This window comes from Streptomyces sp. NPDC053427, assembly GCF_044544985.1.
Taxonomy (GTDB): Bacteria; Actinomycetota; Actinomycetes; order Streptomycetales; family Streptomycetaceae; genus Streptomyces.
Genome location: NZ_JBITYA010000006.1, coordinates 299190 through 354737, shown reverse-complemented (window position 1 = coordinate 354737; position 55548 = coordinate 299190). Strand labels below are relative to the sequence as shown.

Genomic DNA, 55548 nt, shown 5'->3' with positions numbered 1-55548 from the left:
CGCCGCGGCCCAGGACTCCGCGCACGCCACCGTCGCGGTGCTGCTGATCGGCCCGGCCGGCGCCGGCAAGACCAGCGTCGCCCGCCACTGGGCCGACTCCCGGCGGGTGCCGACCGCGCACATCAGCCTCGACGACGTGCGCGAGTGGGTCCGCTCCGGCTTCGCCGACCCGCAGAAGGGCTGGAACGACAACTCCGAGGCGCAGTACCGCCTCGCCCGCCGCACCTGCGGCTTCGCGGCCCGTAACTTCCTCGCCAACGGCATCTCCTGCATCCTCGACGACGCCGTCTTCCCGGACCGCCCGGTCGTCGGCCTCGGCGGCTGGAAGCGGCACGTGGGCCCCGGACTGCTGCCGATCGTGCTGCTGCCGGGCCTGGAGATCGTCCTGGAGCGCAACGCCCGGCGCAGCGGCAACCGCCGGCTCTCCGACGAAGAGGTCGCCCGGATCCACGGCCGGATGGCCGGCTGGTACGGCTCCGGGCTGCCGATCATCGACAACTCCCAGCACGACGTCGCCACGACCGTGCGGGTGCTGGACGACGTCGTCGCCCGCTCCATCGCCAGCCCGCCCAGCTGGTAGCGCGCGCCCCGGCGCGCTCCGCCGGGCCGCGTCCCCCGGGCGGCCGTCTCCGACCGGCCGCCCGGACGGTCCGGCCGTACTCTCGGGATATGTCCGAGTTGTATGCGGTTCGACGCACGCGGCTGCGCGACCGCTGCGCCGCAACCGGAAGCACCGCCGCCCTGATCTCGCGCCCCGCCAACGTCCGCTATCTCACCGGCTGCGCCCCGCCCGGCGCCGCGCTGCTGCTGGGCCCCGCCGACGACATCCTGGTGTGCGGCATGCCGCCGAGCGGTGACCCGTCCGAGGGCCGGCCCGCCGAGGACGTACGGGTCTCCGTGCTGCCCACCCGCGGCGGCGACCCCGTCGTGGCGGGCGCCGACCTCGCCGCGAAGTCCGGCGCTGAGATCCTGGCCGTCGAGGAGCACCATCTGACCGTCGCCCGCCACCGGGCGCTCGCCCAGGTCGCGCCGCGTATGCGGCTCGCGGACCTGGGCTGCGCGGTCGAGGCGCTGCGGCTGGTCAAGGACGACGACGAGATCGCCTGTCTGCGGATCGCCGCGGAGATCACCGACCAGGCGCTGGGCGAGCTGCTCGAATCGATCCTCGTCGGGCGCACCGAGCGGCATCTGGCCCTGGAACTGGAGCGCCGCCTCGTCGACCACGGCGCGGACGGCCCGGCCTTCCCCACCTCCGTCGCGACCGGCCAGAACTCCGGCCGCCCCGGGCATCTGCCCACCGACCGGCGGGTCGAGGAGGGCGACTTCCTGACCGTGAACCTGGGTGCCAACTACCGCGGCTACCGCTGCGAGATCGGCCGGACCTTCGTCATCGGCACCACGCCCGCGGACTGGCAGATCGATCTCTACGACCTCGTCTTCGCCGCCCAGCGGGCCGGCCGGGAGGCGCTGGCACCGGGTGTGGAATGCCGCGAAGTGGACCGGGTGACCCGCCATGTCCTGGTCGCCGCGGGCCACGGCGAGCGGCTCGGACCATGGACCGGGCACGGCGTGGGACTCGAAATCGATGAGGACCCTCAGCTGTCGCCCGCCGCCATGGGTAAACTGGACGCTTGCGTGCCGGTCACCGTCGAACCGGGGGTTCACCTCCCCGGCCGCGGAGGTGTCCGGATCGACGACACACTCGTCGTCCGCCCCGAGGCGGACGGCGGGCCCGAGCTACTCACGATCACGACCAAGGAGCTGCTCGCACTCTGAGCCGTAGCGGCCGGGTGCACGGCTCTGTGGTCCCACCACCTGCAGTCCAGGAGATTCCGCAACCGTGGCATCCACGAACGACCTCAAGAACGGCATGGTGCTCAAGCTCGAAGGCGGCCAGCTCTGGTCCGTCGTCGAGTTCCAGCACGTCAAGCCCGGCAAGGGCCCGGCCTTCGTCCGCACCAAGCTCAAGAACGTGCTGTCCGGCAAGGTGGTGGACAAGACCTTCAACGCCGGCGTGAAGGTCGAGACGGCCACCGTCGACAAGCGCACGATGCAGTTCTCGTACATGGACGGCGAGTACTTCGTCTTCATGGACATGGACACCTACGACCAGCTCATGGTCGACCGCAAGTCCGTCGGTGACGCCGCGAACTTCCTCCTCGAGGGCTTCGAGGCCACCGTGGCGCAGCACGAGGGCGAGGTGCTCTTCGTCGAGCTGCCGGCCGCCGTCGAGCTGACGATCGCGGAGACCGAGCCGGGCGTCCAGGGCGACCGCTCCACCGGTGGCACCAAGCCGGCCACCCTGGAGACCGGGTACCAGATCCAGGTCCCGCTCTTCATCACCACCGGCGAGAAGATCAAGGTCGACACCCGCTCGAGCGACTACCTCGGCCGGGTGAACAGCTAACCGTGGCTGCCCGCAACAAGGCCCGTAAGCGCGCCTTCCAGATCCTCTTCGAGGCCGATCAGCGCGGCGCCGACGTGCAGTCCGTGCTCGCGGACTGGATGCGGCACGCCCGGACCGACTCTCGGCAGCCGCCCGTGAACGAATACACCCTGCAGTTGGTCGAGGGGTATGCGGAGCACACCGAGCGCATCGACGAGCTGATCTCCACCTACTCCGTCGAGTGGGAGCTGGACCGGATGCCGGTCGTCGACCGCAACATCCTGCGGCTCGGCGCCTACGAGCTGATCTGGGTGGACGAAACGCCGGACGCGGTGGCGATCGACGAAGCGGTACAGCTCGCCAAGGAGTTCTCCACGGACGACTCCCCGGCCTTCGTCAATGGCCTCCTCGGCCGCTTCAAGGAGCTGAAGCCGGGGCTGCGGCGCGAGACGCACTGACGCGACGCGTCAGAAGGACCGCTGAGCACACGAACGGGCCCGGAGCGATGCAGATCACTCCGGGCCCTTCGTATGCCCGCAGAACGCCGTCTGGCCCCCGTGCAGCCGCCTCACCGGCCTCCTGCACACGTGCCGGGCGGGGCATAAAGCCCGCTTCGGCCGGACATAATGCGACCGCCGCCCCGGGAGTCCCGGAGCGGCGGTACGTTTCTGCAGGTGACGGTGGGCGTCAGATTTCCTCGTGGGCCACCGCGCGGCGCGCGTCGGCATCCAGCACGCCCCAGCTGATCAGCTGCTCGGTGAGCACCGAGGGCGACTGGTCGTAGATCACCGCGAGGGTGCGCAGGTCGTCCTGGCGGATCGACAGGACCTTGCCGTTGTAGTCACCGCGCTGGCTCTGGATCGTGGCGGCGTAGCGCTGCAGCGGTCCGGCCTTCTCCTGGGGGACATGGGCGAGGCGCTCCAGGTCCAGCACCAGCTTCGGCGGCGGCTCGGCCGCGCCGCCCGGTGTCGTGCCCGGCAGGAGTTCCTGCACCGGCACACCGTAGAAGTCCGCGAGCTCGGCGAGGCGCTGGACGGTCACGGCGCGGTCGCCGCGCTCGTACGAGCCCACGACCACGGCCTTCCAGCGGCCCTGGGACTTCTCCTCGACACCGTGGAGAGAAAGGCCCTGCTGGGTGCGGATGGCGCGGAGCTTGGCCCCGAGCTGTTTGGCGTATTCGCTGGACATAAAGCTCCCCAGACGGCTGTATCGAAGTGCGGCTCCGCCGCGTGGCTGGTAACTCACTGTGAGGTTACGCAGCGTAATCTGACTTCGTCAAGCCGAAGGGGCCGGAGCATCGCCCGTCAGGGGTGCGCGCGGCTCCTGAGGGGGCTCCTGATAGCCTGAGGCACGTAATTTCGACGTCCTTTAAGGTCCGTCCCGTGAGGCGGAGAAGGGGGTCCGTTTCGTATGGACGCAAACAGCTCCGACGTACGCGCAGCAGACGTACGCGACCAGGTTCCCGCGCGCCCGGTCCTCGAAGGCCCGGACATCGCGCGGATGCTCACCCGCATCGCCCACGAAATCGTCGAGCGCGCCAAGGGCGCGGACGATGTGGTGCTGCTGGGAATCCCCACCCGCGGCGTCTTCCTCGCCCGACGGCTGGCCGCCAAGCTCGAGGAGATCACCGGCCGCACGATCCCGGTGGGCTCGCTCGACATCACCATGTACCGCGATGACCTGCGCCTGGGCCCGGCCCGGACGCTGGCCCGTACGGAGATCCCCGGCGACGGGATCGAGGGCCGGGTCGTCCTGCTCGTCGACGACGTCCTCTTCTCCGGGCGGACGATCCGCGCCGCGCTGGACGCGCTGGGCGACATCGGGCGGCCCCGCGCCGTACAGCTGGCCGTCCTGGTCGACCGCGGTCACCGCGAACTGCCGATCCGCGCCGATTACGTCGGCAAGAACCTCCCCACGTCGCTGCGGGAGACGGTGAAGGTCCAGCTCACCGAGGAGGACGGCCGGGACGCCGTGCTGCTCGGCATCAAGCGGACCGCCCCGGCCGGCACGCGCTAGGCACCGCGCGGGGACCCGGTGATCCCGGGCCCGTACGCCTGCCTGCTCAACGGACATTCCCGTACAGCCTCCCTTACCCACGGAGAAAACCGGATGAAGCGTCACCTCATCTCGGCCGCCGACCTCACGCGCGACGATGCCGTCCTGATCCTCGACACCGCCGAGGAGATGGCCCGGGTCGCCGACCGGCCGATCAAGAAACTTCCCACCCTGCGCGGGCGCACGATCTGCAACCTCTTCTTCGAGGACTCGACCCGCACCCGGATCTCCTTCGAGGCCGCCGAGAAGCGGCTCTCCGCGGACGTCATCAACTTCGCCGCCAAGGGCTCCAGCGTCTCCAAGGGCGAGTCCCTCAAGGACACTGCCCAGACCCTGGAGGCGATGGGCGTCGACGCCGTCGTCATCCGGCACGGCGCCTCCGGCGCCCCCTACCGGCTCGCCACCTCCGGCTGGATCGACGCCCCCGTCATCAATGCCGGCGACGGCACCCACCAGCACCCCACCCAGGCTCTGCTCGACGCCTTCACCATGCGGCGCCGGCTCATCGGCCCGGACGCCGGGATCGGCCAGGACCTCGCCGGGAAGCGCATCACCCTCGTCGGCGATGTGCTGCACAGCCGCGTCGCGCGCTCCAACGTCGACCTGCTGCATACCCTCGGCGCCGAGGTCACGCTCGTCGCGCCGCCCACCCTGGTGCCGGTCGGCGTGGAAACCTGGCCGTGCGCGGTGTCGTACGACCTCGACAGCGTGCTGCCGAAGTCGGACGCCGTGATGATGCTGCGGGTGCAGCGCGAGCGCATGAACGCCGCGTTCTTCCCGACCGAGCGCGAGTACTCGCGCCGCTACGGCCTGGACGGCGAGCGGATGGCGCGGATGCCCGAGCACGCCCTTGTGATGCACCCCGGCCCGATGGTCCGCGGCATGGAGATCACCGCCGAGGTCGCCGACTCCGACCGCTGCACGGTCGTCGAGCAGGTGGCCAACGGGGTGTCCATCCGCATGGCCGTCCTGTACCTGCTGCTGGGCGGCAACGAGCCGGCCGTCACCAACCCCCGTACCGAGGAGAAGTAAGACCATGAGCAAGATTCTGATCCGCGGTGCGAAGGTGCTCGGCGGGGAGCCGCAGGACGTCCTGATCGACGGGGAGCTCATCGAGGCCGTCGGCACCGGGCTCCCGGCGGACGGCGCCGAGGTCGTCGAGGCCGACGGCAAGGTGCTGCTGCCGGGGCTCGTCGATCTGCACACCCATCTGCGCGAGCCCGGCCGCGAGGACTCCGAGACCGTCCTGACCGGCACGCGGGCCGCGGCCTCCGGCGGCTACACCGCGGTGTTCGCCATGGCCAACACCTTCCCCGTCGCCGACACCGCCGGTGTCGTCGAGCAGGTCTACCGCCTCGGCCAGGAGCACGGCTACTGCGATGTGCAGCCCATCGGCGCGGTGACCGTCGGCCTGGAGGGCAGGAAGCTCGCCGAACTCGGCGCCATGCACGAGTCCGCCGCCGGGGTCACCGTCTTCTCCGACGACGGCAAGTGCGTCGACGACGCCGTGATCATGCGCCGCGCCCTGGAGTACGTGAAGGCCTTCGGCGGCGTCGTCGCGCAGCACGCCCAGGAGCCGCGGCTGACCGAGGGCGCCCAGATGAACGAGGGCATCGTCTCGGCGGAGCTCGGGCTCGGGGGATGGCCCGCGGTGGCCGAAGAATCGATCATTGCCCGGGATGTCCTGCTCGCCGAGCACGTCGGCTCCCGCGTGCACATCTGCCATCTGTCGACCGCCGGGTCCGTCGAGATCGTGCGCTGGGCCAAGTCCCGCGGGATCGACGTGACGGCCGAGGTCACCCCGCACCACCTGCTCCTGACCGACGAGATGGTGCGCACGTACAACCCCGTCTACAAGGTCAACCCGCCGCTGCGCACCGAGCGCGACGTGATGGCGCTGCGCGAGGCCCTCGCCGACGGCACGATCGACATCGTCGCCACCGACCACGCCCCGCACCCGCACGAGGACAAGGACTGCGAGTGGGCCGCGGCCGCCATGGGCATGGTGGGCCTGGAGACCGCGCTGTCCGTCGTCCAGCGGACGATGGTCGAGACCGGCCTGCTGACCTGGGCGGACGTCGCGGACCGGATGTCCTTCAAGCCCGCGGCGATCGGCCGGGCCACGGGCCATGGCCGTCCCATCTCGGCTGGTGAGCCCGCCAACCTCACGCTGGTCGATTCCGCTTACCGTGGAGAGGTGGACCCCGCGGGCTTCGCCTCGCGCAGCCGCAACACCCCCTACGAGGGCCGTGAGCTGCCGGGACGCGTCACCCACACCTTCCTGCGGGGCCGCGCAACGGTCGTCGACGGGAAGCTGGCGTGACTCCTCCACTCATCCAACTGGCCGAAGCGCAGAAGTCCGCGCCGGTCACCGACTGGGCCGCCCGGATCGGCTGGGTCGTCGGCCTGCTGGTCTTCGTGGTCTTCCTCTACTGGCTGATGCGCCAGGGCTGGAAGTGGCGCGGCACACTCCAGGGCGATCTGCCCGAGCTGTCGTCCACCCCCGACGAGCCCGGCGAGGCGCGTCTGACGCTCAGCGGCCGCTACCACGGCTCCACCACCGCCGGGCAGTGGCTCGACCGGATCGTCGCCCGCGGCCTGGGCACCCGCAGCCGCGCCGAGCTCACCCTGACCGACCAGGGCCTGGACGTCGTCCGGCCGGGCGCGCAGGACTTCTTCGTGCCCGCCGCCGCGCTGCGCGGCGCCCGCCTCGACAAGGGCATCGCGGGCAAGGTCCTCACCGAGGGCGGCCTGCTGATCGTCACCTGGGCGCACGGGGACAAGGAGATCGACTCCGGTTTCCGCTCCGACCGGGCGGCGGAGCACCCGGCCTGGGTCGAGGCCCTCACCGCACTCAGTTCCACCACCCGCACCACCGAGCACACCGAAACGGAAGGCGCACGATGACGACCTCCACCAGGGGGACCGCCAAGATCCCCGCCGTACTCGTCCTGGAGGACGGCCGCACCTTCCGCGGCCGCGCCTACGGGGCCGTGGGGGAGACCTTCGGCGAAGCGGTGTTCTCCACCGGCATGACCGGCTACCAGGAGACGCTGACCGACCCCTCGTACCACCGCCAGGTCGTCGTCATGACCGCCCCGCACATCGGCAACACCGGCGTGAACGACGAGGACCCCGAGTCGGGGCGGATCTGGGTCTCCGGCTATGTCGTCCGCGACCCCGCCCGTATCCCGTCCAACTGGCGCTCGGTGCGCTCCCTCGACGACGAGCTGGTCGCGCAGGGCGTCGTCGGCATCAGCGGCGTCGACACCCGGGCGCTGACCCGGCACCTGCGCGAGCGCGGCGCCATGCGGGTCGGCATCTTCTCCGGCGACGCGCTGCCCGACGAGGGCACCATGCTGGCCAAGGTGCGCCAGGCCCCCGAGATGCAGGGCGCGGACCTGTCCACGCAGGTCGCCACCAAGGAGTCGTACGTCGTCCCGGCCATCGGTACGAAGAAGTTCACCGTCGCCGCGATCGATCTGGGCATCAAGGGCATGACCCCGCACCGGATGGCCGAGCGCGGCATCGAGGTGCACGTCCTGCCCGCCACCGCGACCGTCGAGGACGTCTACGCGGTGAACCCGGACGGCGTGTTCTTCTCCAACGGCCCCGGCGACCCGGCCACTGCCGACCACCCCGTCTCCGTGATGCGGGGCGTGCTGGAGCGCAGGACGCCGCTGTTCGGCATCTGCTTCGGCAACCAGATCCTGGGCCGCGCGCTGGGCTTCGGCACGTACAAGCTCAAGTACGGGCACCGCGGCATCAACCAGCCGGTGCAGGACCGTACGACCGGCAAGGTCGAGGTCACCGCCCACAACCACGGATTCGCCGTCGACGCCCCCCTGGACGGGGCCTCCGACACCCCCTACGGCCGCGCAGAGGTCTCCCACGTCTGCCTCAACGACGACGTGGTGGAGGGGCTCCAGCTCCTCGACCAGCCGGCCTTCAGTGTCCAGTACCACCCCGAAGCCGCCGCGGGTCCGCACGACGCCGCGTACCTCTTCGACCGCTTCGTTTCCCTGATGGAGGGCCAGCGTGCCTAAGCGCACCGATATCCAGTCCGTCCTGGTCATCGGCTCCGGCCCGATCGTCATCGGCCAGGCCGCCGAGTTCGACTACTCCGGCACCCAGGCCTGCCGGGTCCTCAAGTCCGAGGGCCTGCGCGTCATCCTGGTGAACTCCAACCCGGCGACGATCATGACCGACCCGGAGATCGCCGACGCCACGTACGTCGAGCCGATCACCCCGGAATTCGTCGAGAAGATCATCGCCAAGGAGCGCCCCGACGCGCTCCTGCCCACCCTCGGTGGCCAGACGGCCCTGAACACCGCGATCTCGCTGCACGAGTCCGGCGCCCTCGACAAGTACGGCGTCGAGCTGATCGGCGCCAACGTCGAGGCGATCAACAAGGGCGAGGACCGCGACCTGTTCAAGGAGGTCGTCGAGGCGGTCAACCGCAAGATCGGCCACGGCGAGTCCGCCCGCTCGGTCATCTGCCACTCCATGGACGACGTCCTCAAGGGCGTCGACGAGCTCGGCGGCTACCCCGTCGTCGTCCGCCCCTCCTTCACCATGGGCGGTGCCGGCTCCGGCTTCGCGCACGACGAGGAGGAGCTGCGCCGCATCGCCGGCCAGGGCCTGACGCTCTCCCCGACCACCGAGGTGCTCCTGGAGGAGTCCATCCTCGGCTGGAAGGAGTACGAGCTGGAGCTGATGCGCGACAAGAACGACAACGTCGTGGTCGTCTGCTCCATCGAGAACTTCGACCCGATGGGCGTGCACACCGGCGACTCCATCACCGTCGCGCCGGCGATGACGCTCACCGACCGTGAGTACCAGATCCTGCGGGACATCGGCATCGCCGTGATCCGCGAGGTCGGCGTGGACACCGGCGGCTGCAACATCCAGTTCGCGGTCGACCCCGAGGACGGCCGGGTCATCGTCATCGAGATGAACCCCCGCGTCTCGCGCTCCTCCGCGCTGGCCTCCAAGGCCACGGGCTTCCCGATCGCGAAGATCGCCGCCCGGCTCGCCGTCGGCTACACCCTCGACGAGATCCCCAACGACATCACCGAGAAGACCCCGGCCTCCTTCGAGCCGACCCTCGACTACGTCGTCGTCAAGGTGCCCCGCTTCGCCTTCGAGAAGTTCCCGGCCGCCGACGCCACCCTCACCACGACCATGAAGTCGGTCGGCGAGGCGATGGCCATCGGCCGTAACTTCCCCGAGGCGATGAACAAGGCGCTGCGCTCGCTGGAGAAGAAGGGCAGCCAGTTCGACTTCGTCGGCGGGCCGGGCGACAAGGCCGAGCTGCTGATCAAGGCGCAGGTCCCCACCGACGGCCGGATCAACACCGTCATGCAGGCCATCCGGGCGGGCGCCACCCCGCAGGAGGTCTTCGACGCCACGAAGATCGACCCCTGGTTCGTCGACCAGCTCTTCCTCATCAAGGAGATCGCCGACGAGGTCGCGGCGGCCGAGAAGCTCCACCCGGAGATCCTTGCGGAAGCAAAGCGCTACGGCTTCTCCGACGCCCAGATCGCGGCCATCCGCGGCCTGCGCGAGGACGTCGTCCGCGAGGTCCGGCACGCCCTCGGCGTCCGCCCGGTCTACAAGACGGTCGACACCTGCGCCGCCGAGTTCGCCGCGAAGACCCCGTACTTCTACTCGTCCTACGACGAGGAGACCGAGGTCGCGCCGCGCGAGAAGCCGGCCGTGATCATCCTCGGCTCCGGCCCCAACCGCATCGGCCAGGGCATCGAGTTCGACTACTCCTGCGTCCACGCCTCGTTCGCGCTCAGCGACGCCGGCTACGAGACCGTGATGGTCAACTGCAACCCCGAGACCGTCTCGACGGACTACGACACCTCCGACCGCCTGTACTTCGAGCCGCTCACCCTCGAGGACGTGCTGGAGATCGTGCACGCCGAGCAGCAGGCGGGCCCGGTCGCGGGCGTCATCGTCCAGCTCGGCGGCCAGACCCCGCTGGGTCTGGCGCAGGCGCTCAAGGACAACGGCGTGCCGATCGTCGGCACCTCGCCCGAGGCCATCGACCTCGCCGAGGAGCGCGGCGCCTTCGGCCGCGTCCTGACCGAGGCCGGACTGCCCGCCCCCAAGTACGGCACCGCCTTCTCCTTCGACGAGGCCAAGTCCATCGCCGCCGAGATCGGCTACCCGGTCATGGTCCGCCCGTCCTACGTGCTCGGCGGCCGCGGCATGGAGATCGTCTACGACGAGCCGTCGCTGGGCGGGTACCTGGAGCGGCACGCGGGCCTGATCTCCGAGCACCCGGTCCTCATCGACCGCTTCCTCGACGACGCCATAGAGATCGACGTCGACGCGCTCTACGACGGCCACGAGCTCTACCTCGGCGGCGTCATGGAGCACATCGAGGAGGCCGGTATCCACTCCGGCGACTCCGCCTGCGCGCTGCCCCCGATCACCCTCGGCGGCTACGACATCAAGCGGCTGCGCGCCTCGACGGAGGCCATCGCCAAGGGCGTCGGCGTCCGCGGCCTGATCAACATCCAGTTCGCGATGGCCGGCGACATCCTCTACGTCCTGGAGGCCAACCCGCGCGCCTCCCGTACGGTGCCCTTCACCTCGAAGGCCACCGCCGTGCCGCTGGCCAAGGCCGCCGCCCGGATCTCGCTGGGCGCCACCATCGCCGAGCTGCGCGCCGAGGGCATGCTCCCCAAGACCGGCGACGGCGGCACCCTGCCGCTGGACGCGCCGATCTCCGTCAAGGAAGCCGTCATGCCCTGGTCGCGGTTCCGCGACATCCACGGCCGCGGCGTGGACACCGTCCTCGGCCCGGAGATGCGCTCCACCGGCGAGGTCATGGGCATCGACTCGGTCTTCGGCACCGCCTACGCCAAGTCCCAGACCGGCGCCTACGGTGCGCTGCCCACCAAGGGCCGCGCGTTCGTCTCCGTCGCCAACCGCGACAAGCGCTCGATGATCTTCCCGGCCCGCGAGCTGGTCGCGCACGGCTTCGAGCTGCTGGCCACCTCCGGCACCGCCGAGGTGCTGCGCCGCAACGGCATCAACGCCACCGTGGTGCGCAAGCAGTCCGAGGGCGAGGGCCCCGACGGCGAGAAGACCATCGTCCAGCTGATCCACGACGGCCAGGTCGACCTGATCGTCAACACGCCGTACGGCACCGGCGGCCGCCTCGACGGCTACGACATCCGCACCGCGTCCGTCGCCCGCGGCATCCCGTGCCTGACCACGGTCCAGGCGCTGGCCGCCGCCGTGCAGGGCATCGAGGCGATGTCCCGCGGCGACGTCGGCGTGCGTTCCCTCCAGGAACACGCACAGCAGCTCACCGCGGCCCGCGAGGAGTAGGGACCGGGAGGGGGACACCGAAACGGTGTCCCCCTCTTCGTGAGCCCCCTCAGTACCTCTTCACCGCGGAAGGCCTCCGATGTACCGCCTCTTCTTCCACCTGATCTTCAAGCGCATGGATCCCGAGCAGGCCCACCACCTGGCCTTCCGCTGGATCCAGCTGGCCGTGCGCGTCCCCGTGCTGCGCACCTTCGTCGCCGCCGCGCTCGCCCCCCGCCACAAGGAGCTGCGCACCGAGGCGCTCGGCCGCCGGATGCACGGCCCGTTCGGCCTGGCCGCCGGCTTCGACAAGAACGCCGTCGCCATCGACGGCATGACGATGCTCGGCTTCGACCATGTCGAGATCGGCACCGTCACCGCCCAGGCCCAGCCCGGCAACCCCAAGAAGCGCCTCTTCCGGCTCGTCGCCGACCGCGCGCTGATCAACCGCATGGGCTTCAACAACGAGGGCTCGGCGTCCGTCGCGGCCCGCCTGGCGGCCCGTAACCCGGTCTTCCCGACCACCGTCGGCGTCAACATCGGCAAGACCAAGGTCGTCCCGGAGGCCGAGGCGACCGCCGACTACGTCACCTCCACCGAGCGCCTCGCCGGCCACGCCGACTACCTGGTGGTCAACGTCTCCTCCCCGAACACCCCGGGACTGCGCAACCTCCAGGCCGTCGACCACCTGCGCCCGCTGCTGACCGCCGTGCGCGAGGCCGCCGACCGTACGGTCACCGACCGCCGCGTCCCGCTGCTGGTCAAGATCGCCCCGGACCTGGCCGACGCGGACGTCGACGCGGTCGCCGACCTCGCCGTCGAGCTGGGCCTGGACGGCATCATCGCCACCAACACCACCATCGCCCGCGAGGGCCTCGGCCTGACCTCCGACCCGCAGCTGATCGCCGAGACCGGCGGCCTCTCCGGCGCCCCCGTCAAGGAGCGCTCCCTGGAGGTCCTGCGCCGCCTGTACGCCCGCGTGGGCGACCGGATCACCCTCATCGGGGTCGGCGGCATCACCACCGCCGAGGACGCCTGGCAGCGCATCCTCGCCGGCGCCACCCTCGTCCAGGGCTACAGCGCCTTCATCTACGAGGGACCGTTCTGGTGCCGCGCCCTCCACAAGGGCCTCGCCGCACGCCTGCGCAACAGCCCGTACGCCACCCTCGCCGAGGCCGTCGGCGCCTCCGTCCGAGAGGAGAAGAACGCAGCATGACTGTCACTTCCGCCCCCTTCGGCGCCCGGCTGCGCCATGCCATGGACACCCGGGGCCCGCTCTGCGTCGGCATCGACCCGCACGCCTCGCTGCTGGCCGACTGGGGCCTGAACGACGACGTGGCGGGCCTGGCCCGGTTCACCCGCACCGTCGTGGAGGCGCTCGGCGAGCAGGTCGCGGTCTTCAAGCCGCAGTCCGCGTTCTTCGAGCGCTTCGGCTCGCGCGGCATCGCCGTCCTGGAGACCGCCGTCGAGGAGGCCCGCGAGCGCGGTGCCCTGGTCCTGATGGACGCCAAGCGCGGCGACATCGGCTCGACCATGGCCGCGTACGCCGAGACCTACCTGCGCAAGGACTCGCCGCTCTTCTCCGACGCGCTCACCGTCTCCCCGTACCTCGGCTACGGCTCGCTGAAGCCGGCCGTGGACCTGGCCCGCGAGAACGGCGCCGGGCTCTTCGTCCTCGCCCTGACCTCCAACCCGGAGGGCGCGGAGGTCCAGCGGGCGGTGCGCGAGGACGGCCGCACCCTCGCCGCGACGATGCTCGGCCACCTCGCCGAGGAGAACGCCGGCGCGGAGCCGCTGGGCTCCTTCGGCGCGGTCGTCGGCGCCACCCTCGGCGATCTCTCCTCGTTCGATCTGGCGGTCAACGGCCCGTTGCTGGCCCCCGGCATCGGAGCCCAGGGCGCCACCCCCGCCGATCTCCCGACGGTCTTCGGTGACGCCGTGCGCAATGTGGTCCCCAGCGTCAGCCGCGGCGTCCTGCGGCACGGCCCGGACGCCGCAGCTCTGCGCGACGCGGCGCTCCGATTCGCCGACGAAGTGCGGACCGCGGTCTCTTAAGAGCCCTTCGGCAGGTGATTTGGTCCCGAATTGTCCCGGTCAGCAGAGTCTGACCAGGACTTTTCGTCTGTTCTCGCTGACTCTGGCGCGATCGGCCGCTAGTCTCCGTCGAGAGCACTGCACGTAAGCGCGTTGCTCGTTGCTCCGCAGGTGCGGGGCGACTAGGTTCCACACCGGTCCGATATCCGACAGTTCGACATCCGAGGTGACGTAGGCGTGGCTCTTCCGCCCCTTACCCCTGAACAGCGCGCAGCCGCGCTCGAGAAGGCCGCCGCGGCTCGCCGGGAGCGCGCCGAGGTCAAGAATCGGCTCAAGCACTCCGGTGCCTCCCTCCATGAGGTCATCAAGCAGGGCCAGGAGAACGACGTCATCGGCAAGATGAAGGTCTCCGCCCTCCTCGAGTCCCTGCCAGGCGTCGGCAAGGTCCGCGCCAAGCAGATCATGGAGCGGCTCGGGATCTCCGAGAGCCGCCGCGTACGGGGTCTTGGCTCCAACCAGATCGCTTCGTTGGAGCGTGAGTTCGGCAGCACCGCTTCCTGAATTTTCCGGCATGGCCCGGAAGCTGGAATAATCGCTGCATGAGTTCTGCAGTCTCCCGGGGGGAGACCCCCGTACCCCCGGTCAGACAACCGCGACTGACCGTGCTCTCCGGCCCCTCGGGGGTCGGTAAGAGCACGGTCGTCGCGCATCTGCGCAAGGTCCATCCCGAGGTCTGGCTCTCGGTTTCGGCCACTACCCGCAAGCCGCGCCCCGGGGAGCGGCACGGTGTCCAGTACTTCTTCGTCGAGGACGAGGAGTTCGACAAGCTCATCGCCAACGGCGAACTGCTGGAATGGGCCGAATTCGCCGGTCACCGCTACGGCACGCCGCGCAAGGCGGTCATGGACCGTCTCGAGGCCGGGGAGCCGGTCCTGCTCGAGATCGATCTCCAGGGCGCCCGTCAGGTCCGCGAGTCCATGGAGGAGGCCCTGCTGGTCTTCCTGGCCCCGCCGAGCTGGGACGAGCTGGTCCGCCGGCTCACCGGCCGGGGCACCGAGGCGCCCGAGGTCATCGAGCGCCGACTGACGGCCGCCAAGGTCGAACTGGCCGCGGAGAAGGAATTCGATGTGACCCTCGTCAACACCTCCGTCGAGGCGGTCAGCCGTGAGCTGCTAGCCTTGATGCTGGATCGATCTGGGGACCGGAACATCAGCGGCTGACCCCGCGGAGGTATCCGGCGGATCCCCGGACGTCACATCTTTGCGTTTTATGCTTCACCCCCGCTTCATCCCCTTCGGAAGGCAGAGAGTGTCCTCTTCCATCACCGCACCCGAGGGCATCATCAACCCGCCAATTGATGAGCTTCTCGAGGCCACCGACTCGAAGTACAGCCTTGTGATCTACGCCGCAAAGCGCGCGCGCCAGATCAACGCGTACTACTCGCAGCTCGGCGAGGGCCTGCTTGAGTACGTCGGTCCGCTCGTCGACACGCACGTCCACGAGAAGCCCCTGTCGATCGCGCTGCGCGAGATCAACGCGGGCCTGCTGACCTCCGAGGCCATCGAGGGCCCGGCCCAGTAAGCGGCACCACACCTCACCAAGGGCCCGGCGGGACGCTCCCCCAGCTAACGCTGGGAGGTGCCCCCAGCCGGGCCCTTGGTGTGTCATAGGGGCATACGTACGGACCACGTACCGGCCACGTACCGGACCGGTTGTCTTGGGGAGCGGCGAAACGATGGACACACAGGAGCGGGGTCAGGAGCGGGCGCGGCCCAGGGTCGTCCTCGGTGTCAGCGGCGGGATCGCCGCGTACAAGGCGTGCGAGCTGCTGCGGCGGCTCACCGAGTCCGGGCACGACGTACGGGTGGTGCCGACCACCGCGTCGCTCCACTTCGTCGGGGAGGCCACCTGGTCGGCGCTGTCCGGCAACCCGGCCACCACCGAGGTCTGGGAGACCGTCCACGAGGTCCCGCACGTGCGCATCGGGCAGGGCGCCGACCTCGTCGTGGTCGCCCCCGCCACCGCCGACCTGCTGGCCAAGGCCGCCCACGGCCTCGCCGACGACCTGCTGACGAACACCCTCCTCACCGCCCGCTGTCCGGTGGTCTTCGCCCCCGCGATGCACACCGAGATGTGGGAGAACCCCGCCACCCAGGAGAACGTCGCCACCCTCCGCCGCCGCGGCGCCCTCGTCATCGAGCCCGCGGTCGGCCGCCTGACCGGCGTCGACACAGGCAAGGGCCGTTTCCCCGACCCCGCGGAGATCTTCGACGTCTGCCGCCGCGTCCTGGCCCGCGGCGCGCAGGCCCTCGTCCAGGACCTCGCGGGCCGCCACGTCGTGGTGACCGCCGGCGGCACCCGCGAGCCCCTGGACCCCGTCCGCTATCTGGGCAACCGCTCCTCCGGCAAGCAGGGCTACGCCCTCGCCCGCATCGCGGCCGCCCGCGGCGCCCGGGTCACCCTCGTCGCGGGCAACACCGAGCTGCCCGACCCGGCCGGTGTGGACGTCCTCCGCATCGGTACGGCCTGCCAGCTCCGCGAGGCCGTACTGAAGGCCGCCGCGGACGCCGACGCGGTGGTCATGGCCGCCGCCGTGGCCGATTTCCGGCCCGCCGTCTATACCACCGGCAAGATCAAGAAGATCGACGGCGAGGAGCCGGAACCGGTCAACCTGGTGCGTAATCCGGACATCCTCGCCGAGATCTCCGCGGAGCGGGCCCGTCCCGGGCAGGTGGTCGTGGGCTTCGCCGCCGAGACCGACGACGTGCTCGCCAACGGCCGCGCCAAGCTCGCCCGCAAGGGCTGTGACCTGCTGGTCGTCAATGAGGTCGGCGAGCACAAGGCCTTCGGCTCGGCCGAGAACGAGGCGGTGATCCTCGCCCCGGACGGCGCCGAGACCCCGGTGCCGCACGGCCCGAAGGAAGCCCTGGCCGAAACCCTCTGGGACCTTGTCGCCCCCCGGCTCGCCGGGCTCGCCCCCGAGGGTCCCAGGTAGCCTCGATTGGCCCTACCGGTCCGGAAAAGACCGGCGTGCCCCCTTGACCCAGCCCCTCGCTGAGGTGATCGTCCTACGGTGGACCGTGGTGTCCCAGGTCACGAGGGATCCATAAATCGAGACTGCGTGCCCGAACGTCACATACGACCGATAAACTAAATCGTGGACCGGGCCGAGCGCAGCTCTCGGCCCTTCCGCCAATGATCAGCCAGCAGCCGCTGCAACCCCAGGGAGCGATGTGTCCCGCCGCCTGTTCACCTCGGAGTCCGTCACCGAGGGCCACCCCGACAAGATCGCTGACCAGATCAGCGACACCATCCTCGACGCCCTTCTCAAGGAGGACCCGACCTCTCGGGTCGCCGTCGAGACGCTGATCACCACCGGCCTGGTCCACGTGGCCGGCGAGGTGACGACCAAGGCGTACGCCGACATCCCCAACCTCGTCCGCAACAAGATCCTGGACATCGGCTACGACTCGTCCAAGAAGGGCTTCGACGGCGCTTCCTGTGGCGTCTCGGTGTCCATCGGCGCGCAGTCCCCGGACATCGCCCAGGGTGTCGACACCGCGTACGAGAACCGCGTCGAGGGCGATGACGACGAGCTGGACAAGCAGGGCGCCGGCGACCAGGGCCTGATGTTCGGCTACGCATGCGACGAGACCCCGGAGCTGATGCCGCTCCCGATCAACCTCGCGCACCGCCTCTCCACGCGCCTGTCCGAGGTCCGCAAGAACGGCACCATCCCCTACCTGCGCCCCGACGGCAAGACCCAGGTCACCATCGAGTACGACGGCCACAAGGCCGTCCGCCTCGACACCGTCGTCGTCTCCTCGCAGCACGCCTCGGACATCGACCTCGACTCCCTCCTCGCGCCCGACATCCGCGAGTTCGTCGTCGAGCACGTCCTCAACCAGCTCGTCGAGGACGGCATCAAGCTGGACACCGACGGCTACCGCCTGCTGGTCAACCCGACCGGGCGCTTCGAGATCGGCGGCCCGATGGGCGACGCCGGCCTCACCGGCCGCAAGATCATCATCGACACCTACGGCGGCATGGCCCGCCACGGCGGCGGCGCGTTCTCCGGCAAGGACCCGTCCAAGGTCGACCGCTCGGCCGCCTACGCCATGCGCTGGGTCGCCAAGAACGTCGTCGCCGCGGGCCTGGCCCAGCGCTGCGAGGTCCAGGTCGCCTACGCCATCGGCAAGGCCGAGCCCGTCGGCCTCTTCGTCGAGACCTTCGGCACGGAGTCCGTCGACGTCGAGAAGATCGAGACGGCCATCGGCGAGGTCTTCGACCTCCGCCCGGCCGCGATCATCCGCGCGCTCGACCTGCTCCGCCCGATCTACTCCCAGACCGCCGCCTACGGCCACTTCGGCCGCGAGCTGGAGGACTTCACCTGGGAGCGCACGGACCGCGTGGACGCCCTGCGCAAGGCGGCGGGGCTGTAAGCCGTCCCTTCGCTGTGGCCTGTGGCCCCGGACCGCTCGGCGGTCCGGGGCCACAGGTTTTTCTCTCGCCGCGGGAGCACGGGCCGGGGCGGCTCGTGGCCCGCCGCTGTCGGTGCCGTCTGCTAAGACTGGTGCTGTGAGCAGTGAGAACGGGCGGGATCCGGGGGAGCGGGGCGAGCAGCTGGCGCTGATCCGGGAGACCGTGCGGAAGGCGAAGGCGCCACGCGCCAAACCGCGGACGTGGCGGGGGGCGGCGCTGGCCGGGGAGCTGCCGGTGGCGCGGGTGCTGGTGGACAAGGGGCCGGTGCATCTGGACAAGCTGTGGGATTACGCGGTGCCCGCGGCGATGGACGACGAGGCGCGGCCCGGGGTGCGGGTGCGGGTGCGGTTCGGCGCGGGGACCGGCAAGGTGCGCGACGGCCGGCGCGAGGGCGGGGGCCTGCTCGACGGGTACATCGTCGAGCGCATCGCCGAGTCGGACTACCGCGGGCCGCTGGCGGCGCTCACGCAGGTCGTCTCGCCGGAGCCGGTGCTCAGCCCGCCGCTGCTGGCGCTGTGCCGGGCGGTGGCGGACCGCTACGCGGGTTCGCTCGCCGATGTGCTGCAGCTGGCCGTTCCGCCGCGCAACGCCCGGGCCGAGGCGGAGCGGTTCCCGGCGCCGCCGCCACCGCCCGCGGTGCCGTCGCTGGCCAGCTGGGGCCGGTATCCGGACGGGCCGGCGTTCCTGGACGCCCTGGTGCACGGCGGCGCGCCGCGCGCGGTGTGGACGGCGCTGCCGGGGCCGCACTGGCCGTGGGAGCTGGCCGCCACGGTGGCGGCGACCCTGGCGTCCGGGCGGGGTGCCCTGGTCGTGATGCCGGACGGGCGGTCGGCGGCCCGGGTGGACGCGGCGCTGACCGAGCTGGTGGGGCGGGGGATGCACACCGTCCTGGTGGCGGATTCGGGGCCCGAGGAGCGGTACCGCCGCTGGCTGGCGATACGCCGGGGCGCGGTGCGGGCCGTCGTGGGCACCCGCGCCGCCATGTACGCGCCGGTGGCGGATCTGGGGCTCGTCGCCATCTGGGACGACGGCAATTCCAGCCACAGCGACACCAACGCACCGCATCCGCACGCCCGCGATGTCCTGCTGCTGCGGGCCGTGCAGGAGAAGGCGGCCTGTCTGGTCGGTGATCTGGGGCGCACGGTCGAGGCCACGCAGCTGGTGGAGAACGGGTGGGCGCGGCCGCTGGAGGCCGGGCGCGAACAGGTGCGCACGGCCGCGCCGTTGATCCGTACGGTCGACGATGTCGAGGCGGCCCGCGACGAGGCCGCGCGCGTCGCCCGGCTGCCGTCGCTCGCCTGGCAGACGGCGCGCGCGGGGCTGGCGCGGGGGCCGGTGCTGGTGCAGGTGCCGCGCCGCGGGTACGTACCCAGGCTGGCCTGCGCCCGCTGCCGCGAGCCCGCGCGGTGCCGGCACTGCGCCGGGCCGTTGGAGGCGCACAGCAACGACAGCGCACTGGGCTGCGTCTGGTGCGGACGCGAGGCGCCGGACTGGTCCTGCGTGGAGTGCGGGAGCAACCGCCTGCGGGCCCAGATCGTCGGCGCGCGGCGCACGGCCGAGGAGCTCGGGCGGGCGTTCCCGGAAGTGCCGGTGCGCACCTCCGGCCGTGACCACATCCTCGACACCGTGCCCGACCGGCCGGCCCTCGTGGTCTCCACGCCGGGCGCGGAACCGCTGGCCGAGGGCGGGGGTTACGCCGCCGCCCTGCTCCTGGACGGCTGGGCGCTGCTGGGGCGGCCGGACCTGCGGGCGGGGGAGGAGGCGCTGCGGCGCTGGCTGGGCGCGGCGGCGCTGGTGCGCGGGCAGGCGGAGGGCGGCACGGTCGCGGTGATCGCGGAGCCGACGCTGCGGCCGGTGCAGGCGCTGGTGCGGTGGGATCCGGTCGGGCACGCCGTACGGGAGCTGGCCGAGCGGGCCGAGCTCGGGTTCCCCCCGGTGTCCCGGATGGCCTCGGTGACCGGGCGTCCGGAGGACGTCGGGGAGCTGCTCGGTGCCGCCGAACTCCCGTCCGGGGCCGAGGTGTTGGGGCCCGTACCGCTGCCGGCGCCGGATCCGGGGCGGCCTCGTCGGCCGGGCGATCCACCGCCGGGGGAGACGTGGGAGCGGGCGCTCGTACGGGTCCGGCCGGGGCAGGGCGCGGCGCTCGCGGCGGCGCTCAAGGCGGCGCGGGCGGCGCGGCTGGTCAAACGGGAAGGGGAGCCGGTGCGGGTACGGATCGATCCGCCCGATCTGGGGTGAGCGGCGCCGCGAACGGCGCCGCCCCGGGACCGTGTTCGGCGGGCGGTCCCGGGGCGTTGGCGTGCGTCGGCGGGCGCGGCCGGCGGAAGCGGCGCGCCGAGGGGCGGCGTCAGCCGTTGCGGGGGCCGGGGAAGGCGCCCGGCCGGGCCTCGTCCCTGCTGGCCGCGGTGGGCTGCGCGGGCAACGAGCGGGCGGCGGGCACGGACGGCGCGCCCGGCAGGCCCGCGGCCACGCCGACCGGGCGGGCGGGGGACGCCTCCGACGCGCGCTCGGCGCCGTCGGCCGCGGGCTGGGCGGCGGCCCGGCGGGCGCCGTACCGCCGGTGCACCGCCTGCTTGGTGACGCCGAGCGCCGAGCCCACCGCGTCCCAGGAGAAGCCCAGCGAGCGGTCGAAGTCGACCGCCGCCGTGACGAGGGTCTCCACGCTGTCGCGCAGCTCCTGGGCGAGGCGCACGGTGGGGGCCGGCGCGCGCCCGTAGACGACGAAGCCCGCGGAGGGGCCCGTGCGGCGCGGGCGGTAGACGTTGCCGAGCTGAGCGGTCAGGGTGCGCAGCGCGTCCACCTGTCGGCGGACCCGCTCGATGTCCCGTACCAGGAGATGCAGGCTGGCGCGTGCCTGGGCGTCGTGAGTTGCGTGGTCGGCCATGAGCGAGCCTCTCGAACCGGCGTGAAAGAGGAAGGATGAAAGCGATCGGGCCGCCAGAGCGGCCCGTCAGAGGTCAATGCTGCTTGACCAACGCGACAGGAGCGGCTGTGGTCACGGTATGGGGGCGTACGAGCTTCCATGGGAGGCGCGGAAGCGTTCGCACGCCCCCCGGCGAAATGCGCGGCGGTCGTGTGCCGGAGTCCGCCGCACGATGCGGCGTCAAGCCCCATAGACTGGTGCGTCGTTCCGCAGCGCGAGAGAGGTAGTGCGCCACCCATGAGGCTCGTCTTCGCCGGCACCCCCGAGGTTGCCGTGCCCGCCCTCGATGCCCTGATCGCCTCGGACCGGCATGAGGTCGTGGCCGTCGTGACCCGGCCCGACGCGCCGTCCGGCCGCGGCCGCCGGATGGTCGCGAGCCCCGTCGCGGAGCGCGCGGAGGAGGCGGGCATCGAGGTCCTCAAGCCCGTCAAGCCGCGCGACGAGGACTTCCTGGCCCGGCTGCGGGAGATCGCGCCGGACTGCTGCCCGGTGGTCGCCTACGGCGCGCTGCTGCCGAAGATCGCGCTCGACATCCCCGCCAAGGGGTGGGTCAATCTGCATTTCTCGCTGCTGCCCGCGTGGCGTGGCGCGGCGCCCGTACAGCACGCCGTCCTTGCGGGTGACGAGGTCACCGGCGCCGCCACCTTCCAGATCGAGCAGGGCCTGGATTCCGGACCGGTCTACGGTGTGCTGACCGAGGAGGTCCGGCCGACCGACACCAGCGGTGATCTGCTCACCCGGCTGGCGTTCGCGGGTGCCGGGCTGCTGACCGCGACCATGGACGGCATCGAGGACGGCACTTTGCACGCCGTCCCGCAGCCTTCCGAGGGCATCTCCCTCGCGCCGAAGATCGAGGTCGAGGACGCCAAGGTGGACTGGACGGCGCCGGCGCTGCGCGTCGACCGCCTGGTGCGGGCCTGCGCGCCCGCCCCCGGGGCCTGGACGGTCTTCCGCGGCGAACGCCTCAAGGTGATGTCGGCCGCCCTGGCGGCGGACCGTGCGGACCTGGACCTGGCGCCCGGCGAACTCGCCGTCACCAAGAAGACGGTGCACGTCGGCACCGGCAGCCACGCCGTCGAACTCCTGTGGGTCCAGCCCCAGGGCAAGAAGCCGATGAAGGCCGCCGACTGGGCCCGCGGCGTGCGCATCGAGACCGGGGAGCGACTGGCGGACTAGGGCGCTTCTGACGGATCTGCGCGGCGTCGCCGTCAGAAGCGCCCTGGCCCGGGACGTCCCCGCGGCGGGGGCCGGCGCAGCCCGCGTAGGCTGGTGCCGGTCCCCTCTCTCGTATCCGGAGCACCTTTCTGTGAGTCAGCAGCCGCCTCGCCGTCATGGCACCCGTAAGCCCTATCGCCGTCCGCAGAAGGACCCGGTCCGGATCCTCGCGTTCGAGGCGCTGCGGGCCGTCGACGAGCGGGACGCGTACGCGAACCTCGTGCTGCCGCCGCTGCTGCGCAAGGCGCGCGAGGGCGGGAACTTCGACAGCCGGGACGCGGCGCTGGCGACCGAGCTGGTGTACGGCACGCTGCGGCGGCAGGGCACCTACGACGCGATCATCGCGCAGTGCGTGGACCGGCCGCTGCGGGAGGTCGACCCGCCGGTGCTGGACGTGCTGACGCTCGGTGCGCACCAGCTGCTCGGCACCCGGATCCCGACGCATGCCGCGGTCAGCGCGAGCGTGGAGCTGGCGCGGGTGGTGCTCGGCGACGGGCGGGCCAAGTTCGTCAATGCGGTGCTGCGCAAGGTCGCGGCCCATGACCTGGACGGGTGGCTGGAGCGGGTCGCGCCGGACTACGACGAGGATCCCGAGGACCACCTCGGAGTGGTGCACGCCCACCCGCGCTGGGTCGTCTCGGCCCTGTGGGACGCCCTCGGCGGCGGCCGGGCCGGCATCGAGGACCTGCTGGAGGCGGACAACGAGCGGCCCGAGGTGACGCTGGTGGCGCGGCCGGGCCGGGCCACCGCCGAGGAGCTGGTGGCCGCCGTCGGCGAGGACAGCGCGCTGCCGGGCCGTTGGTCCCCGTACGCCGTGCGGCTCGCGGAGGGCGGCGAGCCGGGCGCGCTGGACGCCGTACGCGAGGGGCGGGCCGGCGTCCAGGACGAGGGCAGCCAGCTCGTCGCGATCGCGCTGGCGAATGCGCCGCTGGAGGGTCCCGACCGGGCCTGGCTGGACGGCTGCGCGGGCCCCGGTGGCAAGGCCGCCCTCCTGGGCGCGCTGGCCGCGCAGCGCGGCGCCGCCCTGCTGGCCTCCGAGAAGCAGCCGCACCGCGCCCGCCTGGTGGCGCGTGCCCTCGAGGGCAACCCCGGCCCGTACACCGTCATCGCCGCCGACGGCACCCGCCCCGCCTGGCGCCCCGGAGCCTTCGACCGGGTCCTGGTGGACGTACCGTGCACGGGCCTGGGCGCCCTGCGCCGCCGCCCCGAGGCCCGCTGGCGCCGACGCCCCGAGGACCTGGACGGCTTCGCCCCGCTCCAGCGCGAACTGCTCCGGCAGGCCCTGGCGGCCGTACGCGTCGGGGGCGTCGTCGGCTACGCGACCTGCTCGCCCCATCTCGCCGAGACGCGCGCCGTCGTGGACGACGTCATCAAGGGGCGCGGCGGCCCGGCGGTGGACGTGGAGTTCATCGACGCCCGACCGCTGATGCCGGGGATCCCGGCGCTGGGCGACGGGCCGGACGTCCAGCTGTGGCCGCATCTGCACGGGACGGATGCGATGTATCTGGCGTTGCTGCGGCGGGTGGGCTGAGGGGAGCGGGGCACGCAGCTCGGCGTTCGGCTCGGCGACGTCCCCGTCGGCACTCATCCGGCGGTGCCCTGTTCCGCGAGGGACGAGCTGGTCAGGCACTACCTGGGGCCGACCCGACGAGCCGGTTTTCCGAGCGCCTGCCGAGCTCCGAGGTCCTCGTCCGGCGGAAGCTTTCGTCGTACCCCTGACACCGGCCACGTGCCCTTTTCGCCGAGGCCGACGGCGGAGCGCGCCCCCGCGGTCCCGGCCCCCGCGGCCCGGGGTGACACGTCTCTCCCCCCGCTCGTCCCCGGGCGCTGTCGAGAGCAAGGCGATCACGAGATATCTTGATGTCGAGCAATGTTGGAGACGTGGAGAGACCTGGAGCGGAGCACCCGGTGACTGACTCGACCATCATCTATACGCACACTGACGAGGCTCCGGCCCTGGCGACGCATTCGTTCCTGCCTGTGATCCAGGCATACGCATCGACCGCCGGCGTCTCGGTGGAGACCCGCGACATCTCCCTGGCCGGGCGGATCATCGCCAGCTTCCCCGAGCGCCTCGAGGAGAGCCAGCGGATCGACGACGCGCTGGCCGAGCTCGGTGAGCTGGCCAAGACGCCGGGCGCGAACATCATCAAGCTGCCGAACATCTCGGCGTCGATTCCGCAGCTGAAGGCGGCGATCGCCGAGCTGCAGGAGCAGGGTTACGCGCTGCCGGACTACCCGGACGACCCGAAGAGCGACGAGGAAAAGGACGTCCGCGCGCGCTACGACAAGGTCAAGGGCAGCGCCGTCAACCCGGTCCTGCGCGAGGGCAACTCGGACCGCCGTGCGGCCGCGGCGGTGAAGAACTACGCCAAGGCGCACCCGCACCGGATGGGTGCCTGGACGCCCGAGTCCAAGACGAACGTCGCGACCATGGGCGTCGACGACTTCCGTTCCACCGAGAAGTCCGCCGTGATCGGCGAGGCCGGTGCGCTGCGCATCGAGCTGCACGGGGACGACGGCAGCACCACCGTGCTGCGCGAGTCGGTGCCGGTGATCGCGGGTGAGGTCGTGGACGCGTCCGTCATGCGCGTCGCGGCGCTGCGGGAGTTCCTCACGGCGCAGGTCGCTCGCGCCAAGGCCGAGGGCGTGCTGTTCTCCGTACACCTCAAGGCCACGATGATGAAGGTCTCCGACCCGATCATCTTCGGCCACGTCGTACGGGCCTTCTTCCCCGACACCTTCGCCCAGCACGGTGCGGCGCTCGCCGCGGCCGGGCTGACCCCGAACGACGGTCTGGGCGGCATCCTCAAGGGCCTGGAGTCGCTGCCCGAGGGCGCGGCGATCAAGGCGTCCTTCGAGGCCGAGCTGGCCAAGGGCCCGGAGCTGGCGATGGTCGACTCCGACCGCGGCATCACCAACCTGCACGTGCCGAGCGATGTCATCGTCGACGCCTCGATGCCGGCCATGATCCGTACCTCCGGCCACATGTGGGGCCCGGACGGCGCGGAGGCCGACACCCTCGCGGTCATCCCCGACAGCAGCTACGCGGGCATCTACCAGGTCGTCATCGACGACTGCCGCGAGCACGGCGCGTACGACCCGGCGACCATGGGCTCGGTGCCGAACGTCGGTCTGATGGCGCAGAAGGCCGAGGAGTACGGCAGCCACGACAAGACCTTCGAGATCCCCGCCACGGGCACCGTGCGGGTCGTCGACGAGGCCGGCAACGCCGTGCTGGAGCAGGTCGTCAGCGCCGGCGACGTGTTCCGGATGTGCCAGACCAAGGACGCGCCGATCCAGGACTGGGTCAAGCTCGCCGTCACCCGCGCCCGCGCGACCGGCGACCCGGCCGTGTTCTGGCTCGACGAGGGCCGGGCGCACGACGCCAGCCTGATCGCCAAGGTCGGGCAGTACCTGCCCGAGCACGACACCGACGGCCTGCAGATCGAGATCATGTCGCCGGTCGACGCGATCAAGTTCTCGCTGGAGCGCATCCGCCGCGGCGAGAACACGATCTCGGTCACCGGCAATGTGCTGCGTGACTACCTGACGGACCTGTTCCCGATCCTGGAGCTGGGCACCAGCGCCAAGATGCTGTCCGTCGTGCCGCTGATGAACGGCGGCGGGCTGTTCGAGACCGGCGCCGGCGGCTCCGCGCCCAAGCACGTCCAGCAGCTGGTCAAGGAGAACTACCTGCGCTGGGACAGCCTGGGTGAGTTCCTCGCGCTGGGCGTCAGCTTCGAGCACCTCGCGCAGACCACGGGCAACGCGCGCGCCCAGGTGCTCGCCGACACCCTCGACCGCGCGACGGCCACGTTCCTGGAGAACGACAAGTCGCCCAGCCGCCGCCTCGGTGGCATCGACAACCGCGGCAGCCACTTCTACCTCGCGCTGTACTGGGCGCAGGAGCTGGCCAAGCAGACCGACGACGCGCAGCTCGCGGAGGCGTTCGCGGCCCTGGCCAAGACGCTGACCGAGCAGGAGCAGACGATCGTCGACGAGCTGATCGCGGTGCAGGGCTCGCCCGCCGAGATCGGCGGCTACTACCAGCCCGACGCCGCCAAGGCCTCGGCCGTCATGCGTCCGTCGGCGACCCTCAACCAGGCGCTGGCGATCCTCGCCTGACGAGCAGGTCGGCACAGCCCGTTCCGCCCCGGCCGGTATCCCCGGCCGGGGCGGTTCCGTGTCCGCTGCGGAGCGCGGGCCTGCGGCGACGGGCGCCCGCCTCCGCCGGCCCGCGGGCGTCACGCCATACTGGTGGCATGGCCTTGATCAACCCCAGCATCCTGTCCGCCGACTTCGCCCGCCTCGCCGAGGAGGCGAAGGCCGTCGAGGGCGCCGACTGGCTCCATGTCGACGTCATGGACAACCACTTCGTCCCCAACCTCACGCTCGGCGTGCCGATCGTCGAGTCGCTGAGCAAGGCGACGGACACCCCGCTCGACCTGCACCTGATGATCGAGGACCCGGACCGCTGGGCGCCGCAGTACATCGAGGCCGGGGCCGGCTCCGTCACCTTCCACGCGGAGGCCGCGGCGGCGCCCGTACGGCTGGCGCGGGAGATCCGGGCCAAGGGGGCGCGGGCCTCGATGGCGCTGAAGCCCGCCACTCCGATCGAGCCGTACGAGGATCTGCTCCCCGAGCTCGACATGCTGCTGATCATGACCGTGGAGCCGGGCTTCGGCGGCCAGGCGTTCCTGGACATCATGCTGCCGAAGATCCGCCGGACCCGTGAGCTGATCTCCAAGCACGGCCTCGAGCTGTGGCTCCAGGTGGACGGCGGGGTCTCCGACGCCACCATCGAGCGGTGCGCGGAGGCGGGCGCCGATGTGTTCGTCGCGGGTTCGGCCGTCTACGGCGCGGACGATCCGGCCAAGGCGGTGCGCGATCTGCGGGAGAAGGCCGCGGCGGCCACGGCGGCGAGCTGGGGCTGCGCCCACTGAGGCGGACGGGGCGCACGGGGTGGGCCGCTTCATATGAGACGGAGCGTGCCACGGGTTGTCCGAGTCGCAACCGAGCGTTCACGGCCGTCGAAGCGGTCATGGTCCCCGTACACCTCCGGTTTCTGAAAGGATGAGCAAAGACTCGATCAGATGCGCAAAAGGGGAGAATTTCGTGGTAGCCAGCCGCCCACAGTCCGGAATGGGCCCCGCCGAGCTGGTGCAGGCGGCGGCGATGGCCCGCCGCTTCTATCTTGAGGGCAAGTCCAAGATCCAGATCGCGGACGAATTCGGCGTCAGCCGGTTCAAGGTCGCCCGCGTGCTGGAGACGGCGCTGGAACGGGACCTCGTACGGATCGAGATCCGGGTGCCCTCCGAGCTCGACGCCGAACGCTCCGACGCGCTGCGGGCCCGCTACGGCCTGCGGCATGCCGTCGTCGTGGAGTCGCCCGCCGACGCCTCCGAGGACGCCGCGGACCCGGAGAACCTCGGCGAGGTCGCGGCCGACCTGCTGGGCGAGCTGGTCGCCGAGGGCGACGTACTCGGCCTGGCCTGGGGCCGGTCGACCATTCACATGGCCGCCGCGCTGCACCGGCTCCCGCCGTGCACCGTTGTCCAGCTGACCGGCGTCTACGACGCGGGCACCGCCGACCGCGGCTCGGTCGAGGCGGTCCGCCGTGCGGCCGATGTCTCCGGCGGCGAGGCGCACCCGATCTACGCGCCGATGCTGCTGCCCGACTCGGCGACCGCCGCCGCGCTGCGCGGCCAGACCGGCATCGCCCGCGCCTTCGAGTACTTCGACAAGGTCACCGTCGCCTGTGTCTCCATCGGCTCCTGGGAGCCGGGCGTCTCGACGGTCTACGACATGCTGTCCGAGGACGAGCGGGAGCATTACGCCTCGCTGGGCGCGGCCGCCGAGATGTCCGCGCACCTCTTCGACACCGAGGGCCGCCGCATCGGCCGTGACCTGGGCGAACGCTGCATCACGGTCGAGGCCGACCGGCTGCGCCGGATCCCCGAGGTGGTGGCGATCGCGGGCGGCCGGCGCAAGGCCGCGGCGATCGGCGCGGTGCTCCGTTCCGGTCTCGTCACGAGCCTGGTGACGGACACCGCCGCCGCCGACCATCTGCTGCTGGAGACCGGCCCCGGGCCGCGCCCCGCACTCGACCGGGCGGACCCCGACGGGGCCTGACCCGCACTCCGGCCCGCCCGCGCCGCCGGTCACCGGCGGGCAGCGCGGGCGCGGCTGTGACAGCATCGGCGCCATGGTGATCCGCTTCACCCCGCGCCGGGCCGCAGCCCTCATCGGCGCGCTGCTCGCCGGGCTGCTGCTGGTGCTCACCGGATGTTCCACGGGCGCCGGCCTGAAGGGGACGTCGCAGACGGCGCCCTCGCCCGCGTCCACCGACCCCGCCTCGCCCCGCGTACCCGGCCGGGCCAACGGCCTGCCCGCCGTCCCCGTGGGCGAGTTGCCCCCGCAGGCGCGCGACACCCTCCGGCTCATCGACGCCGGCGGGCCCTTCCGGTACCGCCAGGACGGGACCGTCTTCGGCAACCGCGAGCGGCACCTGCCCGCTCATCCACGCGGCTACTACCACGAGTACACGGTCCCGACCCCCGGCTCACCGGACCGCGGCGCCCGGCGCCTCGTCACCGGCGAGGGCCATGAGACGTACTACACCGATGACCACTACCGAACCTTCAAGGCGGTACTGCGATGACGACGGGTTCCGTACCCCGGCCACTGGCGGCCGTGCTCGACGGCAGTACGCCCCCGGGGGTGCTGCCCTGGCCCGCGGACCGGCCGGTGGCCGACGCGCTGGCCGCCGCCCGGGACGTCGGGTGGAGCGTTGCCGCCCTCGATCTTCAAGGGGCCGTGGACAAGGCGGAGTTCATGGAGCGGTGCGCCCGCTCGCTGCGGCTGCCGCACTGGTTCGGCCGCAACTGGGACGCGCTCGCCGACTGCCTCACCGATCTGTCCTGGTGCCCCGCTGACGGCGGCCGGCTGCTGGCGCTCTCGGGCTGGCAGGGGTACGCGGCGGCCGCGCCGGACGACTGGAGCATCGTCGAGGGGGTGCTCGCGGACGCGGTCGGATACTGGCGCGGAACGGACACCGGACTCGTCGTGATCATGGCGCGCAACCCCGCATCGGGGCGTTCGTAGGAACGTCCAGGGGGAGGTGTCGCATCGCACCAATGGAACACCGGTTCGCTCATTCGCGCGGCAATGAGGGATGATGTCCTAGGAGCCGCAGCCTGATCCGGCTTACGGTTCGGCGCTGACTCCCCACCGGCCCAGACGTAAAATCGCAGGTGAGAGAGCCAGTATGCGTTTCCTGAACGATGCCAAGCCGCCGTACGACCTGACGTACGACGATGTGTTCATGGTGCCCAGCCGCTCCGCGGTGGGTTCCCGACAGGGCGTGGATCTTTCCGCGCCCGACGGGACCGGCACCACCATTCCTCTTGTTGTCGCCAACATGACGGCGATCGCCGGCCGCCGGATGGCCGAGACCGTCGCCCGCCGGGGCGGCCTCGTGGTCATTCCGCAGGACATCCCGCTCGACGTCGTCACCGAGGTCGTCACCTGGGTCAAGCGCCGGCACCTCGTCCTGGACACCCCGATCGTGCTGTCCCCGGTCGCGACCGTCGCGGACGCCCTGTCGCTGCTGCCCAAGCGGGCGCACGGCGCGGGCATCGTCGTCGAGAGCGGGCGCCCGGTCGGCGTCGTCACCGAGCACGACCTGGCCGGGGTGGACCGCTTCACCCAGGTGTCCGAGGTCATGTCCAAGGACCTGCTCGTCCTGGACGCGGACATCGACCCGCGCGAGGCCTTCAACCGCCTCGACGCCGCCAACCGCAAGCTCGCCCCCGCGGTCGACGCGGACGGCAAGCTCGTCGGCATCCTGACCCGCAAGGGCGCCCTGCGCGCCACCCTCTACACCCCCGCCACCGACGCCGACGGCAAGCTGCGGATCGCCGCCGCCGTCGGCATCAACGGCGATGTGGCGGGCAAGGCCAAGGCGCTGCTGGACGCCGGCGTGGACACCCTCGTGGTGGACACCGCGCACGGCCACCAGGAGGGCATGATCAGCGCCGTCCGGGCCGTCCGGGCGCTGGACCCGCAGGTCCCGATCGTGGCGGGCAACATCGTCGCCGCCGAGGGCGTGCGCGATCTGATCGAGGCCGGCGCGGACATCATCAAGGTCGGCGTCGGACCGGGCGCCATGTGCACGACCCGGATGATGACCGGCGTGGGCCGGCCGCAGTTCTCCGCGGTGCTCGAATGCGCCGCCGAGGCCAAGAAGTACGGCAAGCACGTCTGGGCCGACGGCGGCGTCCGCCACCCGCGCGACGTCGCGATGGCGCTGGCCGCGGGCGCGTCCAACGTCATGATCGGCTCCTGGTTCGCGGGCACGCTGGAGTCGCCGGGCGACCTCCAGCACACCGCCGAGGGGCGGCCGTACAAGGAGAGCTTCGGCATGGCCTCCGCCCGTGCGGTCCAGCGCCGTACGAGCGAGGAGTCGTCCTACGACCGGGCCCGCAAGGGCCTCTTCGAGGAGGGCATCTCCACCTCGCGGATGTTCGTCGACCCGGCCCGTCCGGGCGTCGAGGACCTGATCGACTCGATCATCGCGGGCGTCCGCAGCTCCTGCACCTACGCGGGCGCGGGCTCCCTGGAGGAGTTCGCCGAGAAGGCCGTGGTCGGCGTGCAGAGCGCCGCCGGTTACGCCGAGGGCAAGCCGCTGCACGACAGCTGGAGCTGACGCTCCGGCGAGCGGCCCCGCACCGGACCGGTGCGGGGCCGCTCGCCGTTTGCGGGCCGGCCCGCCTCCCGGGCTTCACGGCGATTTTGCACACCTTCGCGCAACGAACCACCGTCCGCCCCGCCGGTGCGCAACGATCCTCCGCCATTGCGCAAGGAACCCGCATTACGGCAGGTCAGCGCGGCACCGTAAGGTTCACCGCGGTACGTGGAGTGGCGGAGGCCGCCTGCTCGGCGGTCTCCCCTTTGCGCGGGTTGCTTCGGCATGCCCGCGTGCGGACCGCCGTCGGTCGCCGCCATCCGTCTCCGTGAGGGCCGCCCACCGCAGTGCGCGCCCTCCGGAACCCGTCATCGGAACCGTCAACGGAATCCCGCATGGATTCCGCCATCCGACCGGCAGCGATAAAGGAGCCACCCCAGTGTTGGAGCACGGCGCAGCCCCGCCCGCAGGGGCCAGCGACCCCCGGCCACCCGCCCAGGGCGGTCTCGGCACCCGGCTGATGCGGCGCAAGCCCGTCGAACGGCTGGTGGCCGAGGGCGGCCAGGGAGAGGGCGGCACGCTCCGCCGCTCGATGGGCATGTGGCAGCTGACCATGATCAGCATCGGTGCCACCCTGGGCACCGGCATCTTCGTCGTCCTCGGCGAGGCCGTCCCGGACGCCGGACCCGCGGTCATCATCTCGTTCGTCATCGCCGGTATCACCGCCCTGTTCTCCGCGCTGTCCTACGCGGAGCTGGCCGGCACCATCCCGGTCTCGGGATCGTCGTACTCCTACGCCTACGCCACCCTCGGCGAGCTGGTCGCCTGGATCTGCGGCTGGTGTCTGATCCTGGAGTACGGCGTCTCGGTCGCGGCCGTCGCCGTCGGCTGGGGGCAGTATCTGAACGAGCTGCTGGACGGCACCTTCGGATTCACCATCCCCGACGCGCTCTCCGCGCCGCCCGGTGACGGCGGCATCTTCAACCTCCCGGCGCTGCTGGTCGTCATGCTGGCCATGGTCTTCCTGCTCGGCGGGGCCAAGGAGAGCGCCCGCGCCAACACCATCATGGTGGCCGTCAAGATCGTCGCGCTGCTGCTGTTCTGCGGCGTCGCCCTGCAGGGTGTGCGCTCGGGCAACTACGCCGACTTCATGCCGCTGGGCATGACGGGCGTCAGCGCCGCGGGCGCCACCCTCTTCTTCTCCTACATCGGCTTCGACGCCGCCTCCACGGCCGGCGAGGAGGCCAAGAACCCGCAGCGCGACCTGCCGCGCGCGATCATGCTGTCGCTGATCATCGTCACCGCGCTGTACTGCCTGGTCGCCGCCATCGCGGTCGGTGCGATGCCGTGGAAGAAGTTCCAGGGCTCGGAGGCCGCCCTGGCCGGGATCATGAAGGACGTCTCCGGACAGGACTTCTGGGCCGTGCTGCTCGCCTTCGGCGCGGTCATCGCCATCGCCAGCGTCGTCCTGACCGTCCTCTACGGCCAGACCCGCATCCTGTTCGCGATGTCCCGGGACGGCCTGGTGCCCAAGGTGTTCTCCAAGGTGCACGCCAAGAGCGGCGCACCCCGGGCCAACACCGTGATCGTCTCGCTGTTCTGCGGCGTGCTCGCCGCGGCGATCCCGCTGGGCCAGCTGGCCGACGCCACCAGCATCGGCACGCTCTTCGCGTTCGCGCTGGTCAACGTGGCCGTCGTGGTGCTGCGCTACAAGCGCCCCGACATGCCGCGCACCTTCCGTACGCCGCTCTCGCCCCTCTTCCCCGCGATCGGCTTCCTGCTCTGCGTCTACATGATGGGCAGCCTCGACGCCGTGACCTGGGTAGTCTTCGGGGTCTGGATGGCCGTCGGCCTTGTGGTCTACTTCGGATACGGCATGCGCCGCTCCCGATTGGCCACAGCAGAGAAGTGATCCACCCGCAGTGCGACTGAACGATCTCGACGAACGCATCGTCCACGCCCTCGCCGAGGACGCCCGCCGCAGCTTTGCCGACATCGGCCAGGAGGTCGGCCTCTCCGCCCCTGCCGTCAAGCGCCGGGTGGACCGTCTGCGGGCCGAGGGTGCCATCACGGGATTCACCGTGCGGGTCGATCCGGCCGCGCTCGGCTGGGAGACCGAGGGGTTCATCGAGCTCTACTGCAGCCGCAACACCTCGCCCGAGGCGATCCACCGCGGCCTGTCGCGCTACCCGGAAGTGGCGTCCGCCTCCACCGTCACCGGTGAGGCGGACGCCATCGTCCAGGTCTTCGCCGCCGATATGCGGCACTTCGAACGGGTCCTGGAGCGGATCGCGGGCGAGCCGTTCGTGGAACGGACCAAGTCCGTGCTGGTGCTCTCGCCGCTGCTGAGGCGGTTCGGGTCGGGGGCGCCGAGTTAGGGCGTGTCCTGCGGGACCCGGGGCGGCGTGCCCTGGGTCCACGCGATGCGCAGCGCGGTGGCCGCGATCCGCCAGCCGTCCGGGGTGCGCACCAGCTCGCTGTCGGCGTGGCCCGCCGAGAGGAAGACATCCCCTGAGCCGTCCGCGAGGACATGGGTACTGAGCTGGGCACCGCGGGCGGTCGCCCGGTCGCCGTCGATCTCGAGGACGGGGTTGGTGCCCAGGTGGACGGTCCGGTCGAACAGCGCCATACCGCGCCGGATGTGCGCCAGCAGGGCGGCGCGGCCGTGGACCGTGCCGATCGGCATCTCGGCGGTGACGTCCTCGGTGTGGAAGGCGCGGGCCCACGCCTCGTCGAACCGCCCCTTGTCCAGCGAGCGGAGGTAGCGGTCCAGGAGGTCGGTGATCTCGGCGCGGTCGGTGAGCCGCTGGAGCTGATGGTGCATCGCTTCGGTGTTCACGGGTGCGAGCCTGCTGCCTGAAGTGGACTTGAGGTCAAGCGCGGCCGTTCCGCTGCCCGGTGCGCAGTCCGTACGCCACCGCCGCACCCACCGCCAGCACCACGACCGCCGCCATCCGGTAGCCGAGCGCCATGGCGTCGGTGAAGGCCGTGGCGGCGGCGGTGCCGTGGCCGGTGGCCGCGCTGAAGCGGACGGACAGCACGGTGCCGATGACGGCGATGCCCAGCGCCGCACCCAACTCCCTTGCCGCTCCCTGGAGTCCGGAGCCCATGCCGGCTTGGTGGGACGGCACGGACGTCACGACGGCATGCGAGAGCGTGGGCATCGCCAGACCCGCACCGGCCGACATCACCAGGAGGAAGACGAGGTAGACGGGGTACGGCGTGTGCCCCGTGGCGGTGGAGAGCAGCAGCAGGCCCAGGGCGATCAGGGCCAGCCCGGCGCCGCTCGTCCGGGCCTCGCCGATGCGGTGCGCCCAGCGCATGCCGTAGCGGGTCACGGCCATCATCCCCAGGGCCAGCGGCACGATCGCACAGCCGGTCTGCAGCGGCGAGTAGCCCTTGACGTACTGCAGGAACTGGGCGTTGACGTAGAACAGGGCGAACATGCCGAAGAAGGTGACGGCCAGCCCCGCCGCTCCGGCGCGCAGCCGCGGCAGCCGGAACAGCCGGGGGTCCAGCACCGGGTGCGCGGCCCGCAGTCCGTGCCGTACGAAGAGCGCGAACACCGCCACGGCCAGGACGAACGCGCCGGCCACCGGGGCCGAGGACCAGCCCAGACCGGGGCCTTCGATGACGCCGAAGAGCAGCGCGCCCGCCCCCAGGACCAGCAGCGCCGAACCCGGCAGATCCAGCGCCGCGGAACCCCGCGGCACCCGGGGCGCGGCCTTCGCCACCCACCACAGCAGGCCCAGCCCCAGCGGGACGTACGCCCAGAACAGGCCCTGCCAGGGCAGGTACTGAAGGATCAGCGCGCCACCGGCGTTGCCCGCCATCCCGCCGATACCGAGGGCGGTGCTCCAGGCGGCGACCGCCCCGGCCTTCCGGTCGGCGGGGGTGGCGTACAGCAGCACGGCCATGGTGGCCGGGACGGTCAGCGCCGCGCCCGCACCCGATATCGCCCGGGCGGCCAGCAGCAGGGGCAGGGTGGGTGCCAGCGCGCTGAGCAGCGCTCCCGCGGCGAACACGCCGAGCCCGGTCAGCAGAACGCCCTTGCGTCCGAAGCGGTCGCCGAGCGCGCCGGCCGGGACCAGCAGCCCGGCGAACACCAGCACATAGGTGTCGACGATCCACAGCAGCTGGGCGGGGGAGGGGTGCAGACCGCTCGCGGCGATCTTGGGTATCGCGAGATTCATCGCGGCCACCAGGGACTGCGCGACCAGTACGCAGGCACACAGCGCCGCCGTCACCGTGCGCCGCCGGGTGCGGCCGCCGGCGGCGACGGGCAGCGGAACGGGTGAGGTCGTCGAGTTCGTCGAGGTCGTCGAGGTCATGACCGGGACGCTAGAGTCCCGGTCAGTTGACCTCAAATGCAAGGTATGCACTCCATGGTTGCGCGACACGCAAACATCGACCTCAACCTGCTGACGGCACTGGATGCGCTGCTCGAAGAAGAGAGCGTGACCGCGGCCGCCGACCGGCTCGGACTCTCCGGGCCGGCGATGAGCCGCGCCCTCGGCCGGATCCGCCGGACGACCGGGGACCCGATACTCGTGCGGGCCGGCCGCCATATGGTGCCCACCCCGCGCGCCCTGGAGATCCGGGCCCGGGTGCGGCAGCTGGTCGAGGAGGCCCACGGGGTGCTGGCCCCGCCCGCCCCCGCCGATCCGGCCCAGCTGTCGCGGGTGTTCACGATCAACGCCAACGATCTCTTCGTCGCCTCCTTCGGCCCCGGACTCGTTGCCCGTGCCGCCCGGGAGGCGCCCCGGGTGGTCCTGCGCTTCCTGGGCGAGAGCCATGTCGATGCCCCGCTGCTGCGCGACGGCGTCGCCGACCTGGAACTCGGGGTCATCGACAGCGTCGAGCCGGAGATCCGCAGCGAAGAGCTCTTCACCGACCGCGGCGTCGCGGTGGTCCGAGACGGCCACCCGCTGACCGCCGTGGAACTCACCCCGCGCCGCTTCGCCGACGCCCCGCACATCAACTTCTCCCGCCGCGGCCGGCTGAGCGGCCCCATCGATGCGGCGCTCGCCGAGCTCGGCCTGCGCCGCAAGGTGATCGCGACCGTCCCGACCTTCGCGGCCTTGCTGATGATGGTGCGCGACAGCGACGCGATCGGTCTGGCCACCGAGCGGACCAGCGCGGCGGCGGTCCGCGCACTGGGATTGTGCGTACGGGAGATCCCGTTCGCTCTGCCGCCGATGAACATGGCCATGGCCTGGCATCCGCGGCAGGAGGCGGACGCCGGCCACCTCTGGCTGCGGGGACTCGTCAGGGACCTCGCCGCGGCCACCGTCCGTGCGGCGTGAGCACGGCCGTCAGTGCTTCACCCGCCACGGCACGACCGTGAAGTCGCCGCTCTCCAGGATCTCGAACGGCGCCGACGCCACGCACTTGGGCAGATCCTCGGTCACCGACGGGTCGCCCGTGGCGGCCCAGCTGTAGCCCAGCCGGTCGTGCCTGCCGTCGTCGCGGACGCTGAACCCGACCCGCTTGCCCTTCAGGCCCGGCTTGTCCGTCGCGGTGACGATGCCGGAGGCCGTGGCCGTTCTGCCGCCGGTGAGCAGACAGTCGATGCGTCCCTCGGCGAACGCGCCGGTCCCGTCGGGGAAGACATGGCTGAAGCGGAAGGTGCCGCGCGCGTCCAGCGGACTCTCGTCCCTTCCGAAATGCGCGTCGAACGCGAAGTGGATGATGTCGCCGGCCGAGCGGTACAGCTTGGCGGAGCCGGTGAGGCTGGGGCCCGCGGCCGCCCCGGCCGTGCTTCTCGGCGCGGCGTGCGCGACGCCGGAGGCGGCTGCGGACCCCTCCGCCGCCGCACCGATCAACGCCGCCGCGCCCAGGGCGGCGATCGCGGTCCGTAGGTGACGGCGGCGGAGGAGAGGGGAGAGGCGACTCATGGCGGCCCTTTCGCGTGGCGGGAGCAGGTCGTTCGCCCGGCCTTTCCGGACGCCTCACACACTGCCGCCGGCAGCCGGCCGGCACATCGGACCGTGGTGCGGTCGTGCCTCCGCCGCACGGCGGAACCCAGGGGCGATCCGCTACGCCCGTGGACTCCCTCGGCCCTCGCACCACGGGCTGAGGCGCCCGCCCCACCTGCGCGAACGCCACCGCGCAACAAATCACCGCCGAGCCCCTTGAACGCGCAACGAATGCTCCGTCGACGCGCAACGGTGGCGCCTTGTCCCGGATCGGCGGCGGCCCGTAACGTCAATGCGTCCCGCCCGCACCGTCCCGCCGAGGGGTCCCATGCCGTCCCTGCACACCGCCCTGCTCCAGAGTTCGGGACGGCCCGGCGATGTCGCGCACAATCTGCAGGTGCTGGAGGACGCCGCCCGCGAGGCCGCCGCCACCGGCGTCGCACTGCTCGTCTGCCCCGAGCTGTTCCTGACCGGATACGCCATCGGCGACGGCATCCACCGCCTGGCCGAGCCGGCCGACGGCGACAGCGCCCGCGCCATCGGCAGGATCGCCGACGAGCATGGCGTCGCGGTGCTCTACGGCTACCCCGAACGCGCCGACGCCGATACCGTCTACAACTCCGCGCAGCTGATCGCCCCGGGCTCGGCGTCCGAAGGGCTCGGCTGGCGCACGGGCGGCGCGGAGCCGGCCGGCACCCGCCTCGCGAACTACCGCAAGACGCACCTCTTCGGCTGCTTCGAGCGGGAGTGGTTCACCCCGGGGCAGCAGCCCGTCGTCCAGGCGGAGCTGGCCGGCGTCCGGATCGGCGTGATCATCTGCTACGACGTCGAGTTCCCGGAGAACGTCCGGGCGCACGCACTGGCCGGTACGGATCTGCTGCTGGTGCCCACCGCGCAGATGCACCCCTTCCAGATCGTTCCCGAATCCGTCATTCCGGTGCGCGCCTTCGAGAACCAGATGTACGTCGCGTACGTGAACAGGGTCGGCGCGGAGGGCGAGTTCGAGTTCGTCGGGCTCAGCTGCCTGGCGGGACCGGACGGCGTGGTGAGCGCCCGGGCCGGCCGCTCGGAGCAGCTGGTGCGGGCCGAGGTCGACCCCGCCTTCCTCAAGGAATCGCGCGAGAACAACCCGTATCTGCTCGACCGGCGGCCGGAACTCTACGGCCCGCTGACGTGATCTGACCCCGCCCGACCCCCCACCGGATCCCCCGTTCCACCGCGGGCCGGCCCACCCCGGCCCGCGCCGCCCCACCCTGCCCCGCCAGCTGTGCCCTGTCTCCAAGGAGTCCGTACCCCATGACGTCCACGGTGCCCCCCGCCGTCCCGCACACCGACGTGCAGCCGCCGATCACCATGTTCGGCCCGGACTTCCCGTACGCCTACGACGACTTCCTCGCCCACCCGGCGGGCCTCGGCCAGATACCGGCGACCGAGCACGGCACCGAGGTCGCGATCATCGGCGGCGGCCTCTCCGGCATCGTCGCGGCGTACGAGCTGATGAAGATGGGGCTCAAGCCCGTCGTCTACGAGGCCGACCAGATCGGTGGGCGGCTGCGCACCGTCGGCTTCGAGGGCTGCTCCGCCGCCGGTGACGAAGGCGAGCTCAACTGCGAACTGGGCGCGATGCGGTTCCCGCCGTCGTCCACCGCCTTCCAGCACTACATCGACCTGGTGGGCCTGGAGACCAAGCCGTTCCCCAACCCCCTTGCGCCCGGGACCCCGTCGACGGTCGTCGACCTCAAGGGCGAGTCCCACTACGCCCGTACGGTCGACGACCTGCCCCAGGTCTACCGCGACGTGATGAACGCCTGGAACGCCTGCCTGGACGAGGGCGCCGACTTCTCCGACATGAACCAGGCCATGCGCGAGCGGGATGTCCCGCGCATCCGTGAGATCTGGGCGCAGCTCGTCGAGCGGCTCGACAACCAGACCTTCTACGGTTTCCTCTGCGACTCCGAGGCCTTCAAGTCGTTCCGGCACCGCGAGATCTTCGGCCAGGTCGGCTTCGGCACCGGCGGCTGGGACACCGACTTCCCCAACTCCATCCTGGAGATCCTGCGCGTCGTCTACACCGAGGCGGACGACCACCACCGCGGCATCGTCGGCGGCAGCCAGCAGGTCCCGCTGCGGCTGTGGGAGCGCGAGCCGGAGAAGATCGTCCACTGGGCGCCCGGCACCTCGCTGAAGTCCCTGCACGACGGCGAGCCGCGCCCCGCCGTCACCCGGCTGAACCGCACCGCCGGCAACCGCATCACGGTCACGGACGCCTCCGGCGACATCCGCACCTACCAGGCCGCGATCTTCACCGCGCAGTCCTGGATGCTGCTGTCCAAGATCGCCTGTGACGACTCGCTGCTCCCCATCGACCACTGGACGGCGGTCGAGCGCACGCACTACATGGAGTCGAGCAAGCTCTTCGTGCCCGTCGACCGGCCGTTCTGGCTGGACAAGGACGAGGACACCGGCCGGGACGTCATGTCGATGACGCTCACCGACCGGATGACCCGCGGCACCTACCTTCTCGACAACGGGCCGGACCGGCCCGCCGTGATCTGCCTCTCGTACACGTGGTGCGACGACAGCCTCAAGTGGCTGCCGCTCGACGCCAACGAGCGGATGGAGGTCATGCTGAAGTCGCTGTCGGAGATCTATCCGAAGGTCGACATCCGCAAGCACATCATCGGCAACCCGGTCACCGTGTCCTGGGAGAACGAGCCCTACTTCATGGGCGCGTTCAAGGCGAACCTGCCCGGCCACTACCGCTACCAGCGCCGCCTGTTCACCCACTTCATGCAGGACGGGCTGCCGGAGGACAAGCGCGGCCTGTTCCTCGCCGGCGACGACATCTCGTGGACGGCCGGCTGGGCCGAGGGTGCGGTGCAGACCGCGCTGAACGCCGTGTGGGGCGTGATGCACCACTTCGGCGGCGGCACCGACGAGACCAACCCGGGCCCCGGGGACGTCTACGACGAGATCGCCCCCGTCGAGCTGCCGGAGGACTGAGCCCCGGCGAGCGGTCAGAGGCCGGCCGCGCGGACCCGTCCGTACAGCTCGGCGGCGCGGTCGGCCAGCTCCTTGCCGTCCCGGCAGGACACCTGGAGATCCAGCAGCACCTCGCGGGCGCCCGCCTCGGCGGCCGCGGCCAGATCCCCGACGATCTGGTCGTGGCTGCCGCTGTACGGCGGGCGGCCCGCCTCCGGGAGCGGCGCCCCGGTCGGCTCGACACCCACCCGCATCGACACGTCGATCGCCCCCGCGGCACGGCCGTGCCGCTCCGCCGCCTCGTTCAACCGGCCGAGCAGCGGGGCGAGTCGATCCGCGGTGAGAGGGGCGGGCAGCCAGCCGTCGGCGCGCCGCGCCACCCGTTCCAGCGCCCGGTCGCCGGTCGCGGCCAGATAGACGGGAATCGGACGGGCGGGCTTGGGGCCCACGGAGGCGGGCGCGATATCGGTGTACCTGCCCCGGTACGCGACCGGATCGGCGCCCCAGACCGCCGCGCAGACGTCCAGCAGCTCGTCCAGCTGGGTGCCACGGGCGTCGAAGTCGGTGACCCCGGCCGCGCGGTACTCGTCGCGCGACCAGCCCGTCCCCAGCCCTGCCAGCACCCGGCCGCCGGAGCCCGCGTCCAGCGTCGCCAGCGTCCGGGCGAACGGGAACGGCGCGTGCAGCCCGGAGACCAGCACGCTGCTGCCCAGCCGGACCCGGTCGGTGACGGCGGCGGCCAGCGACAGCGTGACCAGCGGGTCGGCGCACATCCGGTAGTAGTCGGGCCAGGGCAGCCCCGGCACCCGGTACAGACCGTCCAGCGGCTCCCGCGGGAACACCGTCCGCTCGAAGACCCACACGCTGTCGTACCCGGTCCGTTCCGCCGCGCGGGCCACCTCCAGCACATCGAGCCGGTGATCGTACTGCGCCATCTGCGGAAGCCCGAGTCCCAGCCGTAGCGTCATGGGCGGCACCCTACGGCGCCGGGCGTCGAAGGGGTACGAGGCCGTACGGCGGCACCACCTCGTGCAAGGGTGTGAGCAGACATCGGCCCACCAGTCCGACGCTCGCGTCCAGCCGCTCGGCGAACTCCTCGGCCACCTCGGGCAGTCGGCGCGCGCCCCACAGCATCCGGGCCGCGGCCCAGGCGGCGTCCCGGGCCATCTCCAGGCTCCAGGAACCGGCGAGATGCGTCAGCGGATCGGCGATGTCCAGCAGATCGGGGCCGGGCATCAGGCTCTCCCGGATCCGTTCCTCCAGCCCGGTCAGGACCGCGCCGATACGGTCGAAGTCCCCTTCCAGGGCGGGCGGTTCGCAGTCCAGCGCCCGGCAGGTGTCCAGCACCGCCAGCGCCAGATCGTGGCCGATGTGCGCATTGATCCCGGCGAGCGCGAACTGCAGCGGGTGGACGCCGGGATGGCGGCGCAGCTGGAACAGCGGCCGCCAGCAGGCGGGCGGGCGCAGGCCCGCGGCGGCGGCGTCCACCGCGGCGAAGTAGCGCCGGGCGAAGCGGATGTCGAGCTCGCCCGCGGCCGCCGGGTCCGAGAACCCGCCGTCCCCGATCCGCCGTGCCACCGCTTCGGTGACGGTCAGATAGACCCGGTTGAAGACGGCCACCCCGTCCTCGGCGGGCAGCGCCGCGTCCAGCGACCGCATCCGCGCCAGCACCTCGTCCACGCCCGCCGCCGTCGTGGATCCCGGTCGAGTTCCCCGCCGCTGAGTCTTCGTCATCCGTTCAGCGTGACAGCAGCGCCCGGAAATGCGGCCTTTGCCGTGTGCCGATGACCTGATCGGGGTAATAACTGGCGCGCCCACTTGTGCTTTTCAGGTGAGCCTTAAAGAGCGTCAACGGCCTTTGAAAACCACATACTTTGGCGTCGTCCCCCCCCAGGAGCCACCGCATACGAAGCGGTGCCGAATTCCGGAGGTCGTGCATGCCCCGAAGACTTGCCGCAGCCCTGTCCGCTCCGCTCCTCACGGTGGCCGCGCTGCTGGCGTCGGCCGCCCCGGCACAGGCCGCACCCGCCGACAAGCCGCGCGTACTCCTCGGCTGGACGGGTACCGACGCGAGCAGCTACAGCAACTGGGTGGCGGCCCGCGGAGATCAGGCGAAATGGTCGGCATACGACTTCGACTGGTCCACCGACTATTGCTCCAAGTCGCCCGACAATCCCTTCGGCTTTCCCTTCGAGATCTCGTGTGCGCGGCATGATTTCGGCTACCGCAACTATAAGAAAGCGGGCACTTTCCCCGCCAACAAAGCGCGGCTCGACAGCGCCCTGTACGAGGATCTGAAACGGGTCTGCGCGCGCTACTCCGGCGCCAAGAAGAACTCCTGCACCGCACTGGCCTGGACGTACTACGAGGCCGTGAAGCACCTCGGCTGACCGGGTCGGGCCGGGGCGCGCGCCGCGTCGTCAGCGGTTCCCCGGCCCGCTCCCGCCCGTCTCCTCGCCGTCCTTGCCTTCGCGCCCCCGGTCCTCGTCGCCCCGGTCCTCGTCGTACGCGGAGGCGCCCTCGTCCAGCAGCGGCGGCTGCGTCTCGAGGTGCGGGGGAGCCAGGGCGCGCAGGACGTGACAGCCGGCGAGCACGACGATGGTGCCCAGCGCGGTGCGAGGGTGTCGGCGAGGAACCTGGTGGCTGTGTCCGGCCCGGAGAGGGGACATCCCAGCGGCACTCGGATGCCTGCCCTCTTCGGTTTGTCCAGACGCAATCGTTCGACTATGAATCACCTCGGCTCTGTGACGTGCAGGGCGTCGCAGATGTGGAGAGTGATCATGGCCGGCTTCGGGTGGAAGCTTCATGGAGACGGGCGGCACTTGAAGCCGGGCGAGGTGGTCAAGCCCGGGGAACGCCTCACGTGGGGGCGGACGATCGCGCTCGGCGCCCAGCACGTGGTGTCGATGATCGGCGCATGCTTTGTTGCCCCGGTGCTCATGGGTCTGGACCCCAGTCTCGCCCTCATGGCATCGGGTGTCGCAACCGTGCTGTTCCTGGTGATGACCCGCGGACGCATCCCTAGTTACTTGGGTTCGTCGCTCTCCTTCGTGGGCGTATCCGCTGTGATCGCGGGCCAGGGCGGTGACGTCGGCACCCTGACGGGCGCGATGCTCGTGGTGGGGGTCTGCTTGGCCGCCTGCGGCTTCGCTATCCATGTCCTTGGGGCTCGCGTGGTCCACGCGGTGCTCCCGCCCACGGTGACCGGTGCGGTCGTCATGCTGATCGGCTTCAACCTCGCCCCCGTTACTGCCTCCACCTACTGGCCCCAGGACCAGTGGACGGCTCTGGCGACGATGCTCTTCACGGGCCTGGCTCTCGTCGTGCTCCGCGGCTTCTGGTCGCGGATCGCGATCTTCTTGGGCCTGGTCTTCGGCTATGCGCTGTCCTGGATTCTCGATCGCACAATGGGAAAGATTCATTCAGTCAACGGTTCGGGCAAGCTCACGGACCATTGGCGCATCGACTTTTCAGGTGTGGTGAAGGCTGACTGGATCGGCCTTCCCACGTTTCACGCCCCGAACTTCTCGGCCTCCGCGATCCTTGTCGCGTTGCCTGTCCTGGTAGCGCTGATCGCTGAGAACGCCGGGCACATCAAGGCGGTCGGTGCAATGACCGGTGACCCGCTGGAAGACAAGATGGGGATGGCCATCGTCGCCGATGGCACGGCAACGGTTCTGTCGACCGCAGTCGGCGGCCCGGCTACCACGACGTACGCGGAGAACATCGGCGTGATGGCCGCGACCCGGGTCTATTCGACCGCGGCCTACTCCGCCGCGGCGGCCTTCGCCGTGCTGTTCGGCATTTGCCCGAAGTTCGGCGCCGTGGTGGCGGCGATTCCGGGCGGGGTGCTGGGCGGTATCACCGTCATCCTGTACGGGATGATCGGCTTGCTGGGCGCCCAGATCTGGGTGCGGAACAAGGTCGACTTCACCGTGCCGCTGAACCTCATCCCCGCCGCGGCCGGCATCATCGTGGCCATCGGCGGCGTCTCGTTGAAGTTCACCGAGACCTTCGAACTCAGCGGCATCGCTCTTGGGACGCTCATCGTGCTGACCGGCTACCACTCCCTGCGTTGGCTTTCGAGCGCGGCAGGTCAGAGCCGCACGCCGCTCCTCGACGGTGGAACCAGCGATTTCGACAGGTCTACCGACCGGAACGACTGAGGCTCGCGACGGCCGTTCGCATCGGCAGGGTTCGGCGGAGTTCTCCGTCACGCAGCCGCGTGAGGTCGAGCTTTACGCCAAGGCATTCGCTCCACTGCAGCAGTCGGCCGTATAGGGGATTGCCGTTCGAGAGAAGCCCTTCACGACATGTGAAGGGCTTCTTCGTGGTTCCTTGGGAACCCAACGTCACGAAATGCGGGATTCCATGACATCGGAAGTCGGGAGATGAGCTCCTCCAGTCGGTCACGTTCACCATTGAGGGACGTGACCTGCTCGGAAGGGAGGGTATCCCAGTTCTGGTCGACAGCGACCGAGAAGATAACTTCCACCCCGAAGGCTGCGGACCGGAACTCCTCCAGCCGCTCCGCAGCGGAAATCTGCAATTGCGAGGCGAACTCCTCCATGGAGGTTTCCCCGCGATCGGCAAACGAATCCGAGAAGCACATCAGATCGTCAGCAAGAGTATTGAGCGGCATCTGCTGGCGATCGAGATCTGCCAGGCTGCGCTCCGCCAAGTGGCGTTGATTCGCCCACCACTCCGCCTCACTGTTCATTGCTTGATGATCCTTCCGGAAACCGTCACTGCACGCCCTGTCCCGGTATCCATGACGACGTGCCGAACAGGGCCACGACATGCTGCGCACCCAGGCCCGCGGTCCGCGGCCGGGACAGTCGCTCGTCCGGTCTCCGAATGATGAGGACAGGGCAGTTTCCCGTCCCGGCGGAAAACATGTACTAAGCGGCCGCTTACGATGGGGCGAGTCATGTCACGCACCACGTCACAAGAACTTCAGGAGCACCACCCGTGAGCGTCGAACCCCTCCAGGCCGCCCACCCCCTCCCGTACGGCCAACTCGTCCCCGTCACCGTCCACTTCGACGACCTCGACGCGCTCGGCATGCTCCACAACTCCCGCTACCCGCTGCTGGTCGAGCGCGCCTGGGGCGAGTACTGGCACGGCCACGGCTTCGGCTTCGACGGCGACTGGGCCGCGGCGGGTGACATGTGCAACGTCATCAAGGAGATGCGCCTGTCCTACGAGCGCCCGGTCACCCGCGCCGGCCGCTACGCCGCCCATCTGTGGGTCGAGCGCCTCGGCCGCACCGGTCTCACCTACGGCTTCCGGATCTGCTCGGCCGACGGCGCCGAGACCTACGCCCGGGGTCACCGGGTACTCGTCCGCGTCGACTCCGAGACGCTGCGCCCCACTCCGTGGTCGGACCGGGCCCGCGCGATAGCGGACGGCCTGCGGCGGCCGGAAGGGGAGGCGGCGGCGGCCTGAGTCAGCGCTCGCAGCGGCGCCGGGCCTCTCGGACGGCCATCGCGCCGGCCTGCACGAACGCGTGCTCGCCGGAGTCCACCGGGTGCCAGCGGAAGTCGGTGACCGCACAGCGGACGGCCGGCCGGATCTCCGGCGGGAGCGCGTCGAGGGCGTTGCGGACCCCCTGTTCCAGCGCCCGCTCCAGCAGGCCGACCCATCCCTGGTCCTCGGGCCAGGCGCGCATCCGTTCGCGGACCTCCGGCCGGTCGCGCACCGGCCAGTCGAAGACGACGGGTGCCACCTCGTCGTCCGGCAGCGGTTCGAAGTCCACGGTGACGATCGCGAACGGGCCGGAGCACGAGGTCTGGCGGACGTTCCTGATGGACACCTCCCGCACGGGCTGCGGCGGGAAGCGGCGGGTCCGGTCCGCGGGGAGGACGGTCATGGGGGCTCCTGGTGCCTCGCCGGCGTGGTGGCGGTCACCGCGCCGGCCGTGAGCGTCTCAGGCCGGCGGGGGGCGGCGCGAGGCGTTTGCCGGGCTCGCTCCCCACGGGCGGGGCGACGAAACCGCAGCGGCGCAGGGCCTCTTGTACGGCCATCGCGCCGGCCTGCTCGAAGGCGCGCTCGCGGGAGTCGGCCTCGTGCCAGTGGACCCCGGTGACCGTGCACCAGGTCGCCGCCCGTACGTCCGGGGGCAGTTCGTCCAGGGCCGTCCTGATCCCCCGCTCCAGCGCCCGGGCCATCTCGCCGGGCAGCCAGTTCTCCGGGTTCCGTCGCCGGTCGCGCTCGGTCCAGTCGACGACGACCGGCGCGAACTCCTCGTCCGGCAGCGGATCGAAGTCCACGGTGCAGACCGCATGGGGGCTGCCGCACCCGCCGTTGCCGACGTGGACGATGCGGACCGCGGGTATCCGGTGCGGCGGAAAGCGGCGGGCTTCGGGTGCGGGGGCGGCGGTCATGAGGTCTCCGAAAAGGTGGCCGGTGCGGCGCCGGTTGCCGCACCGGTTCAGGAGCGTTCCAGATCCGTTGCCGGGGCGGCCACCTTTTTGTGCGCCGCGCGCCCCGGCACCCGCAGCACCCGCGCCCCCGCCACCAGCCCCACCGTCAACGTCGTGACCAGCGCGAACGACACCGTCAGCGAGGTCGCCTGGGCGATCCCGCCGATCGCGGACGGGGCGATCAGGCCGGAGGTGTAGGTGATCGTGGCGACGCCCGCGATGGCCTGGCTGGGCGCCGGGCCGCTGCGGGCGGCGGCGGCGAAGGCGAGCGGGACCACGACCGCGATGCCGAGCCCTATCAGGGCGAAGCCCGTCAGTGCCATGGCCGGATGCCCGGCCGTCATGATCAGCAGGCCGCCGGCCGTCGCCAGGACGCCGCCGACACGTACCGTGCGCACCGCCCCGTAGCGGGCCACCACCTTGTCGCCGGCCAGCCGGGCGACGGCCATCGTGCAGGCGAACGCGGTGGTCGACGCGGCCGCCAGGCCCGCGTCGGTGCCCAGCCGGTCCCGGAGGTAGACCGCCGACCAGTCCAGGCTCGCGCCCTCCGCGAAGACCGCGCAGAAGCCTATGACCCCGATGATCAGCGCGGACCTGGGCGGCAGCGCGAAGCGGGGCGGCGGATGCTCCTCGGGGGCGCTGTGCAGATCCAGCACGCCCTGGCAGGCGGCGGCACCGAGGAGCGTCAACACCACGGCGGCGGCGCCGAGATGGAGCCGGGCGTCCGTCCCGGCGTGCGCGGCGACGGTGCCGGCCGCGGAGCCCAGCAGCGCGCCCGCGCTCCACATGCCGTGCAGCCCCGACATGATCGGCCTGCCGAGCCGGTCCTCGGTCTCCACGCCCAGCGCATTCATCGCGACGTCCGCCATGCCGGAGGTCGCGCCGTAGACCAGCAGCGCCGGACACAGCGCATACAGGCCGGGGGAGAGGGCGGGCAGGACCAGGGCGAGGGTCCACAGGGCGAGCAGGACGCGCAGCGCGGTGCGGGCGCCGAGGCGGTGGCTGATCCGGCCGGCCAGCGGCATGGCCAGGGACGCGCCGACGGCGGGGAAGGCGAGGGCCAGGCCGAGCTGGCCCGGGGTGATGGCGGTGTGGTCCTGGATCCAGGGCACGCGGGTGGCGAAGTTCCCGGTGACCGCGCCGTGGACGAGGAAGACGAGGGCGAGGGCCCGGCGTGCGCGGCGCAGCCCGTGGACGGGGGGCGGGGTGGGGGCGTCGGGGACGCCGGTGCCGACCATGGCGCGTAAACTATCAGGAAGCCTGCCTGTTAATAAGGGAGTGCCCCGCCGCTGATCCGTACGGATGAAAGGATCCGGCCATGCATGCAACGCGCGCGGCGGCCGCAGGGCACACCGCCTCCCCGGCCACCGCACGGCGGATCAACGACCGGCTGGCCCTCCGACTCCTCCAGACCGAGGGACCTTTGACGGCGGGTCAGCTCAAGACGCTGACCGGGCTGTCCCGCCCGACCGTGGGTGATCTGGTCGAGCGCCTCCAGGAGGCCGGACTGATCGCGGTGGTCGGCGAGAGCGGCGCGCAGCGGCGCGGCCCCAATGCGCGGCTCTACGGCATCGTCGCCGACCGGGCCCATCTCGTCGGCCTCGATCTGCGCACCCGCAGCGCCACCCTCGCGGTCGCCGACCTCCTGGGCCGGGTACGCGCCGAACGGACCGTCCCCGTCGCCCCCGACGACCCGCCCGGCACCGCCGTCGCGACCGTCCTCGCCGCCCTCGACCAGGCGCTCGGCGCGGCCGGCGCCGCCCACCCGCACACCCTCGCCGTCGGCGCCCCCGGCCTGGTCGACCCCGCCACCGGCAGGCTCGGCGGCAACGACTGGATCCCGTCCTGGCACGCCGCCCTGGTCGGCGCGCTCCGCGACCGCAAGGCCCCCGCCGTCCTGCTGGAGAACGAGGTCAACCTCGCCGCCATCGCCGAACAGCGCGACGGCGCGGCCCACGACCGCGACACCTTCGTCCTGCTCTGGCTCGGGCACGGCACCGGCGCCGCCGTCGTCCTGGACGGCGCCCTGCGCCGCGGCGCCTCGGGCGGCACCGGCGAGATCGGCTTCCTGCCCGTCCCCGGCACCGACGCGCTGCCCTCCGCCGGCGGTTGCGACGGCGGCTTCCACTCGCTGGCCGGATCCGCCGCGATCTGTGCGCTGGCGGCGGAACACGGCCTGACGCAGGAGCCCGCCCCGGCCGCCCCGGACGCTACGGATGCGCCGCCCGCCGAAGCCCTCGTACGGGCCGCGGTGGCCGGCCGCGGCAGCGCGTTCCTCGACGCCCTGGCCGCGCGGATCGCCCTCGGCGTGGCGGCGGTCTGCGCCGTACTCGACCCCGGGTGTGTCGTCCTCGGCGGCGAGATCGGGCGGGCGGGCGGCGCCGCGCTCGCCGAGCGGGTCGCCGAGCGCCTCGCCCGGCTCTCCCCGTTGCGCACGGAGGTGCGGGCGGGGACGGTCGGCGGGCGCGCGGTGCTGCTCGGCGCGGTGCTCGCCGCGCGCGACGCCGCTCAGAACGAGCTGTTCGCGCCGACGAGTTGAGCCGCCGGGGACCGGAGTGTGCCGCCCCGCACCCCGGCGCGGGGACCGCCCCGGCGGCGCCCGGGACCGCCCGTCACCGCCGCGCCCCGCCCCCGGCCCGCTCCGCCAGGAACTCCGCGTACGTCCGCCTGCCGTCCGCGTGTTCCGGCGTCAGGATCCCGCCCCGCCGCAGCGCCGCGAACGTCCGGCCCGGCAGCCACAGCGGCACCCGCAGCCGGCGCCGCCCGCCCGCCTCCAGGGTGGCGCGTACCAGCTCGGCGGTCCCGAGCACCTCGGGACCGCCGAGGTCGGTGACCCGCCCGGCCGGCGCCCCGCCCACCAGCTCGGCCAGCCGGGCGGCCACCTCGGCCACCTCGACCGGCTGCACCCGCACACCCACCGGCACCGGCAGCACCGGCGACCGCGCCCCCGCCTTGATCACCCCGAGCACCAGCTCGTGGAACTGCGTCGTGCGCAGCACGCTCCAGCCGAGACCGGACTCCTCGATCAGCCGCTCCACCGCGAGCTTGGCGCGGTAGTAGCGCATCGGGACCCGGTCCACGCCGACGATCGAGATGTAGACCAGATGCGGTACGGCCGCCGCCTTCGCCGCGTCGATCAGGCGCCCCGCCGCCTCCGTGTCCCCGCCGGCCGGCGACGAGGCACAGTGCACGATCGCGTCCACCCCCGCCATCGCCTCGTCCAGCCCGGTGCCGTCGCGCAGATCGACCGCGTACGCCCGCAGCCCGCGCCGCTCCCGGCCGGTGTGCGGCCGCCGGCTCAGCGACCGCACGTCGTGGCCGTCGTCGAGCAGCCGGTCGACCAGGATCCGCCCGAGCGTGCCCGTGCCGCCGGTCACCAAAATTGTCGCCATTGCGGAATCCGTCCTTGGGTGCGCAGGTACGTACAGTTCCCACTGTGACGAGACGGCCGGGCCGCGCGTGACACCCGACGCGCGCCGCGTCCTGTGAGCCACCCCACAGGCCCTCGCCCGCATGGCCGACGATCAGCCGTGGCAGACTGAAGCTGTACTGACATAAGAGCAGCAGCGCACTCCGGGGTCGGTGTAATTCCGAACCGGCGGTAACAGTCCGCGACCCGTCCGCAGCCAGCGGCCGGTTGAGCAGGTGAAATTCCTGCACCGACGGTGAAAGTCCGGATGGGAGGCAGTGCGCGGCGGGCGAGCTTCGGTACACCGCCGTCGGCGGCGCGTCGGGTCGTATCCCGGCGAGCCCCCCTTTTCCGGCCGCGGTGTCCCCGTGGCCTCGTTTCCGCTTCTGTCGTCCAGACAGCCCCGGAGTCCGTGCCCGAAGAGGCAGGAGGACCCGGTGGCCACCGCAGCCCCCGACGAGACCGCGGCGATGCGCCGGGCCATTGAGCTCGCCGCGCGCGGCCTCGGACACACCAGCCCCAACCCGGTGGTCGGCTGTGTCGTCCTGGACTCCTCCGGCCGTACCGCCGGTGAGGGCTGGCATCAGCGGGCCGGCGGGCCGCACGCCGAGATCCACGCGCTGCAGGCGGCGGGCGAGCGGGCCCGGGGCGGCACCGCACTGGTCACCCTCGAACCCTGCAACCACACCGGCCGCACCGGCCCCTGCGCCCAGGCGCTGATCGACGCCGGGATCGCCCGGGTCGTCTACGCCGTCGCCGACCCGAATCCGACCGCCACCGGCGGCGCCGTCACCCTGGCCGAGGCCGGCATCGACGTCGAGGGCGGACTCCTCGCCGACGAGGCCGCGGCCGGCAACGAGGCCTGGCTGACCTCGGTCCTGCGCCACCGCCCCTTCGTGCTGTGGAAGTACGCCGCCACCCTCGACGGCCGGATCGCCGCCGCCGACGGCACCAGCCGCTGGATCTCCTCGCCCCGGTCACGCGCCGACGTCCACCGGCTGCGCGCCGCCGCGGACGCCGTCATCGTCGGCTCCGGCACCGCCCGCGCCGACGACCCCCAGCTCGGCGCCCGGATCGCCGGCCTCGGCGACGACGAGATCAGCCAGCCGCTGCGGGTCGTCGTCGACTCCGGCGCCACCGCCGTCAAGGCCGGCGCCCGCGTCCTGGACGGCACCGCACCCACCCTCATCGCGGTCGCCGAGGACGCGGACGCCACCCACCTCGAAGGACTCGCCCCGCTCCTCCGGCTGCCCCGCGCCGCCGGCGGCCGCGGCCTGCACATCCCCGCCCTGCTGACGGCCCTGTACGAGCGGGACGTCCGCTCCGTACTCCTCGAAGGCGGGCCCACGCTCGCCGGGGCCTTCCTCGCCGCCCAGGCCGTCGACAAGGTCGTCGGCTATCTCGCCCCGGTGCTGCTCGGCGCCGGACCGGCCGCCGTCGGCGACGCCGGAATCACCACCATCGCCCAGGCGTTGCGGCTCGACGTGACCGACATCGAACGGCTCGGCCCCGATCTGCGCATCACCGCAACCCCCATCCGCCATGCCCCTGCTGAGCATGCCCGCCACGAGGAGAACTGAAGTGTTCACCGGAATCGTCGAAGAACTGGGTGCGGTCGTCGCCGTCGAGGACCTCGGCGACAGCTCCCGTTTCCGACTGCGCGGCCCCGTCGTCACCGAGGACGCCAAGCACGGCGACTCCATCGCCGTCAACGGTGTGTGTCTGACCGTCGTGGAGACGGAGAACGGGGAATTCACCGCCGATGTGATGGCCGAGACCCTGAACCGCTCCAGCCTCGGAGCGCTGGCCGCCGGCTCCCGGGTCAACCTGGAGCGCCCGATGGCGCTCGGCGGACGGCTCGGCGGGCACCTCGTCCAGGGCCATGTCGACGGCACCGGCACCCTCGCCGAACGCACCCCGGGCGAACACTGGGAGCTCGTCAAGATCGCGCTGCCCGCCACGCTCGCCCGGTACGTCGTCGAGAAGGGCTCCATCACCGTCGACGGCGTCAGCCTGACCGTCGTCGAGGCCGGGGACGACTACTTCACCATCAGCCTCATCCCCACCACGCTCGACCTGACCACCCTGGGCATCAAGCGGGTCGGCGACCCCGTCAACCTCGAGGTCGACATCCTCGCCAAGTACGTCGAGCGGCTGCTCGGCCGGGGCTCCGGCGACCTCGAAGACCTCGAAGACCTCGCGGAGATCAAGGAGATGGACCGTTGAGCGCCCTCGGCTGGCTGAACGGCGAGGCCTTCACGGCCTTCGGACAGCACGTCATCTGGTCGGACATGGTCGGCAACACCATCGGCCTGGTGGCCCTCGCCCTCGGCTGGCGGCGGTCCATATGGACCTGGCCCGCCCAGTTCCTCTCCGGCGTCGTCCTCGTCGCCGCCTACGCCTCCGCCCACCTCAGCGGCGGCATCGGCAAACAGCTCCTGGTCATCGGCGTCGCGCTGTGGGGCTGGCGGCAGTGGCAGCGCGGCCGGCAGCAGGCGCAGGACGGCTCCATCGCCGTACGGTTCGCGAGCTGGCGCGAACGCGCTGTCCTGATCGCCGGTACGGCCCTGGGCACCGCGGCCGTCGGCACGCTGTTCACCCTGCTCCCGCAGCTGTCCTGGAACCCCTGGCCGGACGCCTACATCTTCGTCGGCACGCTCGCCGCGATGGTCTCCCAGGCGCGCGGCCTGGTCGAGTTCTGGTTCGCCTGGCTGCTGGTCGACATCGTCGGCGTCCCGCTCGCCTTCGCCAGCGGCCTCGCCTTCTCCGGCTTCGTCTACGTCGTCTATCTCGCCCTCGTCGTGTGGGGCATGCGCGACTGGTGGGTGCGCTCGCGCGCCGCTGCTCGCCCCGTCCTGGAAGGAGCAGCGGCATGACCGCACTGCAGAGCTGGTACGAGTCCGACGACCTGGCGCTGGACCCCGTCGAACGGGCCATCGCCGACATCGCCGACGGCCGCCCCGTCGTCGTCGTGGACGACGAGAACCGCGAGAACGAAGGCGACCTCGTCATCGCGGCCGAGAAGGCCACCCCCGAGATCGTCGCCTTCATGATGAGCGAATGCCGGGGACTGATCTGCGCCCCCATGGAGGGCCCGGAGCTGGACCGGCTGGAACTCCCCCAGATGGTCGAGAACAACACCGAGTCGATGCGGACCGCCTTCACCGTCTCCGTCGACGCCACCGCCGCGCACGGCATCTCCACCGGCATCTCCGCCGCCGACCGCGCCACCACCCTGCGGCTGCTCGCCTCCGGCGACTCGGTGGCCGGCGACTTCGTCCGGCCCGGCCACATCTTCCCGCTGCGCGCCCGGCCCGGCGGCGTCCTGGTCCGCAACGGCCACACCGAGGCCGGCGTCGACCTCGCCCGGCTGGCCGGACTGCGCCCGGCGGCCGCCATCGTCGAGATCGCCGGCGAGGACGGCACGATGCTGCGGCTGCCCGAGCTGGTGCCGTTCGCCCGTAAGCACGGCCTGGCGATCATCTCCATCGAGGACCTGATCGCCTACCGCCGCACCTCCACCCCCACCGTCCGCCGCGAGGCCGAGACCCGGCTGCCCACCGCGCACGGCGAGTACACCGCGTACGGCTACCGCTCCACCGTCGACGGCGTCGAGCACATCGCGCTGGTCGCCGGCGAGATCGGCGACGGCGAGGACGTCCTGGTCCGGGTCCACTCCGAGTGCCTGACCGGCGACATCTTCCACTCGCAGCGCTGCGACTGCGGCCCCCAGCTGGAGGCCTCGCTGGAACGGATCACCGAGGCCGGACGCGGCGTGGTCATCTACCTCCGCGGCCACGAAGGCCGCGGCATCGGACTGCTGTCCAAACTGCGCGCCTACGAACTCCAGGAGCGCGGCCGCGACACCCTGGACGCCAACCTCGAACTGGGGCTGCCCGCCGACTCCCGCGACTACGCCGCGGGCGCACAGATGCTCCAGGACCTGGGCGTGCGCTCGCTGCGTCTGATGACCAACAACCCCGACAAGACCGCAGCCCTGGTGCGGCACGGCCTGACGGTCACCGGCCGCGAGCCGATGCCCGTCCAGGCCGGCGAGCACAATCTGCGGTACCTGCGCACCAAGCGGGACCGCATGGGCCACGACCTGCCCTGGCTCTCCGAAGCAGGCACCGGCTCCACCGGAGCGGCCGACGCCGCACCCCCTGCCGGCGCGACCACCTGCGGCAACCAGTAACCAGCAGTCAGCACACCACCACCCCCATCACCCGTACGAGGAGAACCGTGAGCGGCAAGGGCGCACCCGAACTGACCGTGAAGAACTGTGGCGACCTGCGGGTCGCCGTGATCGCCGCCCAGTGGCACGAGCAGATCATGGACGGCCTGGTGGACGGCGCGCTGCGCGCCCTGACCGAGCTGGGCATCGACGAGCCGACCCTGCTGCGGGTGCCCGGCGCCTTCGAGCTGCCGGTCGTCGCCAAGGTCCTGGCCGGCCGCGGCTACGACGCCGTGGTCGCGCTCGGCGTCGTCATCAAGGGCGGCACCCCGCACTTCGACTACGTCTGCCAGGGCGTCACCCAGGGGCTGACCCAGGTCTCCGTGGACACCGGCGTCCCCGTCGGCTTCGGCGTGCTGACCTGCGACACCGAGCAGCAGGCCCTGGACCGCGCCGGCCTTCGGGGCTCGACCGAGGACAAGGGCCACGAAGCGGTCACCGCGGCCGTCGCCACCGCGGCCACACTGCGCACCGTCTCCGAACCCTGGCGCTGAGGCGAGGGGGCGACCGCGTAGGGTAGGCGTCACCATGTCCAAGAAGACTTTCGAGGAGCTCTTCGCCGAGCTCCAGCAGAAGGCCGCCACCGGCGACCCCGCGACCTCCCGCACCGCCGAACTGGTGCAGGCCGGTGTCCATACCATCGGCAAGAAGGTCGTCGAAGAGGCCGCCGAGGTCTGGATGGCCGCGGAGTACGAATCCGACGAGGCCGCCGCCGAGGAGATCTCCCAGCTCCTCTACCACCTCCAGGTGATGATGATCGCCAAGGGAATCTCCCTCGACGACGTCTACGCCCACCTCTGATCCACCCCCCGCTCCCACCTCAACTCCCTTCAGCTGCAAAGGAACCTGCACTCATGCTGCGCATCGCTGTCCCCAACAAGGGTTCACTGTCCGAGCCTGCGTCGGCGATGCTGCATGAGGCCGGCTACCGCCAGCGCAAGGACCGCAGGGAACTGGTCCTGGTCGACGCCGAGAACGAGGTCGAGTTCTTCTTCCTGCGCCCGCGCGACATCGCGGTCTACGTCGGCTCCGGCAAGCTCGACATCGGCATCACCGGCCGCGACCTGCTGCTGGACTCCGGCTCGCAGGCCGAGGAGATCATGCAGCTCGGCTTCGCCGGCTCGACGTTCCGCTACGCCACCCGCCCGGGTACGGCCAACGACGTCAGCGAGTTCGGCGGCATGACGATCGCCACCTCGTTCGCCGGCCTGGTCGGCAAGCACCTCGCGGACAACGGCGTGGACGCCTCCGTCGTGCACCTCGACGGCGCCGTCGAGACCGCCATCCAGCTGGGTGTCGCCGAGATCATCGCCGATGTGGTGGAGACCGGCACCACCCTGCGCAACGCCGGCCTGGAGATCATCGGCGAGCCGATCCTCACCTCGGAAGCGGTCGTCATCCGCCGCGCCGGCGCCCCCGAGGACGACCCGAAGGTCCGCCAGTTCCTGCGCCGTATGCAGGGCGTCC

Annotated in this window: 55 protein-coding genes and 1 riboswitch (2 of these 56 running past the window's edge); of the genes, 42 read left to right on the top strand and 13 right to left on the bottom strand. The window is 71.7% G+C overall.

Translation table 11 applies throughout. The annotated features are described in order from the left end of the window. The 4 genes from ACIGWZ_RS19035 to nusB form a co-directional block, all read left to right on the top strand. Positions 1-580: the 3' portion of a Pro-rich N-terminal domain-containing protein gene (locus tag ACIGWZ_RS19035; RefSeq protein WP_400066030.1), read on the top strand. 266 nt of this gene lie to the left of the window's left edge; only the last 580 of its 846 coding nucleotides appear in the window; its start codon lies off the left edge, out of view; its stop codon occupies positions 578-580. A gap of 89 nt (positions 581-669) precedes the next feature. Continuing rightward, positions 670-1776, top strand: coding sequence for an aminopeptidase P family protein (locus tag ACIGWZ_RS19030; protein WP_400066028.1), 1107 nt, complete (start codon positions 670-672; stop codon positions 1774-1776). 64 nt (positions 1777-1840) lie between these two features. Next, positions 1841-2407 (top strand): elongation factor P, encoded by a 567-nt coding sequence (efp, locus tag ACIGWZ_RS19025; RefSeq protein ID WP_400066026.1) that lies wholly within the window; start codon positions 1841-1843, stop codon positions 2405-2407. A 2-nt stretch (positions 2408-2409) separates the two neighbouring features. Further along, on the top strand, positions 2410-2844 hold the full coding sequence (gene nusB / locus ACIGWZ_RS19020) for a transcription antitermination factor NusB (protein ID WP_400066024.1): 435 nt from the start codon (positions 2410-2412) through the stop codon (positions 2842-2844). 229 nt (positions 2845-3073) lie between these two features. Here nusB and bldD read toward each other — a convergent pair whose 3' ends face one another. Further along, positions 3074-3574, bottom strand: coding sequence for a transcriptional regulator BldD (gene bldD, locus ACIGWZ_RS19015; RefSeq protein ID WP_362712307.1), 501 nt, complete (start codon positions 3572-3574; stop codon positions 3074-3076). A gap of 222 nt (positions 3575-3796) precedes the next feature. Between bldD and pyrR the strand changes: the two genes are divergently transcribed. The 14 genes from pyrR to ACIGWZ_RS18945 all read left to right on the top strand — a co-directional run bounded on the left by pyrR (position 3797) and on the right by ACIGWZ_RS18945 (position 20524). Beyond that, complete coding sequence (pyrR, locus tag ACIGWZ_RS19010; RefSeq protein WP_400066021.1) at positions 3797-4402, top strand: bifunctional pyr operon transcriptional regulator/uracil phosphoribosyltransferase PyrR; 606 nt, start codon at positions 3797-3799, stop codon at positions 4400-4402. A gap of 93 nt (positions 4403-4495) precedes the next feature. Then, a complete protein-coding gene (locus ACIGWZ_RS19005) occupies positions 4496-5473 on the top strand; it encodes an aspartate carbamoyltransferase catalytic subunit (RefSeq protein ID WP_400066019.1) in 978 nt (325 codons plus the stop codon). A gap of 4 nt (positions 5474-5477) precedes the next feature. After that, entirely contained in the window at positions 5478-6764 is a 1287-nt protein-coding gene (locus tag ACIGWZ_RS19000; protein ID WP_400066017.1) for a dihydroorotase, read from the top strand. Continuing rightward, positions 6761-7348: a hypothetical protein gene (locus ACIGWZ_RS18995; protein WP_400066015.1), complete on the top strand. Its 588-nt coding sequence runs from the start codon at positions 6761-6763 to the stop codon at positions 7346-7348. The genes ACIGWZ_RS19000 and ACIGWZ_RS18995 overlap by 4 nt, the downstream gene beginning before the upstream one ends. After that, positions 7345-8487 (top strand): glutamine-hydrolyzing carbamoyl-phosphate synthase small subunit, encoded by a 1143-nt coding sequence (gene carA, locus ACIGWZ_RS18990; protein ID WP_400066013.1) that lies wholly within the window; start codon positions 7345-7347, stop codon positions 8485-8487. Before ACIGWZ_RS18995 ends, carA begins: the two co-directional genes overlap by 4 nt. Continuing rightward, on the top strand, positions 8480-11791 hold the full coding sequence (gene carB, locus ACIGWZ_RS18985; RefSeq protein ID WP_400066011.1) for a carbamoyl-phosphate synthase large subunit: 3312 nt from the start codon (positions 8480-8482) through the stop codon (positions 11789-11791). The genes carA and carB overlap by 8 nt, the downstream gene beginning before the upstream one ends. 79 nt (positions 11792-11870) lie before the next feature. After that, the gene (locus ACIGWZ_RS18980; RefSeq protein WP_400066009.1) at positions 11871-12986 is read left to right on the top strand and encodes a quinone-dependent dihydroorotate dehydrogenase; all 1116 of its coding nucleotides are present in this window, start codon (positions 11871-11873) and stop codon (positions 12984-12986) included. Next, positions 12983-13825, top strand: coding sequence for an orotidine-5'-phosphate decarboxylase (gene pyrF / locus ACIGWZ_RS18975; protein WP_400066006.1), 843 nt, complete (start codon positions 12983-12985; stop codon positions 13823-13825). Before ACIGWZ_RS18980 ends, pyrF begins: the two co-directional genes overlap by 4 nt. A 216-nt stretch (positions 13826-14041) precedes the next feature. Then, entirely contained in the window at positions 14042-14365 is a 324-nt protein-coding gene (locus ACIGWZ_RS18970; protein WP_006607450.1) for an integration host factor, read from the top strand. Between the two features lie 38 nt (positions 14366-14403). Further along, positions 14404-15024 carry a guanylate kinase gene (gene gmk, locus ACIGWZ_RS18965; protein WP_400066004.1) on the top strand — a complete coding sequence of 207 codons (621 nt, stop codon included), beginning with the start codon at positions 14404-14406 and terminating at the stop codon, positions 15022-15024. An 88-nt stretch (positions 15025-15112) separates the two neighbouring features. Further along, on the top strand, positions 15113-15385 hold the full coding sequence (gene rpoZ / locus ACIGWZ_RS18960; protein ID WP_005319902.1) for a DNA-directed RNA polymerase subunit omega: 273 nt from the start codon (positions 15113-15115) through the stop codon (positions 15383-15385). 154 nt (positions 15386-15539) lie between these two features. Further along, positions 15540-16799, top strand: coding sequence for a bifunctional phosphopantothenoylcysteine decarboxylase/phosphopantothenate--cysteine ligase CoaBC (coaBC, locus tag ACIGWZ_RS18955; RefSeq protein WP_400066002.1), 1260 nt, complete (start codon positions 15540-15542; stop codon positions 16797-16799). Between the two features lie 238 nt (positions 16800-17037). Then, positions 17038-18246: a methionine adenosyltransferase gene (metK, locus tag ACIGWZ_RS18950; protein ID WP_400066000.1), complete on the top strand. Its 1209-nt coding sequence runs from the start codon at positions 17038-17040 to the stop codon at positions 18244-18246. Positions 18247-18382: 136 nt separating this feature from the next. Continuing rightward, positions 18383-20524 carry a primosomal protein N' gene (locus tag ACIGWZ_RS18945; RefSeq protein WP_400065998.1) on the top strand — a complete coding sequence of 714 codons (2142 nt, stop codon included), beginning with the start codon at positions 18383-18385 and terminating at the stop codon, positions 20522-20524. 109 nt (positions 20525-20633) lie between these two features. Here ACIGWZ_RS18945 and ACIGWZ_RS18940 read toward each other — a convergent pair whose 3' ends face one another. After that, positions 20634-21170, bottom strand: a complete 537-nt coding sequence (locus tag ACIGWZ_RS18940; RefSeq protein WP_400065996.1) for a hypothetical protein — start codon at positions 21168-21170, stop codon at positions 20634-20636. Positions 21171-21446: 276 nt separating this feature from the next. On the opposite strand from ACIGWZ_RS18940, the gene fmt reads away from it, so the two are divergent. The 10 genes from fmt to ACIGWZ_RS18890 all read left to right on the top strand — a co-directional run bounded on the left by fmt (position 21447) and on the right by ACIGWZ_RS18890 (position 33491). After that, complete coding sequence (fmt, locus tag ACIGWZ_RS18935; protein ID WP_400065994.1) at positions 21447-22385, top strand: methionyl-tRNA formyltransferase; 939 nt, start codon at positions 21447-21449, stop codon at positions 22383-22385. Positions 22386-22515: 130 nt separating this feature from the next. Then, positions 22516-23955, top strand: a complete 1440-nt coding sequence (locus ACIGWZ_RS18930) for an RsmB/NOP family class I SAM-dependent RNA methyltransferase (RefSeq protein WP_400065992.1) — start codon at positions 22516-22518, stop codon at positions 23953-23955. Positions 23956-24332: 377 nt separating this feature from the next. Further along, entirely contained in the window at positions 24333-26552 is a 2220-nt protein-coding gene (locus ACIGWZ_RS18925) for an NADP-dependent isocitrate dehydrogenase (RefSeq protein ID WP_400065990.1), read from the top strand. Between the two features lie 137 nt (positions 26553-26689). Continuing rightward, on the top strand, positions 26690-27370 hold the full coding sequence (gene rpe, locus ACIGWZ_RS18920) for a ribulose-phosphate 3-epimerase (protein WP_400065988.1): 681 nt from the start codon (positions 26690-26692) through the stop codon (positions 27368-27370). Positions 27371-27569: 199 nt separating this feature from the next. Next, positions 27570-28559: a sugar-binding transcriptional regulator gene (locus tag ACIGWZ_RS18915; RefSeq protein ID WP_400066461.1), complete on the top strand. Its 990-nt coding sequence runs from the start codon at positions 27570-27572 to the stop codon at positions 28557-28559. 73 nt (positions 28560-28632) lie between these two features. Continuing rightward, positions 28633-29088 (top strand): ribonuclease domain-containing protein, encoded by a 456-nt coding sequence (locus ACIGWZ_RS18910; protein WP_400065986.1) that lies wholly within the window; start codon positions 28633-28635, stop codon positions 29086-29088. After that, on the top strand, positions 29085-29531 hold the full coding sequence (locus tag ACIGWZ_RS18905) for a barstar family protein (RefSeq protein WP_400065985.1): 447 nt from the start codon (positions 29085-29087) through the stop codon (positions 29529-29531). The genes ACIGWZ_RS18910 and ACIGWZ_RS18905 overlap by 4 nt, the downstream gene beginning before the upstream one ends. Before the next feature lie 163 nt (positions 29532-29694). Beyond that, on the top strand, positions 29695-31134 hold the full coding sequence (locus tag ACIGWZ_RS18900) for a GuaB1 family IMP dehydrogenase-related protein (RefSeq protein ID WP_400065983.1): 1440 nt from the start codon (positions 29695-29697) through the stop codon (positions 31132-31134). Positions 31135-31552: 418 nt separating this feature from the next. Beyond that, positions 31553-33025: an amino acid permease gene (locus ACIGWZ_RS18895; RefSeq protein ID WP_400065981.1), complete on the top strand. Its 1473-nt coding sequence runs from the start codon at positions 31553-31555 to the stop codon at positions 33023-33025. Positions 33026-33035: 10 nt separating this feature from the next. Continuing rightward, positions 33036-33491 (top strand): Lrp/AsnC family transcriptional regulator, encoded by a 456-nt coding sequence (locus ACIGWZ_RS18890; RefSeq protein ID WP_400065979.1) that lies wholly within the window; start codon positions 33036-33038, stop codon positions 33489-33491. Here the strand turns inward: ACIGWZ_RS18890 and ACIGWZ_RS18885 are convergent. Together ACIGWZ_RS18885 and ACIGWZ_RS18880 are read right to left on the bottom strand one after the other, a co-directional pair. Beyond that, positions 33488-33952: a nuclear transport factor 2 family protein gene (locus ACIGWZ_RS18885; RefSeq protein WP_400065977.1), complete on the bottom strand. Its 465-nt coding sequence runs from the start codon at positions 33950-33952 to the stop codon at positions 33488-33490. The genes ACIGWZ_RS18890 and ACIGWZ_RS18885 overlap by 4 nt on opposite strands. A gap of 34 nt (positions 33953-33986) precedes the next feature. Then, a complete protein-coding gene (locus ACIGWZ_RS18880) occupies positions 33987-35444 on the bottom strand; it encodes an MFS transporter (RefSeq protein ID WP_400065975.1) in 1458 nt (485 codons plus the stop codon). Positions 35445-35498: 54 nt separating this feature from the next. Between ACIGWZ_RS18880 and ACIGWZ_RS18875 the strand changes: the two genes are divergently transcribed. Next, positions 35499-36419, top strand: a complete 921-nt coding sequence (locus tag ACIGWZ_RS18875; RefSeq protein WP_400065973.1) for a LysR family transcriptional regulator — start codon at positions 35499-35501, stop codon at positions 36417-36419. A 9-nt stretch (positions 36420-36428) separates the two neighbouring features. Here the strand turns inward: ACIGWZ_RS18875 and ACIGWZ_RS18870 are convergent, their stop codons facing one another. Next, positions 36429-37010, bottom strand: a complete 582-nt coding sequence (locus tag ACIGWZ_RS18870; protein WP_400065971.1) for a hypothetical protein — start codon at positions 37008-37010, stop codon at positions 36429-36431. A gap of 349 nt (positions 37011-37359) precedes the next feature. On the opposite strand from ACIGWZ_RS18870, the gene ACIGWZ_RS18865 reads away from it, so the two are divergent. Further along, positions 37360-38208, top strand: coding sequence for a carbon-nitrogen hydrolase family protein (locus ACIGWZ_RS18865; RefSeq protein WP_400065969.1), 849 nt, complete (start codon positions 37360-37362; stop codon positions 38206-38208). Positions 38209-38327: 119 nt separating this feature from the next. Next, the gene (locus ACIGWZ_RS18860; protein ID WP_400065967.1) at positions 38328-40034 is read left to right on the top strand and encodes a flavin monoamine oxidase family protein; all 1707 of its coding nucleotides are present in this window, start codon (positions 38328-38330) and stop codon (positions 40032-40034) included. Positions 40035-40048: 14 nt separating this feature from the next. On the opposite strand, the gene ACIGWZ_RS18855 is transcribed toward ACIGWZ_RS18860, so the two are convergent. After that, positions 40049-40981, bottom strand: coding sequence for a TIGR03619 family F420-dependent LLM class oxidoreductase (locus tag ACIGWZ_RS18855; protein ID WP_400065965.1), 933 nt, complete (start codon positions 40979-40981; stop codon positions 40049-40051). 10 nt (positions 40982-40991) lie between these two features. Beyond that, positions 40992-41747, bottom strand: coding sequence for a DUF5995 family protein (locus tag ACIGWZ_RS18850; RefSeq protein WP_400065962.1), 756 nt, complete (start codon positions 41745-41747; stop codon positions 40992-40994). A 203-nt stretch (positions 41748-41950) separates the two neighbouring features. On the opposite strand from ACIGWZ_RS18850, the gene ACIGWZ_RS18845 reads away from it, so the two are divergent. Then, entirely contained in the window at positions 41951-42403 is a 453-nt protein-coding gene (locus ACIGWZ_RS18845; RefSeq protein WP_400065960.1) for a phospholipase, read from the top strand. A 30-nt stretch (positions 42404-42433) separates the two neighbouring features. On the opposite strand, the gene ACIGWZ_RS18840 is transcribed toward ACIGWZ_RS18845, so the two are convergent. Next, a complete protein-coding gene (locus ACIGWZ_RS18840; protein ID WP_400065958.1) occupies positions 42434-42682 on the bottom strand; it encodes a hypothetical protein in 249 nt (82 codons plus the stop codon). A gap of 111 nt (positions 42683-42793) precedes the next feature. Between ACIGWZ_RS18840 and ACIGWZ_RS18835 the strand changes: the two genes are divergently transcribed. Further along, positions 42794-44179, top strand: coding sequence for a uracil-xanthine permease family protein (locus ACIGWZ_RS18835; protein ID WP_400065956.1), 1386 nt, complete (start codon positions 42794-42796; stop codon positions 44177-44179). Positions 44180-44319: 140 nt separating this feature from the next. Here the strand turns inward: ACIGWZ_RS18835 and ACIGWZ_RS18830 are convergent, their stop codons facing one another. Next, positions 44320-44733: a hypothetical protein gene (locus ACIGWZ_RS18830; protein WP_400065954.1), complete on the bottom strand. Its 414-nt coding sequence runs from the start codon at positions 44731-44733 to the stop codon at positions 44320-44322. Positions 44734-44984: 251 nt separating this feature from the next. Here ACIGWZ_RS18830 and ACIGWZ_RS18825 point away from each other — a divergent pair, with 251 nt between their 5' ends. Beyond that, entirely contained in the window at positions 44985-45461 is a 477-nt protein-coding gene (locus tag ACIGWZ_RS18825; protein WP_400065952.1) for an acyl-CoA thioesterase, read from the top strand. Between the two features lies 1 nt (position 45462). Here the strand turns inward: ACIGWZ_RS18825 and ACIGWZ_RS18820 are convergent, their stop codons facing one another. From ACIGWZ_RS18820 to ACIGWZ_RS18810, 3 genes are read right to left on the bottom strand one after another with little or no spacing between them, the layout of a single operon-like run. Then, a complete protein-coding gene (locus ACIGWZ_RS18820; RefSeq protein WP_400065950.1) occupies positions 45463-45885 on the bottom strand; it encodes a hypothetical protein in 423 nt (140 codons plus the stop codon). Positions 45886-45919: 34 nt separating this feature from the next. Continuing rightward, entirely contained in the window at positions 45920-46399 is a 480-nt protein-coding gene (locus ACIGWZ_RS18815) for a hypothetical protein (protein ID WP_400065948.1), read from the bottom strand. A 47-nt stretch (positions 46400-46446) separates the two neighbouring features. Then, entirely contained in the window at positions 46447-47676 is a 1230-nt protein-coding gene (locus ACIGWZ_RS18810; protein WP_400065946.1) for an MFS transporter, read from the bottom strand. An 80-nt stretch (positions 47677-47756) separates the two neighbouring features. Between ACIGWZ_RS18810 and ACIGWZ_RS18805 the strand changes: the two genes are divergently transcribed. Further along, a complete protein-coding gene (locus ACIGWZ_RS18805; RefSeq protein ID WP_400065944.1) occupies positions 47757-48977 on the top strand; it encodes an ROK family transcriptional regulator in 1221 nt (406 codons plus the stop codon). A 73-nt stretch (positions 48978-49050) separates the two neighbouring features. Here the strand turns inward: ACIGWZ_RS18805 and ACIGWZ_RS18800 are convergent, their stop codons facing one another. Then, positions 49051-49830, bottom strand: coding sequence for an SDR family oxidoreductase (locus ACIGWZ_RS18800; protein WP_400065942.1), 780 nt, complete (start codon positions 49828-49830; stop codon positions 49051-49053). Positions 49831-50002: 172 nt separating this feature from the next. After that, a riboswitch (FMN riboswitch) is annotated at positions 50003-50133 on the top strand. Positions 50134-50284: 151 nt separating this feature from the next. Here ACIGWZ_RS18800 and ribD point away from each other — a divergent pair. The 7 genes in view from ribD to hisG are tightly spaced (at most 53 nt apart) and all read left to right on the top strand, a layout consistent with a single transcriptional unit that may run on beyond the window. Next, a complete protein-coding gene (ribD, locus tag ACIGWZ_RS18795) occupies positions 50285-51427 on the top strand; it encodes a bifunctional diaminohydroxyphosphoribosylaminopyrimidine deaminase/5-amino-6-(5-phosphoribosylamino)uracil reductase RibD (protein ID WP_400065940.1) in 1143 nt (380 codons plus the stop codon). Between the two features lies 1 nt (position 51428). Then, on the top strand, positions 51429-52073 hold the full coding sequence (locus ACIGWZ_RS18790) for a riboflavin synthase (RefSeq protein WP_400065938.1): 645 nt from the start codon (positions 51429-51431) through the stop codon (positions 52071-52073). Further along, positions 52070-52723, top strand: coding sequence for a nicotinamide riboside transporter PnuC (locus tag ACIGWZ_RS18785; protein ID WP_400065936.1), 654 nt, complete (start codon positions 52070-52072; stop codon positions 52721-52723). Before ACIGWZ_RS18790 ends, ACIGWZ_RS18785 begins: the two co-directional genes overlap by 4 nt. After that, positions 52720-54042 (top strand): bifunctional 3,4-dihydroxy-2-butanone-4-phosphate synthase/GTP cyclohydrolase II, encoded by a 1323-nt coding sequence (locus ACIGWZ_RS18780; protein ID WP_400065934.1) that lies wholly within the window; start codon positions 52720-52722, stop codon positions 54040-54042. The genes ACIGWZ_RS18785 and ACIGWZ_RS18780 overlap by 4 nt, the downstream gene beginning before the upstream one ends. Positions 54043-54089: 47 nt before the next feature. After that, positions 54090-54575: a 6,7-dimethyl-8-ribityllumazine synthase gene (ribH, locus tag ACIGWZ_RS18775; RefSeq protein WP_400065932.1), complete on the top strand. Its 486-nt coding sequence runs from the start codon at positions 54090-54092 to the stop codon at positions 54573-54575. Between the two features lie 34 nt (positions 54576-54609). Further along, on the top strand, positions 54610-54882 hold the full coding sequence (locus tag ACIGWZ_RS18770; protein WP_400065930.1) for a phosphoribosyl-ATP diphosphatase: 273 nt from the start codon (positions 54610-54612) through the stop codon (positions 54880-54882). A gap of 53 nt (positions 54883-54935) precedes the next feature. Then, positions 54936-55548: the 5' portion of an ATP phosphoribosyltransferase gene (hisG, locus tag ACIGWZ_RS18765; RefSeq protein ID WP_400065928.1), read on the top strand. The gene runs 236 nt beyond the window's last position; 613 of the gene's 849 nt are visible here — the first part of the coding sequence; its start codon is at positions 54936-54938; the stop codon falls past the right edge of the window.

Coding starts and splice junctions, on each gene's coding strand:
- ACIGWZ_RS19030 (WP_400066028.1), top strand. CDS start 670: ATGTCCGAGTTGTATGCGGTTCGACGCACGCGGCTGCGCGACCGCTGC.
- bldD (WP_362712307.1), bottom strand. CDS start 3,574: ATGTCCAGCGAATACGCCAAACAGCTCGGGGCCAAGCTCCGCGCCATC.
- pyrR (WP_400066021.1), top strand. CDS start 3,797: ATGGACGCAAACAGCTCCGACGTACGCGCAGCAGACGTACGCGACCAG.
- ACIGWZ_RS19005 (WP_400066019.1), top strand. CDS start 4,496: ATGAAGCGTCACCTCATCTCGGCCGCCGACCTCACGCGCGACGATGCC.
- ACIGWZ_RS19000 (WP_400066017.1), top strand. CDS start 5,478: ATGAGCAAGATTCTGATCCGCGGTGCGAAGGTGCTCGGCGGGGAGCCG.
- carA (WP_400066013.1), top strand. CDS start 7,345: ATGACGACCTCCACCAGGGGGACCGCCAAGATCCCCGCCGTACTCGTC.
- ACIGWZ_RS18980 (WP_400066009.1), top strand. CDS start 11,871: ATGTACCGCCTCTTCTTCCACCTGATCTTCAAGCGCATGGATCCCGAG.
- pyrF (WP_400066006.1), top strand. CDS start 12,983: ATGACTGTCACTTCCGCCCCCTTCGGCGCCCGGCTGCGCCATGCCATG.
- gmk (WP_400066004.1), top strand. CDS start 14,404: ATGAGTTCTGCAGTCTCCCGGGGGGAGACCCCCGTACCCCCGGTCAGA.
- coaBC (WP_400066002.1), top strand. CDS start 15,540: ATGGACACACAGGAGCGGGGTCAGGAGCGGGCGCGGCCCAGGGTCGTC.
- ACIGWZ_RS18940 (WP_400065996.1), bottom strand. CDS start 21,170: ATGGCCGACCACGCAACTCACGACGCCCAGGCACGCGCCAGCCTGCAT.
- fmt (WP_400065994.1), top strand. CDS start 21,447: ATGAGGCTCGTCTTCGCCGGCACCCCCGAGGTTGCCGTGCCCGCCCTC.
- rpe (WP_400065988.1), top strand. CDS start 26,690: ATGGCCTTGATCAACCCCAGCATCCTGTCCGCCGACTTCGCCCGCCTC.
- ACIGWZ_RS18915 (WP_400066461.1), top strand. CDS start 27,570: ATGGGCCCCGCCGAGCTGGTGCAGGCGGCGGCGATGGCCCGCCGCTTC.
- ACIGWZ_RS18910 (WP_400065986.1), top strand. CDS start 28,633: ATGGTGATCCGCTTCACCCCGCGCCGGGCCGCAGCCCTCATCGGCGCG.
- ACIGWZ_RS18905 (WP_400065985.1), top strand. CDS start 29,085: ATGACGACGGGTTCCGTACCCCGGCCACTGGCGGCCGTGCTCGACGGC.
- ACIGWZ_RS18900 (WP_400065983.1), top strand. CDS start 29,695: ATGCGTTTCCTGAACGATGCCAAGCCGCCGTACGACCTGACGTACGAC.
- ACIGWZ_RS18880 (WP_400065975.1), bottom strand. CDS start 35,444: ATGACCTCGACGACCTCGACGAACTCGACGACCTCACCCGTTCCGCTG.
- ACIGWZ_RS18875 (WP_400065973.1), top strand. CDS start 35,499: ATGGTTGCGCGACACGCAAACATCGACCTCAACCTGCTGACGGCACTG.
- ACIGWZ_RS18870 (WP_400065971.1), bottom strand. CDS start 37,010: ATGAGTCGCCTCTCCCCTCTCCTCCGCCGCCGTCACCTACGGACCGCG.
- ACIGWZ_RS18865 (WP_400065969.1), top strand. CDS start 37,360: ATGCCGTCCCTGCACACCGCCCTGCTCCAGAGTTCGGGACGGCCCGGC.
- ACIGWZ_RS18860 (WP_400065967.1), top strand. CDS start 38,328: ATGACGTCCACGGTGCCCCCCGCCGTCCCGCACACCGACGTGCAGCCG.
- ACIGWZ_RS18855 (WP_400065965.1), bottom strand. CDS start 40,981: ATGACGCTACGGCTGGGACTCGGGCTTCCGCAGATGGCGCAGTACGAT.
- ACIGWZ_RS18850 (WP_400065962.1), bottom strand. CDS start 41,747: ATGACGAAGACTCAGCGGCGGGGAACTCGACCGGGATCCACGACGGCG.
- ACIGWZ_RS18845 (WP_400065960.1), top strand. CDS start 41,951: ATGCCCCGAAGACTTGCCGCAGCCCTGTCCGCTCCGCTCCTCACGGTG.
- ACIGWZ_RS18840 (WP_400065958.1), bottom strand. CDS start 42,682: ATGTCCCCTCTCCGGGCCGGACACAGCCACCAGGTTCCTCGCCGACAC.
- ACIGWZ_RS18835 (WP_400065956.1), top strand. CDS start 42,794: ATGGCCGGCTTCGGGTGGAAGCTTCATGGAGACGGGCGGCACTTGAAG.
- ACIGWZ_RS18830 (WP_400065954.1), bottom strand. CDS start 44,733: ATGAACAGTGAGGCGGAGTGGTGGGCGAATCAACGCCACTTGGCGGAG.
- ACIGWZ_RS18820 (WP_400065950.1), bottom strand. CDS start 45,885: ATGACCGTCCTCCCCGCGGACCGGACCCGCCGCTTCCCGCCGCAGCCC.
- ACIGWZ_RS18815 (WP_400065948.1), bottom strand. CDS start 46,399: ATGACCGCCGCCCCCGCACCCGAAGCCCGCCGCTTTCCGCCGCACCGG.
- ACIGWZ_RS18810 (WP_400065946.1), bottom strand. CDS start 47,676: ATGGTCGGCACCGGCGTCCCCGACGCCCCCACCCCGCCCCCCGTCCAC.
- ACIGWZ_RS18805 (WP_400065944.1), top strand. CDS start 47,757: ATGCATGCAACGCGCGCGGCGGCCGCAGGGCACACCGCCTCCCCGGCC.
- ACIGWZ_RS18800 (WP_400065942.1), bottom strand. CDS start 49,830: ATGGCGACAATTTTGGTGACCGGCGGCACGGGCACGCTCGGGCGGATC.
- ACIGWZ_RS18780 (WP_400065934.1), top strand. CDS start 52,720: ATGACCGCACTGCAGAGCTGGTACGAGTCCGACGACCTGGCGCTGGAC.
- ACIGWZ_RS18770 (WP_400065930.1), top strand. CDS start 54,610: ATGTCCAAGAAGACTTTCGAGGAGCTCTTCGCCGAGCTCCAGCAGAAG.